This window comes from Nocardia sp. NBC_00508 (genome assembly GCF_036346875.1).
Taxonomy (GTDB): domain Bacteria; phylum Actinomycetota; class Actinomycetes; order Mycobacteriales; family Mycobacteriaceae; genus Nocardia.
The window spans coordinates 3,551,513-3,609,183 of the sequence record NZ_CP107852.1 but is presented as its reverse complement, the minus strand read 5'-3'; the positions used below and the strand labels follow the sequence as shown (position 1 = coordinate 3,609,183).

Annotated in this window: 18 protein-coding genes (2 of these 18 running past the window's edge); 8 read left to right on the top strand and 10 right to left on the bottom strand. The window is 65.7% G+C overall.

Annotated features, from left to right (window positions below; genetic code table 11):
• Positions 1-735: the 3' portion of a DUF58 domain-containing protein gene (locus OHA40_RS15910; protein ID WP_330233809.1), read on the top strand. It extends 561 nt beyond the left edge of the window; only the last 735 of its 1,296 coding nucleotides appear in the window; the start codon falls outside the window, past its left edge; the stop codon is at positions 733-735.
• Positions 736-803: 68 nt separating this feature from the next.
• Positions 804-1,823: an adenosine deaminase gene (gene add, locus OHA40_RS15905; RefSeq protein WP_330233808.1), complete on the top strand. Its 1,020-nt coding sequence runs from the start codon at positions 804-806 to the stop codon at positions 1,821-1,823.
• A 190-nt stretch (positions 1,824-2,013) separates the two neighbouring features.
• Here add and OHA40_RS15900 read toward each other — a convergent pair whose 3' ends face one another.
• A complete protein-coding gene (locus OHA40_RS15900; protein WP_330233807.1) occupies positions 2,014-2,844 on the bottom strand; it encodes an RDD family protein in 831 nt (276 codons plus the stop codon).
• Between the two features lie 43 nt (positions 2,845-2,887).
• On the opposite strand from OHA40_RS15900, the gene OHA40_RS15895 reads away from it, so the two are divergent.
• Positions 2,888-3,883, top strand: a complete 996-nt coding sequence (locus OHA40_RS15895) for a stage II sporulation protein M (protein ID WP_330233806.1) — start codon at positions 2,888-2,890, stop codon at positions 3,881-3,883.
• A gap of 826 nt (positions 3,884-4,709) precedes the next feature.
• Here OHA40_RS15895 and OHA40_RS15890 read toward each other — a convergent pair.
• The 7 genes from OHA40_RS15890 to OHA40_RS15860 are packed head-to-tail and all read right to left on the bottom strand — an operon-like array spanning position 4,710 to position 10,153.
• Positions 4,710-5,261, bottom strand: a complete 552-nt coding sequence (locus tag OHA40_RS15890) for a hypothetical protein (RefSeq protein WP_330233805.1) — start codon at positions 5,259-5,261, stop codon at positions 4,710-4,712.
• 47 nt (positions 5,262-5,308) lie between these two features.
• On the bottom strand, positions 5,309-5,635 hold the full coding sequence (locus OHA40_RS15885; RefSeq protein ID WP_330233804.1) for a helix-turn-helix domain-containing protein: 327 nt from the start codon (positions 5,633-5,635) through the stop codon (positions 5,309-5,311).
• Positions 5,636-5,639: 4 nt separating this feature from the next.
• Positions 5,640-5,831, bottom strand: coding sequence for a type II toxin-antitoxin system RelE/ParE family toxin (locus OHA40_RS15880; RefSeq protein ID WP_330233803.1), 192 nt, complete (start codon positions 5,829-5,831; stop codon positions 5,640-5,642).
• A gap of 50 nt (positions 5,832-5,881) precedes the next feature.
• Positions 5,882-6,649, bottom strand: coding sequence for an SDR family NAD(P)-dependent oxidoreductase (locus OHA40_RS15875; RefSeq protein ID WP_330233802.1), 768 nt, complete (start codon positions 6,647-6,649; stop codon positions 5,882-5,884).
• Between the two features lie 53 nt (positions 6,650-6,702).
• Positions 6,703-7,668, bottom strand: a complete 966-nt coding sequence (locus OHA40_RS15870; RefSeq protein WP_330233801.1) for a hypothetical protein — start codon at positions 7,666-7,668, stop codon at positions 6,703-6,705.
• Positions 7,665-9,104, bottom strand: coding sequence for a pyridoxal phosphate-dependent aminotransferase (locus OHA40_RS15865; protein ID WP_330233800.1), 1,440 nt, complete (start codon positions 9,102-9,104; stop codon positions 7,665-7,667). The genes OHA40_RS15870 and OHA40_RS15865 overlap by 4 nt, the downstream gene beginning before the upstream one ends.
• Positions 9,101-10,153: a helix-turn-helix transcriptional regulator gene (locus tag OHA40_RS15860; protein WP_330233799.1), complete on the bottom strand. Its 1,053-nt coding sequence runs from the start codon at positions 10,151-10,153 to the stop codon at positions 9,101-9,103. Before OHA40_RS15860 ends, OHA40_RS15865 begins: the two co-directional genes overlap by 4 nt.
• A 667-nt stretch (positions 10,154-10,820) precedes the next feature.
• Between OHA40_RS15860 and OHA40_RS15855 the strand changes: the two genes are divergently transcribed.
• The 5 genes from OHA40_RS15855 to OHA40_RS15835 all read left to right on the top strand — a co-directional run bounded on the left by OHA40_RS15855 (position 10,821) and on the right by OHA40_RS15835 (position 56,618).
• Positions 10,821-11,153, top strand: a complete 333-nt coding sequence (locus tag OHA40_RS15855) for a hypothetical protein (RefSeq protein ID WP_330233798.1) — start codon at positions 10,821-10,823, stop codon at positions 11,151-11,153.
• A gap of 222 nt (positions 11,154-11,375) precedes the next feature.
• Complete coding sequence (locus OHA40_RS15850) at positions 11,376-11,984, top strand: hypothetical protein (RefSeq protein WP_330233797.1); 609 nt, start codon at positions 11,376-11,378, stop codon at positions 11,982-11,984.
• Between the two features lie 233 nt (positions 11,985-12,217).
• Positions 12,218-13,894, top strand: coding sequence for a WXG100 family type VII secretion target (locus OHA40_RS15845; RefSeq protein ID WP_330233796.1), 1,677 nt, complete (start codon positions 12,218-12,220; stop codon positions 13,892-13,894).
• 2 nt (positions 13,895-13,896) lie between these two features.
• Complete coding sequence (locus OHA40_RS15840) at positions 13,897-55,071, top strand: GntR family transcriptional regulator (protein WP_330233795.1); 41,175 nt, start codon at positions 13,897-13,899, stop codon at positions 55,069-55,071.
• Between the two features lie 152 nt (positions 55,072-55,223).
• A complete protein-coding gene (locus OHA40_RS15835) occupies positions 55,224-56,618 on the top strand; it encodes a hypothetical protein (RefSeq protein ID WP_330233794.1) in 1,395 nt (464 codons plus the stop codon).
• A 51-nt stretch (positions 56,619-56,669) separates the two neighbouring features.
• Here OHA40_RS15835 and OHA40_RS15830 read toward each other — a convergent pair whose 3' ends face one another.
• Together OHA40_RS15830 and OHA40_RS15825 are read right to left on the bottom strand one after the other, a co-directional pair.
• Positions 56,670-57,260, bottom strand: a complete 591-nt coding sequence (locus OHA40_RS15830) for a TetR/AcrR family transcriptional regulator (protein WP_330233793.1) — start codon at positions 57,258-57,260, stop codon at positions 56,670-56,672.
• A gap of 50 nt (positions 57,261-57,310) precedes the next feature.
• Positions 57,311-57,671, bottom strand: partial view of an alpha-L-fucosidase gene (locus tag OHA40_RS15825; RefSeq protein WP_330233792.1) — the final stretch only. 1,109 nt of this gene lie beyond the right edge of the window; only the last 361 of its 1,470 coding nucleotides appear in the window; its start codon lies off the right edge, out of view; it ends in the stop codon at positions 57,311-57,313.

Here is a 57,671-nt window from a genome sequence, read left to right as displayed (position 1 = left end):
ACCGAATTCGATTTCTTCCGCGAGTACGTCGCCGGCGACGACGTGCGCGCCATCGACTGGCGCGCCACCGCCCGCGCGACCGACGTCCTGGTCCGCACCTGGCGCCCGGAACGCAACCGGCACATGCTGATGCTGCTGGACACCGGGCGGATCAGCGCGGGCCGGGTCGGCGATGGCACTCGCCTGGACGCGAGTATCGAGGCGGCTCTGCTGCTCGGCGGTCTGGCGGCCGCCGCGGGCGACTCGGTGGACCTGCTCGCCTTCGACCGGAAACCCCGCGCCGAAGTCCGCGGTGTGGGCGGAAAAGGGTTGCAGCTGACGCTGATGCACGCGATGGCAGGCATCACACCGGCCCTGGTCGACACCGACAGCTCCGGCTTGGTGCGCGCAGCCGTGCAGCGCACCCGCAGACGTAGCCTGGTCGTCTGGTTCACCAGCCTCGACGGGGCAGCCGTCGAGGAGAACCTGCTGCCAGTGCTGCCGGTCCTCGCGCAGCGCCACCGGGTGCTCATCGTCTCGGTCACCGACCCCGACGTCGCCGCGGCCGCAGGCCGCCGCGACAGCCTGGCCGACCTCTACGCCGCGGCTGCCGCCGAATCCGTGCTCGCCGAACGCGCCTTGGTCCAGGAATCCCTGCGCCGCACGGGGGTCGCGGTCGTCGCCGCTCCCCCGGAACGGCTGCCCGAGGCGCTGGCGGACGAATACTTGGAACTCAAGCAGTCCGGCGCCCTCTAGCCTCTCCGCACGGCGACGGCGTGGGCAAACGGGGTCCCGGTGCGAGCGCGAAGGAGGATCATGGGCCCATGTCCTCAGTTCTCGCCGCCTTCGTCCGCGGACTGCCCAAGGCCGAGCTGCACCTGCATCTGGAAGGGACGCTCGAGCCGGAACTGAAGTTTCGTCTCGCCCAGCGCAACGGCATCGAGCTGCCGGAGAAGTCCGTCGACGAGGTCAAGCAGACCTACCGGTTCCACGACCTCACCTCGTTCCTGCGGGTCTACTACCCGGCCATGCGAGTGCTACAGCGGCCGCAGGACTTCCACGACTTGGCCTTCGACTATCTGGCCAGGGCGCATGCCCAAGGCGTCCGCCACGTCGAAATGTTCTTCGATCCGCAGGCGCACACCGCACGCGGCGTCCCTTTCCCCACCGTGATGAGTGGATACCGATCGGCGATCGCGCGGGCACGGCGGGAGCTGGGTATCTCGGCCGAACTGATTCTGTGCTTCCTGCGCGACCATTCCGCGGAGTATGCGATGGCGACGCTCCTCGAAGCGCTGCCCTACAAGAACTGGATCATCGGGGTCGGGTTGGACTCCGACGAGCACGGTAATCCGCCGAGCAAGTTCGCCCCCGTCTTCCAGCGCGCCCGCGCGGAAGGTTTCCTGCTGACCATGCACTGCGACATCGACCAGCAGGACTCGATCGAGCACATCCGCCAAGCGCTGGAGGACATCGAAGTCGATCGCCTCGACCACGGCACGAACATCGTCGAGGACGACCGTCTGGTCGAGCTGGCCAAGACCAAGGGCATCGCGCTCACGTGCTGCCCGGTGTCGAACTCCTTCGTCACCGCGCAGATGAAATCCGACGAGATCGTCGGCCTGCTCGGCCGCGGGTTGACGGTGACCGTCAACAGCGACGATCCCGCGTATTTCGGGGCGTACGCCGCCGACAACTACGTCGCGCTCGCCGAGCAGGCGGGCCTCGGCGTCGAGCAGCTGGCCGAACTGGCCAGGAACTCGTTCCGAGCCTCCTGGATCACGCCCGCACGCCAGGACCGGTTTCTGCGCGAGATCGACGACTACGTCGCGGCCAACGTCTGAGGGGCGCCGCTGGAAGTCGTCTGCCCGAAGCTCATGGCCGGGCGAGCGAAGACCGACACCCCGGTGTAGACGAAGCCCTCCTACAGCCTCGCGCCCAGCTCAGCGCAGTCGAGGCAGGCGATCGAAGCACCCGCCGGGCCGAGCGGAGGCGAGGCAGCCGCATAGCGGACACAGCTGGACGGAGTCCGTATCAGCCCTGCGCCGGGCCGAGCGGAGGCGAGGCAGCCGCCTGACGGGCACGCGCCACCATCGGCGGCGGAAACACCGGGAACATCGGCTGCGGTAGCACCCGGCGCTGCCGTTCGGCGATCACCGCGCCGAGAATCTGCAATGGCGGATAGCCGGCGGGCGGCGCGACGCGGAGTCGCCCGCACACCTCGGCTACGAGCACGGTGCCCAGGTGGTGCTGCGCTGCCGGGGTGAGTGTGCGGAACCGGGTCAGATACTGACGTACCGCCAGCGCCAGGGCCTCCGGCAGCCCGGACAACTCCAGCTGTGCGCTCCAGCCGATCAGCCATGGCGGGGCGATCGCCAGCGCGGGCAGCGGCAGCGGCCGTTGCGCGTGCACGACCACGGTGCCCGCGAGCACGTCACCGACCCGCCGCGCGTGTGGCGAGCACATCGAGGTGAGCACCGCGATGGCGCCGAAGCCGCCGAGCATCCAGAAGTCGACGATGGCCCCCGCCAATCCGCGAGTGAGCGCATGCCGGAAGTCGATGGGTCCGCCGTCCTGGCGTACGACCCGCAGTCCGAGCATCAGCTTGCCCAATGTCCGCCCGCGCCAGACGGTCTCACAGGTGACCGGGTAGCCGACCAGGACAGCCACGATGGTGACCAGCACCACCGCGTCCAGCCAAGCCGAATCCAGACCCGCGGGCAGCAGCACCGTGACGATCGCGAACAGGACGAACCCGAGCACGCACTGCACCAGCACGTCGATCAGGAACGCGGTGGCCCTGGTGGGGATCCGGGCGATCGGCAGCTCCAGGGCCACCGCTTCGCCGGTTGTGAACTCAGCCATGTCGATAGCATTCTTGCGACCGGCGGGAGTGGGAGGCAACCGAATGGACGTGGACGCATACAGCCTGGCGCACCGCAGGGCGTGGGAAAGGCTCGACTACCTGTCCAAACGGGGCAAGCTGACCGGCGCGGAGGCGGACGAACTCGTCATGCTCTATCGCCGCACGTCCCAGCAGCTGGCGCGATTGCAGTCGCACAGTCCCGACCCGGAGTTGATCGCCGGACTGAGCGCGCTGCTGGCCCGTGCCCGCGGCAGAGTGCTCGGGACGCGTACCGACACCTGGCAGGAGGTCGGCCGGTTCTTCAGCCACCGTTTCCCGGCGGCGCTCTACCGGTCCTGGCCGTGGTGGGCCGGTGTGGCCGCGGTGTTCCTGCTCGTCTCGGCGGGGTTGGCCGTCTGGGTGGACCGGTTCGACTCGGCGCGAAGGGTTCTCGGCATCCCTGATGACACCGGGGAGCTCACCGCACCCGGCGGCGCGTTCGAGACGTACTACTCGGATCATCCGCAGGGTGCGTTCGCCGCGCAGGTGTGGACGAACAACGCGTGGGTGGCGGCGATCGCTTTGTTCACCGGCGTGTTGATCCTGCCCGCGCTGTACTTGCTGTTCATGAACGCGCTCAATCTGGGCGTCAGCGCGGGCCTGATGGCCGACGCGGGGCGGCTGGATTCGTTCTTCGGTTTCATCCTCCCGCACGGCACCCTGGAGCTGACGGCGGTGTTCGTCGCGGGCGGCGCGGGGCTGAAACTCGGTTGGACGCTGATCGATCCGGGTCGGCTCAGCCGGGTGGAAGCGGTGGCCAGGCAAGGACGGGCGACCGCGACGGTGGCGCTCGGACTTGTCGCGGTGTTGCTGGTTTGTGGCTTCATCGAGGGATTCGTGACGCCGAGCCCGTTACCTGCGCCGGTCCGTATCGCGATCGGCTTCACGGCGGAGGGGTTCTTCCTGGCCTATGCCTTCGTCCTCGGGCGCCGCGCGGTACTGGAACAGGCGGGCGAGGGTTCGGAGCGCTCGAGTGATCAGTTCACGGCTGTGAGCTAGACAACATTCAGCACACCCGGAGTGACCGCGGCTCGGGCAACCGCCAGCTACGCCGGGTCACGGATCGGTTTCGAGGTCCCCCATTTGAGTTCCGCTGGCCGCAGCGAGTCTCGCTCGAGCTGCGGCCAGCGTTACCGTCAACTCTACACAATCGTTATCCCTACGCAACCGTCCCCGCCGTGGTCAAGCGTATAAAGCAGCACCTCAGCAAACCCTTGCGGGACCCGCCATGCGACCCTCCTCAGCAAACCTGACGCAGCGGCCGTAGGCGCACTTTCAGCGGGCCGATGACACCCTTGTGACGTCTCTCGGCCGCTACTCCGAATCGGCTGCCCAGAGGGGATCGCACGAATCCCGCGGCATTAGCTACACCCATCAATAGACCACTCAATGGTTTGCCGAGATGCGCTCTCACCTGCACGTTCATTCGAAAGAAACGACGGTTGCTACAAGCCGACGAATAGAAAGCGACCATAAGTTTGTTTACCTCGTAATAAACCGACGCGTACACAGCCGAAGGCGAGGAAGACCGGTCAGTTCCCCAACAGGCCCCGAATTAACCGGCGCACGCATCGGAGTCTCGGTCGGCTCCACATCGCCGTCCTTCAGCACCTCAGGCGCAATCATCAAGAGGTATGTGATCTTCGCCTCACTACCCCTCCGAACGGGCCGGAACCGCGCGAAATAGACACGGCGCCACTCGAGTTCGAGAGATCCACGTCACAGTGATGGAGCGAACTCCGCTACGCCCGCTGGCGACGACGGGACCCGGGACGCACGCTCCGACCCGGTGGACCGGTGACCGTCCCGATGGACAGGACAGAACTCACCCGACGCGCAGGATTCCGGTAACCGTGCCTTGGAACAGCCGACCGTTGTGGGTGATCAACGGCGCGGTCTGGAGCGGATCGTCGACGATGGTGCCTGGGAGCGAGTGCGAGGCGGTGACCATACCGGGATCCGGATCGAGCACGGTGAACGCGTACCCGTCGAGGGGCGTGGTGTGGCCGTGGCCGACGCGAGTGATGGTGTACAACGCACCGTCGGCGGTGGACAGACGCGGTACCGCCGCGCTGCGAACCCTGTTCTCCCAGACGGTGTGACATCGATCGTCCGCCACGTCGATCCGCGTCATCCCGCCGGTGAACGGCGCGCTCGGGGGCATCGCAGGGCCCGCACCCTCGGGCAGCGCTGGATACGGATAACCGTAGGTGCTCGCGACGAACACGGATCGCCCGATCCCGACCGGCGAATTCTCGCTACCCGCACCGCCTTCGGCCAGCACCGGAGCCGCACACACCAATTGTCCGGTACCCGAACGGAACACCAGCGCGTGCACCTGGCCGTCGGTGTTGTCGACGATGGTCAGGCTAGGCAACGTGGTGTCCCAGCTCGGCGACTCGTGCGCGGGAGCGGGAGGCGCCGTCAGGCAACCTTCCAGGTACGGTCTCCGAGCGAGGCGACTACGTCGACCGTCCCACCGAGAGCGGCGACATAGGCACGAATGGTATCGATTCCGGCGATCTCACCGCGCTCGATCTTCGATACACGCGCTTGCGATACGCCGAGCGCCTCCGCCAATTCCACTTGCGTGAGGCCAGCAGCTTTGCGCATTTCGGCCAGCTGGTGGCCGCGGACGTACGCATCGCGGCGCTCCCGCGCCAGAGCGGCAGCCGCAGTGCGTTCGTCCTCCGTACGAGGGTCGAGCGCCCGCGCCTTCTCCTTGACCTCGCTCCATTTCGTGTACTTCATGTCATCACTGCTCCTCCGGCGCTTCCAAGTGCTCAGCGAAGCGCTTGTCGGCCAATGGAATCGCCTCGCGATACCACCCTTGCCAGTTACCGGACTTGTCACCGGCCACCAGCACGATCGCCTCGCGGACTGGGTCGAAAGCGAACAGCATTCGCACCTCGGTGTTGCCCGCCGACGGCGGCCGCAGCTCTTTCATATTGTGGAAGCGGCTGCCCTTGACCCGGTCGACCAGAGGCTGCCATATAACTACATCAGCGCGCCGCCGTCGACCCGGATCTCGGTCCCCGTCATGTAGCGCCCGTCGTCCGAGGCCACCATCGCGACCACCCCGGCGATGTCATCCGGATTGCCGAGGGCACCCCCGTTCAGCCACCCGGTCATCCGGGAGAACAGCTGCGGATCGAACCCCTCGGGTTGATCCAGGATGGACTTCGTCGTGATACCGCTGGTGATACCGGCCGGAACGATATTCACCGCCCGCAGCCCCTGCTTGGCGTACTCCAGCGCGATGGCGTGGGTGAAGGAGTTGACGCCGCCCTTGGACGCCGCATAGGAGGCGAGGTAAGGGGCCGCGCTGAAGGCCGCGGTCGAGGAGATGTTGACCACCACTCCGCGTCCGGTGTCCAGGAGTGCGGGCAAGGCGGCCTGGGTCATCAGGAAGGTCCCGGTGAGATTCACCGTGATGACCTGGTTCCACACTTCGAGCGGCATCTCGTGGGTGCGGGCGGGCCGCAGGATGCCGGCCGCGTTCACCAGCACGTCCAAACCGCCGAGGAACTCGAGCGCCTGTTCGGTCGCCTCGCGCACGGACTCGGGATCGGCGATGTTCACCTCGACCGTTCGCAATCGTCCGGCGCCGTCACCCGCCTTCTCGGCGGTGGCCGTCAGGCCGGTCGCGTCGATGTCGGCGGCCACCAGCTGGGCCCCCTCGTCGAGCAGCCGCAGGGCGATGCCCTGACCGATGCCGGATCCCGCTCCCGTCACCATTACGCGGCGACCGTCAAATCTGCGCATGCCAAGAATTAGAACACGTTCTCATTGAACGTCAAGGCGGTTCCGCCGGGCGCTCAGCTCTGCCGTTGCACGATCCGCAGGATCATGGCCGCCGTCGCCGCGGCGTAAGCCTGACTGGCGGCCTCCGCGCGGGCGGTGGGGTAGTTCGAGCGATGAGTGACGACGACGCCGTTGGGCAGGGTCACGGTGCTGTCCGGCACCGTGGCGACGCAATTGCCGCCCGCTTTGGCGACCAGGTCCACGATTACCGTGCCAGGAGCAAGCAGGTCCAAGGACCCGTGATCGAGCAGGCGGGGTGCGTGGGATCCACGGTGTACGGCGGTGCAGACGATGAGGTCGGGCGGTGTCGTGGCGAGGTGGTCGAGCAGCGCCGCGTTGTCGTCCTGGTTCGGCACGAAGCGTCCGGCCCCCGCGGCGAGAGCGGCGGTCTCCTGTTCGGGCCGGTTTCCGATCGCGGTCGGCTTCTCGTCGTCGAATGTGGACGCGGCAGCGATCGCGGCGAGCCCGGCGACGCCGCAACCCAGGACGAGTGCGCGGACCGGGCGCGCCCGCACCTGAGGGGTGAGCAGCTTCCGGCCTTCGGCGTAGCCCACCGCGCCCGCGATCCGGCTCATGGTGGACAGCGCATCGATCTCGGTGGTCGTGTCGTCGCGGGGCACCAGGTCGAACGCGACCGATTCGACGCCGAGCCCGCGCAGCCGGTCGATCTCGTCGCGGCGGTAGTGCGGATCCTGGAATCCGAGCAACGTCGTCCCTGCCCGCAGCGGCATCGAATCCAGCTCGAAAGCAGGCGGCTTCACCCAGGCCACGATGCCTGCGCGCTCGAACACCGTCGCGCGATCTGCGACGACGAGTGCCCCGGACGCACGATAAGCGGAGTCGCCGAAGCCGGCGCCGCGCCCCGCCCCCTCCTCCACGACAACCTGGAGCCCCGCCGTCGAAAGTTTGCGCACACCTTCCGGAGTGAGCGCGACGCGGGATTCCCGCGGGGCCGTCTCGCGAAGCACCCCCACGATCACCGTGAAGCCCTCGTTTCGGCCACAAGGGCAGTAAGACCACGGGCCGCGAGCGCCTCGCGATAGGTTTGGCCGTCGACGATGTCGCGGAGCAATCGCTCGAGCCGGTCGAAAAGTTCGTCGATCAAAGCGGGTGATTCATGCCTCGGCGCTTTGCGCGGCGCAAGGACATTCAGGCGCACCCCCGGACGCAGCGAGCCGGTCCGGTCCAACGCCACGCTGTCGACACCCGCGACAGCGAGCAGAATGTCCTCCACCTGGGCACTGGTGTGCATACCCGCCGCGTCGAGGAGCGTTCGATCGAACACCAGCGAGAGGAACATGCCTTCCTGGCTGCCCAATGGTCGCAGCACGTCGGCGCCGAGGCGAGTATTGATCGCGGTGAGGCGCCTGGCGGCCTTTTCGCTTTGCGCGCGCATGAGCGCGTGGTTGCGTTCGAAGTAGTCCTCGGAGGTGTGCTCGAGTATCGCGCGGACCAGGTGGGTGGTCTCGCGTTGGAAGGAGATGGTGAGCCGTTCCCGGATCCGCTCCAGCCACGAGGTGTCGCCGGTGCACGCCGCACCCAGCTTGCAGGGCCCGAAGGCGTTGTAGCCCTTCGAATTGCCCGTGATGGTCAAGACGACGTCGTACAGGCGCCGAACGCCCTGGTCGGTCTCGACGTGCAACGCCGCGATCGGGATGTGCGAGGCCACCAGCCGGTCGAAGGCCATATCGCAGATGACCGGAACACCGCAGTCGAGCAGGACCCGCCCGATCTCCGCCAGTTCGGCCGCCGTGTAGTCGGCGACCACGGGGTTGCCCGGCAGGGTGAGCAGTACGCCGCACAGTTCGCCCGTCGCGCGCAGATCGTCGAGGCAGCGGGCGAGCCGGACCGGGTCGATCTTGAACGCGTCGTCCGGCGCCACCGGGCAGGACACGATCCGGAGCCCGAATTTCTCCACATGGATGCTGGAGCTCTTGTAGAAGCCCTCGGGGCACACGATGACCCCGCCGGGCACGGCCAGCGTCGCGATCGCCTCCTCGAGCAGCATCGTGCTCGAGTACGGACAGACGATCACGTCCTCGGGGCGAACCCGCACACCGGGAACGCCCTCGACCGGATGCGACAACCGGGCGAAGAGGCTGCGCGCCGCCGACTCGCGCAGGCTCAGTGGCTGCCGCTTGTCGTACAGCCGGCCGTCGAGATAGTCCGCGGGCGGCGCGATATGCATTATCTCCCGCCACGCGCGGTCCAGCGCGGCGATGGCCTGTGCATCCGGCGCGCGGCCGGTTTCGCCGTGATAGGCGTCGATGACACCCGAGTAGCGGCGGCCGCCGGTCCCGGCGAACCTCGCATCCGGCGACAAGTGTCCGCGTACTTCCCGTTTCCTGGCCTCGGAGCGGTTGGTCAGGGTCGCGAGATCGACGAGCGGATCGGTGAGCACCGGGCTCTGCGTCACGGCACCTCGCCTTCTACCGAAGTTTCTCCTGGTGCGGGCATCGCGTTCCACCTCTCCTGGAGTGCGGCGCGGAACAGGCTGCGGCAGTTGCCTTCGGTCAGGCGCTCGAAGTCCGCCAGCGGCGGCTCGGCGACGATCTGGTCGACCACGATGGCCGACCCGGCGCGCCTGAGATCGTAGAGTTTCTCGAAGCGCCGGACGGCGAAGGCGACGTCGTGTTTGAGCACCGAGAAGCGCGTCGCGACCCGCGCTTGGCGCGAATAGTCGTATTCGCCCACTGCCACATAGCGGTCATCGACCACGAGCATGCTCTGCGCATTGCGCGCGTATTCCCGCTTGACCAGCACGCTCTCCACCCCGGAGCGAGCCTGTTTCCACAGCTTGTCGTCGTAGGGCCAGACGTCGGAAACGGTGTCGAGCACGTACATCCGGCGTACGTCGATCTTCGGCGGATGGGTTTTGTCGGCCAGGCGCAGGATCGCCGCATGGTAGTCGTCGCCGACGTCGCCGCCGATCGTGCCGAGGTCGGCGGTGTGGATCGCGCGTACCGACGCGGTGGCCTGCTCCAGGATCGTCAGCCAGTCGCTGACGGTGTTCCACTCCCATACCGTGGCGCTGCGCGAAGGGATTTGCGCGAGGATCTCCTCGGCGCGCTCCATTTGCCGGTCGGCGATCAGGCGCAGCGGCTCGATCTCCTCCCGCGCGCCGGACGCATCGATCAGACTCTGTGCGATACCCAGGGCGCGCTCGACCAACTCGGGGTCCTTGCCGAGCAGAACGTTGAACCGCATGCGCAGGTCGTAGTACGCGCTGCTGGTGGGATCCGTGGCGGGAGCGGCGCTGCCGTCCGTCGGCAGTTCCGCACCGAGGGCGAGGCTCAAACGTTCTCGCAGTGCGAGCGGCGGAATCCGGGTGCCGTTCTCGATCTGCTGGATGAGACTGCGTGAGCAGCCCGCCCTGGTCGCGAGCGTCGCCTGGGTGTATCCGCGTTCTAGGCGAAGTCTGCGGACCAGGTTGCCGACTTGCTCGTCCGAGCCCGAGTCAGCCATCCCGCGTCTCCCATCCCGAGTCTTGCATACACGTGCTCACAGAGTGTCACGGTGCGACATTCTAATCACTATGTGTCAAGGGGCGTCGGATGAATCGCACCGAGCACCGTATCGTTGCCAACGAGATGCTCAGTCGCGCTGCACCTTCCCCACAGCCGAGTGACGCAGCGTCGCCGCATCGGCACAGAAATACGCTCCGCAGTACTCCATTCATTCGCGAGAAGCGGTGCGGCAGACAGAATCTGCCACAATCTAATCAGAATAGATGTCATTTCAAGCGTATTAGCTTATTCAATATCATCACAATGCGTCAAAGCTTAGTTGACATCCTCACGTGGCGTTCCATAGCCTTATCCTCGTAGCCACCGCAAATCGACGTCGGCACAACGGTTGTCGCGTGCCGAGTCCCGGTGGCCCGACTACTCGAGGAGGTGCCCGACACGGATACCTCGATATGGCGCGGTCCCGGCAGCACAGGCAACAGCTGTGGCGTCGCCCGGTCGGCCGATCTTCTCGGCAACGCGCCGATCTTCTGAAACCACTCGGACACACAGCAATCAGGCACGGACGGATCCACCGCGTTCGGGCCGTGACCGAGCACGGTCACCGAGTCCTCAGCCCAACGGCGGTTCCGCGTCATCCTGTGCACAGCGAATGAGAGCGGAGCATGGCACTCGATATCACCGATTCGATCATCACCAGCGACATCACCCCGGAAAACGCACGGCTGCTGACCATTTCCCCCGGCGAAGCATGGGAACTCAGCTGGTTGCCCACCGTCGCCCTGACCCGCGAACAAGCCGTGCACGGGATGGTGCTCGACGAGCTGCTCAGCGACCCCGGCACCGCCGCCAACGACCTCGCGCTCGAAGTGGCCACCATGCGCGCCGCCGAACTCGGCATCAGCCTGCGCGACGTGCTGCTCCGGCTGTACCTCCGCATCGCGGAGCGCGATCAGTACAGCGCCCGCCACCCGCACACGCCCATACCGGCGGCCTGACGCACGGCCGGGGAACGACGCTCCCCGAAGCCCCCGCCCCTCGAACTCCGGCTACCGGGCTGTCGCCGTTCGAGCGCGAACGACTTGCGTACGGCAGGTAGGGAGCGAACGATTGGTTATGCGTCGGCCGCGGTCGCGGGCCGTGCGGCGTCATGCCCTCGGTGGACCACGACGCGCCGGCCCCGCGACACCGCGGAGATCGCTCCGCACAAGGAGGATCCGATGTTCATCCAAGTCATTCAAGGCAAAGCCGCAGACCCCGCCCGACTGCGTCAGCGCATGGATCGGTGGATCGAGGAACTACAGCCCGGAGCCGGCGGCTACCTCGGCATGACCAGCGGACTGTGCGACGACGGAACGTTCGTCGCGCTGGTTCGATTCGAATCCGAGGAGGCGGCCCGCCGCAACAGCGAGCGGCCCGAACAAGGCGCCTGGTGGGCCGAGACGCAGAAGTGTTTCGACGGACCGGTCACCTTCCTGGACTGCTCCAACGTGACCCAGTGGCTGGGCGGCGGCTCAGACCGCGCCGGCTTCGTACAGGTCATGGAGGGCCACACCCGCGACGCGGGCCGACTGCGCGAACTGCTGGCGCAGACCGGCGACCGCGTGCACGAACTGCGCCCGGAGATCATCGGCGGCACTCTCGGGACGTGCGGCACCGACGGGTTCGTCGAGGCGGTGTATTTCACCTCCGAAGCCGAAGCCCGCGAACACGAGAAGATGGAGATTCCCGACGATTTGAGGTCGCTGTTCGACGAGGAACGCCGGCTCATGGGTGACGTGACCTACTTGGATCTGCACGAGCCGAAGTTGGTGTCGGCGCAGAGGTAGCACAGTGCCCGCCACCCGGCATGACCGAGCCGGAAGCTCGTCGACGCGGTAGGCCCGGCCGCGCCGAGCGCCCTCGGTCGGCGTGTGGGTCGGCAGCGCGCTGATCGAGGCGAATCGAACTCATTCTCGCCCTATTCCCAGTGGCGAGAGGTGCTGTGCTGCGCCAGCGCGATCCGGTCGAACACAATGTCTTTTCTCGGTGTCGTTGACGCAGGGGAAGGGTTTACCGGTCTATGGGTCAATCGTTGCGGGTGGACACAGACCTGCTGCGGTCTCTGACCCCGGAACTCGCCGCCATCGCCGATACGGCACAGCAGGAACTCGCACGGCTGAAGGACCGCCTCGCCAGCGAAGGCGAGTGCTGGGGCAACGACGAGCCTGGCCGGGTGTTCGGCGAAAGCTACGAACCGGCCGCGAAGGACGGGATCACCGGCTTCGAGAACCTGGTGCACAATCTGCGCGGAATGGGCACCAGCGTCGCCGGCGTCGACGACACCTTCCACGACCAAGACCAGAAGCTCGGCGCCCAAGTCCGCGATCAGCCGACGGGCCCAGAACCCAGCACCTTCGCACCCGTCAGCCCGTCGCTCGCTCAACCGGGATGGAGTCCGCAACCTCAACCCCTCGCGACGCCGAACCCCACCGAACCGAGCCCGACTCCCGGCGCCACTGCCCCTGTCCGAACGGACACCCCCGAGTTTCCCCTTCAATCGAACGTTCCGGGGTACCAACCGGGCGGCAACCCGGTCTCGCCCTTTCAACCGAATGCCGGCGACTACGGCCCGAGTGCCACGCCCGACCTGCCCGGCCAGGAGCCGGTACCCAGCACGGCCGCAGCGCCGCCTGCTGGAGATCCCGCAGCTCCGACCGCGCGAGCCGCCGCGTCGCCTGCTGCACAGGTGCCGACACCACCCACGGCTACCTCACAATCCGCCACCGCGACCCCCAAGGCCGGTTCGCCCGACCCAGCGGCCTCCCGGCGCCCCCCGGACAGCCGCTCGATGCGGCCACCGGGCGATACGCCCTGGCTGCGAAACGCGCCTGGCACGCCATGGTCGCGGAATGGCCCCGGCAGTCCGCCGCCGGGGCAGGTCTTTCCGCCTCGTCGCACCGGTCCTGATCCGAATGCGGCGAAATCCGCGAAACCTGACAAGGCCGCCGCGCCGCGCCGACCGAAACGCGTCTCGGCCCAACCGGAGCGTTCCCGCGTGCGGACCGATCCGGCCGCCGTGGCGGCGGCCCAGGCGCTTGCCGCCCGGCACGGCCTGCGGATCGTCGGGTTCGACACCTCGGGCGTGGAGAAACACACGGTGGACGAGCTCGCGGCGGCCGTCGACGCCATCCTCGGGAAGTATCCGTTCCTCGATCTCGCCGGGATCGAGATCACCGACCTCCGCGACGGGACCGTGTCCAGCGTGGCGTGGGATCGGGTCGTGGACGAGGGGCAAGAACCCGTGCCGGGCGCATGGATCCTGCTCGACCGGTTCGTAGCGGCGAACCCAGCCGCCCTGAGCGAAAAGGTCGCTGCCGCAGCACGATCGGGAGATCGCGTGGCAGGATCCGAGGAACGCCCGATGTACACGACCATCGTGCGCGACCTCGGCCGGATCCTGGAGGCAGCGGCGGGTTCCCTTGTCCGGCAGCTGGCGCAGCGGTCTTTGATCACGGAATACCGGCGCATCAGTGGGCCGTGGGACCGCGGCGACACGCTCGCGGCCATTGTCCGTGGTTACCGGGAGTGGCGCGGCCAGTTGAGCGGTGCCTGCTTCTCCGATGGCCGTTTCGACTCCCGGGCGGCAGTGGTCGAGTCGTTCACCGAAGTCGAGCTGCATGGCGATAGTGCTTGCGGGCCGGCGAAGGTGCTGTACCGACTGGTCGTCGAACACGTACAAGGACAGGCGAGCGCCTAGTCGTGGTGCACATTCCGGAGTACTTTCCCGAGTGGCTCACGAATATGGTGCTCGGGCACTTTCCCGATGGCGACCCGGAAGCGATGCGCCGGACCGCCGACGGGTGGTCGGATTCAGCGAATCGGCTTGTGACCGTGGTGGATCGACTCCAAGCAGCGCAGGAAAAGCTGGCGCTGGCGGTCGAGGGTGCAACCGGTGACGCGATACAGAAGCAGTATCGGAAGCTGATCGCCGATACCCGGGCGCAGATCGAGTTCAACAACCGCATGGCCCGGCAGTTGTACGAAAACGCCACGGCCATCGAGTACGAGCAGTACGTGATCATCGGCATCGCGGGAGCGCTGCTCGCGCAGGTCATCATCGACATGGCGATGCCTCCGCCCGGCAGTATCGCGAGAGCGGTTCTGCATCGGGCCGAGGCGCGGGCGGCGATGGAACTCGCGAAACGCGACCTGGTGCTGGCGATGCTGGCGCGGGCTGCGCGGTTCGTCGTCGAGCACCCGCGCGTAGTGCTCTCCGCGAAGGGTGTGTTCTTCGGGACGGCGATCGGCGGCGGGGTCCCGTACATCGCGCAGCGTGCGCAGATCGCGCAAGGCAATCGGGCGGAGGTGGATTGGCAGAAGGTTCGCATCGGGGCGGCGGCCGGTGCCGTCGGCGGGTTCGTCGGTGTCCAGGTTGCCTCTGTCGTCGCGCCCGCGGTGACCCGGGTAGGCGGGCGCGTGCTGGGCACGATCGCGGCGGGCGGTGTGGGTGGTGTCTCCGGTGGTGTGGCCGGTGGGCTGACCGCGTGGGCGTTGACCGGTGGGGAGTTGCGGGGCAAGGATCTGGCCACGATGGCCTGGACCGGGTTCGGCGCGGGCCTCGTCGGGTCCGTGGGGGCCGCGGTGCGTGTCACGCGGGCCGGTGCGTACCCGGGTGGATCGGTCGCGCCCCCCGACAGCGCCGCGCCAGGGCCGAGGCTTGCCACACCCCAGGATGGGCAGCCACCCCAGACGCGGTCAGCGAGTCCTGAGCTGGTGTCCAGTACGAGTGAGGTGGCCCCGCCGCGGGCGAGGACTCACGAGCGCTTGTCCGGGGACGGTAGTGACAACCGGCCCCCTGACCTCACGCCCCAGAAGATGGCGGAGGTCGAGATGATGCTGGAGATCGAGCAGATCTACCGCGACCTCGGACCGGATCTCGACGGCGCGATAGCGAGGAACGACCCTGGCAACACGCCCGGACCTGATCCCGGCGGAGGCGGAGGCGGAGCCACACCTCGTACCTCGGGCCCGCAACCGGGTTCGTCGCATGGGTCATCCGACCCTGGGGCAAGTCCTGGAGGCACTGATCGTTGGGCTGCTTGGAATCAGACACGACAGCACATGGTGCAGGAGCCGGGGTCGGTCGGAACCATGGACCGTCCCGAAGGCAGCTTGGGCCCGCCGCAGATCGACGTCGACGGCGCTCAGGCACGTCCTGAGCTGGGCACCGACGTGACCGTGGACGCGACCGGCACACCACCGGATGCCCCTGGTCACACTGCTGAAATTCTGAGCGACGGCAGCAGCGCCTATGTGGTCGAATCCACTCCGGACGGAGGGTTCCAACTCCGGCCGGTGGAGCCGGGGCAGACCGGCGTCGATGCGCCACAGCAAGCATCGGGCGCGCGATCGTCCAGCGATGCCTCGGAGCCGCCCGCGGCGACCGCTGACGACCCCCTCCTCAACCTCGATTTCGACGCGGAATTCGCCAAATTCGAAGCGGGCCTCACCTCAACGCCGGAACAGCCGGGTGCGACCAATCCCACCGCCTCGGCGAACGCGCCGAAAACGGCCACCGACGTCCCACCGCCGGTGTCGCCGAGTCCCGAGGCGAACAATCCGGTCGCGCAAACAAACCCACCGCGACCGGTTCCGGATGCCACGCCGTCGCCGACGCGCCCCGGGACCGCGACGAGCAGCCCTGGCACGCACACGGTCCCGCCGAAACCAGGTGCCGAGGCCACACCGTCGGCGTCGACCCATCCCGTTCCCGACGCCAACAACTCCGTCGCCCCATCGGACCCGGCTCGGTCGATTCCGGACACCACGCCGGGCGCATCCCATGCCGGGACCGATCCCGCGGCGCGCGCTTTCCCACCGAACCCCATCTCTTACGCGACTCCAACAGCCCTGTCCGGCCACACATCGAACGCCGACAGCCCTAGCGCACACACCAATCCGCCGACTCCGGCGCCCGGCTCCCCGACTCCGGCCCCCAGCTCCCCGACTCCGGCCCCCGGCTCCCCGACTGCCGACCACACGGAAAGCCCGCACCCTGCCACGACGCCACCGGCCCAACTTTTCGCCGCGACCGGCCTGGGCACCGACGACGACGAACCTCCCGCCGAACCCGAAGAGTTCCCCACCCCACCGGGAACGATCGTGCCCGACCCACCTCGAACCATCGTGCCCGACCCACGGGAACACAACGTCTGGCAGAACCCGGCAGAACGAGCCGAGCATTGGAAACGCCCGCCCGGGGATTACATCACCATCCCGGGCGTCTCCTACCCCCTGGAGGACGAACCACCCGCCAACGCCATACCCGTCATACCGCGCGTACCCTCGGCGACCCACACCCGCCTGCCCGCCGATTCCCCCACCTTCACTCCAGCCTCCGAGGACCCCGACGACAATCGCGCGAACCTCCCCGGCTCCGCGCAGCCACGTCCCGCAGAGGTCCCCGAACCACTTCCGGGCCGTCACCCGGCCGCGCCGGGAACCCACCTGGACGCCAACCCCGAGCGACCGGACTCCGCACCCGTCCTACCCAGCCGGTACGCCCTCGAACCCGACCCCGAAACCCCGGGCGCACCCTACAAACCCACGGCACCCCAGCAGCATCCCGACAGCCTCGAATACAACCCCGACCAATCCGGTGTGCCCATCGTCGCCGGACCACCACCCCGACAACTCGCCCAACCCAAGCCGCCGGTTCAACCAAAACGCCTCATCCCCCAGGCCCAAGCCACGATGGGCGACGGCGAACCCAAACCACGCAAGCGGAAGCCACCAGCGGAACCAGGCAAGGCCAAACCCATGGTTCCCGAGGCCGAGGCCAAACCGAAGACGCGACCAGAACCGCCCCAGGCGCCACCGGAACCATCGACGCCGGTACCGACACCACAGCCGAAGCCCAAAAAGCGTCCCGGCAAAGGACAACTACCGAACGCACCGACACAACGGGCGGACCAGGCCGACGCTCGCGGACTCGGTGACACAGGCGTTGGGAACGGTGCCGGCCGCGACAACCAACCAGCCCAAGTATCGCCGCGGAGTACCAACAACCCACGCCACCCCTCCGTCCCGGGGCCGATCTTCACACGACTGAAGACCGGGATAGCGGCCGCATATCAGAAATCCGAGGGGGTATCAAAGTTCCACCCGGTGAGCCAGGGGTTGGCACAGATGACCCCGGAGGGATTCCGAGACGCCATCTTTCAGCTGAGTGCCTTCGAGCGCACTGCCCTTGGTGAGGCAATGAACGCGGCGCGGCGTAACGACGAGATCGCGCCCCTCCAACGCGACACGATCAACAAACTCGCCGAGTTGATGCACACCGACACGTTCGACAGCACCGGCACACTGACCGATCTCGAATTCGTGGAACTCGGGCTTGTCGCATCGGACATGCCGCTCAAGGCGATCGGGTCCGCGCTTGGCTTGGCAGAGCGCACAGTCCGGGCGCACCTGGTTCGCATCCAAGAAAAGCTCGGCGCCGATAGTCGCTCGGCGGCGGTCGCGGTGGCCATCCGCGGCGGCATCCTCCCCAGCACAGACCCTTATTCGCCGACCGAACGCCGTTCAGCCACCAGCATTTCCGAGCCGACGGCGCGCGAACTCGAGGTGCTTGCGCTGATCGCGGCGGGTAAGACCAGCAGCGAAGTAGCAGATGCTCTCGGACTGAGCGTTGACACCGTGAATTCGTACGCGGACCGAATCGGCGACAAGCTCGGAATGTCCACTCGCGCTGGGATGGTGGCCGTAGCCATACATAATGGCTTCCTTGCGAACGCGGAAACAGATAGCGCAAACGAGCCCGGCTCCCTCCCCGCGCTGAAGCCACGCGAAGTCGATGTACTCGCGCTGATCGCCGCGGGCAAGACGAGCGCCGAAATTGCGGACGCCCTCGGGCTCACAGTGCGGACCGTGGATTCGTATGCGTCTCGTATCAACCGCAAACTCGACGCGGGCACTCGCGCGGGCGCGGTGGCCATAGCCATACGCAACGGCGTTCTGCCCACTGCAGGCCCCATCACTGAACCGAACCGCACCACCGACCTGTCGGAACTGTCCGAACGTGATGTCGAGATACTCACCTTGATCGCAGCAGGCGGGACAAACGACGACATAGCGACCGCCCTCGGGCTGACACCGCAAACCGTGAAGACGTATGTCTTCAACATCAACCGGAAACTGGGTACCCATACTCGAGCGGGCCTGGTCGCAGCATGGCTACGGACGGATATCGACTCGCTCGTAGGTCCCGCCACGACAACCGGTGGTCCTCTCTCATCAAATGACGCGGCAGATGCCCAAGCACCGGAACAAGTGCCTCCAGGGGTTGCCGCCGTCATCAACAGCGTGCTGGACAGCGCAGATCTGCTGCTGCAGATATTCGCGGCGGAATCACCGGCAGGGGAGCTGAGCCAAACCGCAGACCGCATCGGCTGGTCCGAGACCCTCAAAATAGCGTTGCGACAGGAGATCCGGTCAGGCCGGATAGCACAGGGCACGCGGCTGCCCCCGGCCAGAGCTGTCGCCGAGCACCTCGGTATGACGACGGATACCGTGGGACTGGCATACCAGGGCCTGGCCAAGGAAGGCTACGTGGCGCGCACCCGAGGGGTGGGCACCACGGTGGCCGACCAGAACCAATGGCCGAGCGAACCGGTACCGGACACCGGTATACCACTGTCCGCTCCGCAATTTCTGGACATGCTCGCGGCGGAATCACCGACAGAGGAACTGGCCCGGACCGCGGAGCGAATCGGCTGGCGCGGCACTCTGAGAATGAGGTTGCGCCAGGCGATCCAGTCAGGCCGGATAGCACAGGGCACAATGCTTCCCCGTGCCATAGCTGTCGCCGAACTTCTCAGTATGTCGACGACAACCGTGGGAATGGCATACCAGGGCCTGGACAAGGAAGGCTACGTGGAAACCGTTCCCGGGTTCGGCTCCACGGTGGCGAACCGCGAACAATGGCCGAACGCGCCCGAGCCAACCGACGCGTCCGTCGAACAGACCTCCGGTACACCGAGCCCAGCACCTCGCCGTCCGGCCGGTCCAGGTGCACGGCACCACCACACAGGTATGCCGCGCCAGCGATTCACCGTCGGGATCGGACCTGCCGAATTCGACCCGTACGCGCGGAACCACCACAGCGGGGAAGATGGCGCACCTGGCCCCCATGGACGCCGCCGACGCCAAACGGGCGCGAGGAATCCCGAACCCGACGGCACTGCTGCGAATCCCAGTGGTGCTGGTTCGCCAAATGCGGGAGTCCAGTCCGATGGGCCCGGTCGCGAACCGTCCGTCCCGAATCCGGCGGCAAGCGTCGACGCTGCGACAGCATCCGTGCCGCCTGCCCGCTCGGAAACACGTGGACTCCAAGACATCTTGACCCGCGTCGATGAAACCGGCGTCGATCCAGCGACCACGGAGCAGGTCAAGCAAGCCATCCTCGGCCGCTATGAGCGGCAGCGCCAGAAGATTCCCGGGAAGGGCCCGGCACAGGACCGTATTGCCGCAGCACAGACCACCCAGTGGGTCGACGACCTCATGCTCTTCCGAGCACTGCGGGATCTCGCATCGTCGCCTGGTCAGGAAACCGCGCAGGCTGCACCGCCTGTCGCGCACCACATCACGGCGCAGGATCTCGCCAATGACATCAGTCAATTGCCGACCGCCTTGACCACGACGCTTTCCGACATCGAGAACGCCGTCACCGATACCGCCGTCACCGATCAGGCAGCCCTTGCCGTTCTCAATGTCTACAGCGAGTTCCTGCAGTCGGCCACCAAGTCCACATACCGCGACCACCAGCTGAGCAAGCACACCAACTCGGTGGCCCTCGGCTTCCCAGAAAATGTTGCGGCCGCACTGGCCAGGACATCAGCCGATACCTTCATACAGACTCAGAAGGCGCACGCGCTGGTCGCGGATATCGCCGTAACCATGACGAACCAGTGGGTCGATAAGAATCGAAGAAGGGCCGAGCGAACCCAAACCAATCTCGCGGACCTGCTGGCCGATGTCTACCGTCGTAATCACCAGCCCCTGCCCGAGGCGCAGCGAGGTGAACTCCAGGATCAGTTGCGCGCCTTGCAAGCCGAATTCGAGGAACTAGTGCCGCGACGGGAGGCGATCCTGGCGCGGATACCGAATATGACAGAGGAGGACGCGGCCCGCTGGCCCGAGGGTTTCCGCACGGGACTCGCCGAGGTCGAACAGCTTTCCATCGCCGTTGAGGCTTGGATATCCGCCGGGGTACCGATCACACGCCGCATGATCAAGGAGATCATGAATAGCGATCTCGCCCAGCTCGGCGGAGCCAGGGGAGAGATCGGGTTGGCCGAGCAATTCGATGTGCTCCATGCGCTGGGCACTCGCGTCCACCTCGAAACACCGGGTGCCGGTCGGGTCGAGAGCGAGGTCGATGTCTCGACCGACGAAGGCCGAACGTGGCATGAGGCCAAGAACTACGACCTCGACTCACAGCTCCGGAGTCAGACCAGGCTGGAGGCGCAGGCGCGTAAGCAACTCCGCATCGCGTATCTGAATCGCGAATATTGGGTGGACGGCCATCCGCCACAGATCAAGTGGCACTTCATGAACGGCGTCGATCCGGGGGTGCAGGCCGCCCTGGAGGCCATTCGGATCGAGGACGAATCCGGCGGTGTCCTCGACGATTATCGCGTCGAGGTAATCGATGGTTCCGCTGCCACTGGCGCAGTGCCCACCGCGCCGAATGCGGTCGCACCTGTCGACGATGGCGCAGGATCAAATCCTGTAGGCGCACAGCCGAATCCGCGGCCCGACGATGCGCACCTCACACCGAACGGTATCGAGTCGCAGGGTTCCGCGCCCACACATGTTGCCGAAGCACCGTCGGATCCGTTGCGTGACCAGTTCGCGGATCAGATTTTCGAGCACGCACTGGCCACAGTGGCGCATGCTGTCGGACGCGGCGTTGTCGCGCTCGATCCGGACCAACAGCGGCAGCTGGCTCATGACATCACCGAGCAGACACTGGTCATCGCCGACGATGCCGGTACCACAATGGATATCGGTCAGATGCTCGCGATTGCCGATGCGGCTGGCTTGATGCTCGTTCCCGCTCGGACCAGTCCGGCGCCCCCGCCCACCGAGCCCCTCGAAGAGCGGTCCACGGACCGGGCGGAGTTGCTGCTGGAATTATTCCCAGCGGAGTCGTCGGCAGCTGAGCTGACGCAGATCGCGCAAGCCATCGGCTGGCGCGACACCGTGAAAATGGCATTGCGTCAGGCGATCCGGTCGGGCCGAATACCAGAGGAAACACGACTGCCCCCCGCCGATGTGGTCGCCACACAACTCGATTTGTCGTCGTCGACTGTGGAAGCGGCTTACCAGAGCCTGGCCACCGAAGGCTATCTGGAGAGCAGCCGCGCGCACGGCACCACGGTGGCCGAGCACGACGGATGGCCGACTGAACCGGTACCGGACCCGGCTGTACCGATGACCGCACCGCAACTGCTGGACAAGCTCGCCGCCGAATCGCCGACCCAGGAGTTGGCCGAAACCGCGCGGCGAATCGGCTGGCGCAACACCGTGGAAATGCTATTGCGCCAGGCGATCCGGTCAGGCGGGATACCTGAGGGCACGCGACTGCCCCCGGCGAAGGCAGTCGCTGTCCACCTCGAATTGTCGCATTCAGCTCTGGCGCCGGCATATAAGGCGCTGGCCGGCGAAGGCTACGTCGAGAGCAGCACGCGCGGCACTACAGTGGCGAACCACGCCCGATGGCCCGAACCGCATCATCCACCTTATGCGGGAACGGACAATGACTCGGCCACAGCGGATCCTGGTGACGGAGGATTCGTAGCCGAGCTCGACTCTATTCGCGAATCGCTGTCCGATTTTCCGGCCGAACACATCCATGCCGCCGAATCGATGTTGGCCGCGCTGCTGGCAACAACGCACGGACGTACCCAGCTGCGGCACGGCGTTTTCGGAGAGTCGGGCGACCGGTGGGCAGTGGTGGAGGTGGTCGAGGAATTCGACGCGACCTTCGACGTGGCCTCCGAACCGGCTCTGCCGGTGCGCGACAAGCCCGGCACGTCGACGGAATTGGGCCGGCTTACCGAGTTGCTCGACGAGAACGCAGGAGCGTGGGGCTACCAGTTGAGCAACCTCGGGCAACACGCCCGAACCGGGCACGGAGGAAGAAGAAAGAGGTGGTTCAAGCTCTTCGAATCCCCCGGGGAGCATGATCCGTCGAACGTACTGCCCGATCCCATCGTGAAGCTGAGCTTCGCGGAGGAGTCGGTGCCACGAGGGGTCGGAACGTCTCGACATGCCGCCCGCGGGCTGCTGACCGGCGCGGGCTGGCCGGACCCCGACCAGATCGAAGCCGTGGGGCTGTTGGTGACGGAATTGGTCACCAATGTGCACATCCACGAAGCCGGGAGCGCCGAGGCTCGGTACTGGCTGCTCGATGACGTGTTGCGAGTAGAGATCGCCGATGACAGCCGACGTTTGCCCACGTGGCAGCCGGAGAGCAACTTCGCCGAGCTCGAGCAGACCCAGCAGGACAGCCCCGACGAGGGTCCAGACGAGTTCGATGTGGACGCCTTCTGGGATGCCATCGATCTGGACGCATTGATGGCGGGCCAGAGACAACCAGGCATGCGTGGCCGGGGCTACGGATTTCTGGACAACATGGCCACCGCATGGGGCGTGGACTTGTCCCGCACGGGAGGCAAGACGATCTGGTTCGAGGTCCAGCGGAACATCCCGCCGGGCACGGCCGAGAATGATCCCGAAGCGCCGGGTGCGGCGCCGACGGCACCCCAGCTCCCTCCGGATACACGACCCGGTCATGTATCGCAGGCACTGCCAGGGACGGAAGCACCGGACTACGTCGAGACCACAGCTGATGGCACCGAGACGCGTACCACGTCGCAACGAGCACAGCAGACTGACGCGGCTCCCGGCCCCGCACGTCGGCACCGATCCGGTCCAGGCACCCCACACCGCCACACACGGAAACCGCACCAGCGCGGGGTCGCGCCTGCCGAATTCGACCCATTCGTGCGGTACCACCACACCCCAGCGAATGGCGCAACCGGACCCGGTGGACACGGCGGGAGGCAATCGGGCGCGAGAAGCTCCGAACCCGATGGCACTGCGGCACATCCTGACGCGTCCAGTCGCCCGCGCCCCGAACCGCCCGCGGACAAATCTCTGGCGCTGCAGCCGGCACGACAGGTTGATGCTGCGGCGTTCCGGGCGCAGTACGGGCGGGACGTGTTCCGAGATGTGTTCGAAATGTTGGGAGCTCCGCCGCTACAGGGGCGTCGGCCGCCGGAACCGTTGGTGCGATTGTCGCAGGAGATCAACCGCGCTGTGTTCGATATAGCGGATTCGCGGCTCTGGGCCGTCGCCGAGGACGGCGATGTCCGCGAGTGGTTGCGCGACATCGCGCGGGACGTGGTCGGCGACAAGAAGTTTCAGCGGGTCCGCCAGGGCGTCTCGGAGTACTTGCGAGACACGGAACCGAGCGAATCGGATCCGGACCGTCTCGAATGGGACCGAGAGACGTTCGAGCAGGCCATGCTCGATGTCCCTCGCGTGCAGCGGGTCTGGCTGGAGCGCAGGTTCTGGCTGGGCCTCGACCAGGCGGAGACCGCGAGGGCGCAGCCATATAACGGCTACCAGCCGGGCCGGCTCGCAGATCTGGAGCAGGCCGCGATCGAGAACCTGATCCAGGCGATCGAGATCCGAACTGACGCGGATACTGCCGAGGACACCGACCTGTCCGATGACGTCGAAGCGATCGACACGGACGAGTCGGTGGATGACCTCGTGGATGGACTGCTGTACCAGTGGTTGGGGGTGGACGGGCTTCCGGCGCCGGGATCACAGCGCTACGACGAGTTGCGCACAGCGGTGGAGGCCCGCATACCCGACGAACTGCGGGAAGCGATGGCTGGTGATCTCGAGGCACTGGTTCGGGCCATGGTCGACCTCCCCGAGGAACGCCAGAAGAGATTTGCGGAGCTGTACTACCTGCACGGGTTGCGCCGGGCACGCGTTGTAGAAGCGATTGACAGCGGTATCGATGGCTTCCGGCATCTACACCGCTCTGTTCCTGGCCTGCTGGTGAAGTCGTTGACTCGGGGGCCGGTGTTCGAGATCGACGTCGACGAGCTTCCGCAGCCGGGCTCGCCGGAGTATGCGCAGTTGCTCGGAGCGGTAGAGGCCCGTATTCCCGCGGAATTGCGAGAAGCGATGAACGGTGATCTCGAGGCGCTGCTCGAAGCCATCGCCGCCCTTCCTACCGAAATCCACCGGAGAATCGCCGAGCTGGACTATCTGCAGGGGCTTTCCACGGCCAAGATATGGAAAGCAACGGGCGGCGCCGTTCGGGGAGCGCTGCGAAGCAAGCTCCCCCGCACCTTGGCCGATTGGTTGTCCCGAGGGCCGGTGTTCCGGGTAGGCGTAGACGACCTTCCGCTGCCGGGGTCTCGGCAATATATCGAGTTGCGGAAGGCAGTGGAGGCCCGTGCTCCCGCCGAGGTGGCCGACGCGATGCGCGGTGACCTCGCAGCGCTCCTTCGCGCGATCGAGAAGCTTCCACAAAACGAGCGCACGTACTGCGAACTGGTCTTCTTCGGGGCGGTGCGCCGGGCGGAAATGACCGTAGCGATGGGACATCGCAACGGAGACATCACGCGCGGGCTGATGGAGCCGTGGTACCGCGAGCTAGCCACCGAATTGCGAAGCGCGGTCTCCGGGGATTCCGAGTCGATGCGGATGCCGTCGCCGTCCCCCCGCGGTGCCGTTGTTGCGCGTCTTGGTGCGGATCCCGCGGAGTTGGGCCCGAATTCCGCTGCGCTGGAACAACTGCGGTCCGAGTTCGAGACAGCGCGAGCGGCACTGGCCGACCTACTCGAAGTCGATCCGAACCTGGTACTCCGTGGACCGTTGCTGCAGGCGATGGAAATCGTGGAGTACCAGCTCGGCGATCTGAGTGCGGAGAACCTGGGGGATGCCGATCCCGCCGTGAAATTCGGGCAGTGGATCGGGCGCCGAATCCAGCTGGACCACGATACCCAAGCCGCGACCACCCTGGTCCTCTCGGAGCAGAATTCGGCCGCTGACGTACGGGATCGACTGCACCGGCGAGCTACGCAGCTGGATCGAGAACTGCAGGAAGTACTCGGACTTTCGCAACTTCGTCCGATGGACGACGCTGCACCGGAAGCACCGCTGGCACAGCTGCGTCGGATCGCTGATGTCACAGGTTCGCCAGCGATGGCCCGACTCGTCACCGCGGTCGAGAACTTTCTCCACAATTACGACGCCGATGAGCTGCTCCGGTACTGGGAGCAGGACAACCGCGTTATCCGACACGTCTTCCGGATGCCCGCCGCGATAAGTGACAGCTTCCAGCTTCCGGTCACGGTCGGGCCAGACGATTCCACAGACGCCGAATTGCCCTCGCCACCTGTCCCTGTCGAGATCAGCCCCGATTCCGCTCGTCCCCGCCAAGAGCTCGATATCGAGCAGGTACGGGCGCTGCGTATCGGATTGGCCGATGTGCTGGGCATTGATCCGGCACTGGTTCAGCTGCCGCAGCTTCAGCAGGCAATCGACACCGTGCAGCAACAGCTGCGGTGTCTGAGTGAGGAGGGCTGGCGCCGGGCTATCGAGGCAGGACGGCTGCCGGAGATCGCGGCCTGGATCGGCCGTGACATGACGAAGGCCCCGGGCGCTCATACTGACTTCGAGGTGAAGGGTGAACTGGCACAACTGCTCGTGATCACGAAGTGGGGTCGGGTTCGGCCACCCTCGACCAATGATCCACTGGCCGAGTTGCGAACGGTTGCTGGCGTAACAGAGTCCCCGACAGTAGCCCGTCTCATCGAGCTGGCCGAGCTATTCCTCGAGCACGATGAGACGGAGTTGGCCAGACAACCCACCCAGGTCGATGTGATGCGCCTGGCAGGGGTCTCCCGGATGGCAGTCTTCGACGCATTCTCCCGCAGCCGGCCGACACACACAGAGGAGGAACAGCGGATACTTGTAGCCGCCCAATGGCTCGGCTATCCCATTCCGCCTGCGCTCGAAGATGTTATCGATCCGACGTTCGCGCAAAAGAGATTCGTTCCCGGGCAGTTCGTCGACGGTGCGTTCGTTCCAGGAAAGTTCGCGAGACAACCGACTCGGGCCGAAGTAGCACAGGCGGCCGATGTGCCTCTGCCGACGGCCAGCGAGGTACTGAGAGGTGACCTCGCGGCAGACACCCCAGAGGGGCAGCAGGTACTCGAGGCAGCCGACCGCCTCGGCTTCTGGTATCGACCATGGGACACTGCCGAGCGAGTGCGCACTTTGCGTATGGAGTTGGCCGATGCGCTGGGTATCGATCCGCAGGACGTGACCCGTGATCGGGTATCGCTGGAGCTGCCTCGATGGGACGACTCGGCGAGTTCGCGGAGCGGCCGTCTCACGGAAGTGGCTGCCCTCTTTCTCGGGCTCGCGCAGTGGGAGTTGAACCTCCTGCCCACGGAGGCCGACGTGCGGCGTTTGGCGGGTGTGGACCGGCGGACGGTCCCCACCGTGCTCGCCCAGACCGAGCCTTCGTACACCGAGGAGGAGCAGCGGGTACTTGTCGCGGCCCAGTGGCTCGGCCACCCGATTCCACCGGTACTCGCCAGGGCCATCGACCCGGCGTTCGTCGAGAAGAAGTTCGTTCCGGGGCAATTTGTCGACGGCACGTTCATCCCGGGATATTTTCTGGCACAACCGACCCAAGCCGAGGTAGCTCGAGCCGCCGATGTGGCTCCCGCGACAGTCAGCGAGGTGTTCAGAGACGAGATCGCGTCAGACACACCGTTGGGTCAGCAAGTCCACGACGCAGCGGATGACCTCGGCTACTGGCGGCATCCACGGCGTGATATCGACGTGGGACAGGTGCGCGCATTGCGCGTAGAGCTGGCTGACTTCCTGGGCATCGGAACTCAGGAAGTGACCCGCGAACGAGTCTCGGCAGAGCTGAGTCGAGCGCATGACGCGCTCGATCCCGTGCGGTCCGCCCGCCTGACAGAGGTAGCGGAACTCTTCCTCGGGCTCAGTGAGCGGGAACTGACCAAGTGGGCCACACAAGCCGATGTGGCGAAGCTGGCCGGAGTGCATCGCGATACCGTCAACACCACGCTCGATCGGACCGAGCCGACGTATTCGGAAGAAGAGCAGCGAGTACTCGCCGCGGCCCAGTGGCTCGGGTATCCGATTCCACCTGCGCTCGAAGGGGTCATCGACCCTGCCTTCGCCCAGCAGAGATTTGTTCCCGGGCGGTTGGTCGACGGAAAGTTTGTTGCCGGGCAGTTTGCACGCCAACCGACACAGGGCGAGGTCGCCCAAGCAGCCGGTGTTCACAAGCCGGTGGTGAGTGCTGTATTCCGAGGGAAGATCGGTGCACACACCGCCCGAGGCCGTCGGGTGCTCGACGCGGCCAAGGAACTCGGCTACTACTGGCATCCGCAGCGCGCACAGGTGCTGGCCACGGGCGGTCGCGGCTCGACCGCGAGTGCGCGGACCGTCGCGACCTTGATCCCCGCGCCCGGTCACGTTCCCACGAGCGAGACACCCAGTGCGGTCAACCCCCCTGGCCCAGGCCATCCCGACGCGCCCTCCGGAGGGGGCGGGACTCCCAGCCCCACACGTCCGCACCGGTCCGGTCCAGGCACCCCACACCGCCACGCACGGAAACCGCACCAGCGATTCCCCGGCGGGGTCGGGCCTGCCGAATTCGACCCATTCGTGCGGTACCACCACACCCCAGCGAATGGCACAGCCGGTCCCGGTGGACACGGCGGGAGGCAATCGGGCGCGAGAAATTCCGAACCCGATGGCACTGCGGCGCACCCTGACGCGCCATCTGCCGTCCCCGAATCCGGCAACGGCAATCTCAAAGCCTCGGCCCAACCTTCCGGACCCAACCCACAACGGCCAGTCCCCGGCGAGGGGCCTATCACTGGCCCACCCGCCGACAACACTCCTGTTGTCGCACAGCTGCGCGCCGCCGTCGACGCCGGACTCCTGGAGCTGGTGATCGAGGGGGTCAAAGCGGAAAGCGATGCGGCGGGGGGTTCACCCACACAGGAGCCGGTCGAAAGACTCGACGCCATGCTCGCCGGGCTGAACGAGCTGCGCGCCGCGACTCGACCGGACGCGCAGGTCGAACCGACGCGGTTCCGGACGCTGGTACAGCATTTCCACGCGGTGATGGAACGACTGGCGGCGTTGACGGATGCCGAGAACATCACAGGCGAGAACCGCCTCCCCGCGGCCGGAGTCCAGCAGGTCTACGACCTTCGCGACCGGGACGCGCGGGTGGCCGAAGCTAGGCAGCGCTTCGCCGACGCCGACCGCCGCATCCATCAACTCGCAGCACGGTTGAACGCACCCCCGACCGGTGGGCCGACGAGCATCGGAGACAGGGGTCTGCTGGAGACTGTCGATGTCGGTCTGCTCCGGTCGTTGCAGGCGGACCTCACTGCGGTGGTGGATCCACGTACCGCGGCACCGGCGGAGATGACGAGGTACCAGAAGCTCCTCGGCATGCTCGGCGGGATCAACGAACTGCTGAAGATAGTGGATGATCCAGATGCGGCGATCACTCAGGACCGCCTGCGGTTGCTGATCTTTCACTTCCACGCGGCGGTGGAGTGGCTGGCATTCAAGGACGCGAACGACGCCGATGCGACGAGCGTCCGGCAGGTCTACGTTCGTGCTCGAGAACAGCTGGTCACGGAAGCGGTTGATCGTTTCCGCAAAGCCGACGACCGGGTCCGCGAGCTCGCACACGCCTTGAGCACGCCGAGCGGCGCGCCCGATGCCCGCGCTACTGCGCAGCCGGAGGTGGCATCCGCACCTCAGCCGGTTGAGTGGCCGGAACCCGCGCAGGCGGCACAGTCAGAAGTACCAGCCCCACAGGTCGTGCCGCCGGAGGCAGGCACTGAAGTAGTCCAGAATGCCGTTGCGAATTTCCCACAGATATTCGACCGGCCACGGACCCTGACGGAACTCAGGGAGGCGTTGCCCGACGACACGCCATACGATGGGATCCTCGCATTGCGTGCGCTTTCCCATTTAGCGAACGGAATCATGCCGCCCGACGTGTCCCGAGAAAGCCTCGAGCTTCTTCTCCGGAAAGTCTGGGAGAACCGGCATTCCATCCGGACCGAAGACGATGTCTACCTACTCCAGATCGCACCCGATACGAATCCGGCTACCGATCCGCGGTCCTACGTCAGAGAAGTGGCGGGCATCGTGGAACAGCGAAGTCCGGGGCAACAAAAGGCAACCGCACAATCTCACGTAGCCGGCAGCAGGGATTTTCATCCCGGAAATATTTCCACGGTAATCCAACTTCCCTCAGTCATCGATTTCATCGCTTTCAAGCGCGCCACCGCCGAGCAGAACGGTGAATTTCGCGTCTATTGCAATCCGCACCCAGACGCGGCACCTGCGCTGATGCGGGAGATCGTGCACGAGGTCCTCGATCAATCCGATGACTATCCCGGCGTCTACGGCGCAAAGGTGGCCGGACCGCGCGAGGCGAGGAGCGACGGGATCGTCATCTACGTACACGAGTACGCGGATGCCCTTCGTGTTGCCGAGCGGCTAGTGCAGTATGCGGCACAGCACCCAGGCGCGTTGTCGTGGTCTGTGCCTGCTCTCTCGCATCAAGTAGGGATGGGAGTGAGCATCGGTGCCGAACCCTCCATCAGACATAGCTTCGGCCAGATTCGGTCCTGGCCCATATTCGACGCATTGCGATCGACGCTGGAAGCCGATGGCGATTTCGACGCATTCCACGACGGCGCCATCGCCCGCCTTTTCGAGGCCGGTGTGGACCCGGACCATCCGTGGCTGCCGGCCGGCTCACCCAGATGGCGGGATCATTACGAGGTCGATCTGATCTCGGCCGCCGGTGTGACCGACCGGGGCGGGCAAACCGGCCATCGGCACAACGTGAACGAGGATTCCTTCGCACTCACGACGGCCGATTTCGGTGGCGAGCAGTGGACTTTGGCAGCGGTAGCCGACGGTGTGTCCAGCCAAGACCACAGTGAAGAGGCATCGGAGGCGGCCACCAAAGCAGCCGCGGCTGTTCTCCGTGGGGAGGCGGCCGGTGTCGCGCGCGGCGATAGGCCGGACCCTGAAGGAACCGCGAGAAGAGCATTCGAGGCCGCTCACCGTGCCGTTGAGGATCTGATATCGACGAAATACCCTGCTTCCGAAGATCCGCCGGCCACCACACTGGTGCTGACCGTCGCTACTCCGACACAGCTCATCACGCTGTCACGCGGCGATTCACCCGCTTATTGGATTCCCCGCGACGGCGGCCCCGCGATCAAATTGACCGACGATGACCCGGCTATCGTCGAAATGGCCGCGCGCCTCAACATGACCGTCCACGAGCTGAGGCACTCCTGGCTCGCTTCCGGTCTGAACAGCTATCTCGGCAAGAACATCGAATTGGGTGAGCTCCAGCCCAACGTTCACAACCTTACCGACAGCGGATTCGTGGCACTGTTCTCGGACGGAGCCGTGAACATCTACCACGAAGACGAGTCGAGCGCGGACACTCCCGAACAGAAAATCGCCGACGCGCTCCGACAGAAACTGGCGGACTCATCGGGCAACTTGCTCGACGCATCGAGATCGTTCGTGCGGCACGCCATCGATAACGGTGAACACGACAACGTCACTGCCGTTCTGATGAGCAGCGTGACCTCGCAGACCCCTGCCCACGCGCGCCCCCCTGAACAGTCGAAGCGCCCTGGAGGCGGCGGGCGGCCTGCGGGACCGGACGTGTCTTTCCAGGACAATCCGCTCGCGCCGCAACGCCCAGCCCGCCAGCCTTATCGGCGATTCACCGCCGGGACCGGACCCGACGGGCTCGACCGTGCTGTGTTCAATTACAAGAACCCCGTAACCGGCCGGCTCTCCGGCTTGGATGACGACGACATCTTCGGCGACCTCCGTAGGACCCTCAACCCCGGTGTACTACGCGAAAACAGACGCGTAGAAGAGCTCGGGAAAGCCCACATCGACGGTGGCGGCCTCACCCCCGGAAACAACGGAAAGGACGAACCCGCCGAGGAGCCTGGCGAAGCCGCGGTACCCGAACCGCAGCGCAACCCCGCACCCGCAGGCAACAGCGAGAACACCACGGGTTCGGAGAACCAACCCACCGCGCAACAACCTACCGATCCGGCCACCGAAAAGCAGATTTCAAAACGTGAACTGATCGTCGTAAACAAACCTTTCGTGAATTTGTTGCTGGGTAGGCTTTGGGTTCCGGGGGGCGAGGTCGGCAACCAGTTCGGCTCGCTCATGGCTGCGTCGGCCGTCCCGTACGTACTGTTGGACAAGGAATCAGTGACGGCCGCCAGCATCGCGGCAGCCGCAGTGTGGGCCCCAAAATTTTTCGAACTGCACGCGGGCTCTCTTGCCGACCGTGCCGACCGGAAAAAAATCATGGTCGTCTCGCAATCGGTCGGCGCCGCTGCCGCGGCCACTGCTACCGGCTTGGTCCTGTTCGACGTGCCCAATCTCGGACTCGCACTAACTGGGGCAATGCTGGTCGAAGCCACCGCGGCAACGTACTATTTCCGCACATTTCAAACTGTGGTCAAGAACTTTCTCACCGCTGAGCAGAGGCCGGCAGGAAACCGACTGAGAAGTATCTTCGGATCGGCGGCCGGTGCAGGCGGTCCAGCACTGGGTGCCGGCCTGGCCGGTATCGCGCCATCAGCGCCCTTCGGCCTGAACACCCTCTCCTACATGTCGAACCTTGCGAACATGTGGAAATTGCCATTTCCGCCCCAGGCCGACGTCCTGGAGCAGCGCAACATATTCCGTGACATCGGTGAAGGCGCGCGGGCACTGTGGCAGCAGAAGTTTCTCCGTGATTACACCGTGATCACCGCGATCAACAACGCCGCCTGGGCCATGCTCGGGTTCCGCACCGCTACTGTGCTGCACGATTCCGACCTGCCGGAGTTGGCCATCGGCGCTGTGGTCGCCGCACCTGCGGTCGGTGGGATGATGAGTGGCTTCCTTCCGAAGGCGATCGACAAGATCGACCCTGCCACCTTGTATCCGGCGGTACTCGCCAATGTGGCCGGGCTCTTCGCGCTCCAAGCAGCGACCGCCAACCCTGCTGTACTAGCGGCCGCGACCTTCCTGGACACGCTGGTCATGTGGGCAATGAACAACCGGGTTGTCACATACGAGCAAGAGAATGTTCCCGAGGCAGTCCTGGGGCGACTGGGGAGTGTGAGAGGCCTTGCTGTCGGGATCACCCCCGCTATCGGTCTACTTGTGGGCGGCGCGGTGGCGAACGCGCAAGGTAACGATGCCCTTGCCGCGGCGGCAGCGGGCATCGCCATGACCACCGCCGCCGGCTATGGCGCCCTCGCCCTCGCAAGACGAGGCCGTGACCTACTCGGAAGGGTCGGGCTGGACCACGGCTTCATCGCATTGCGGTTGCGCCCGGCCCAGGCCACACCATCGCATGTCCCGGGCTCGGCCGGTGACGGCTCGAACGCGCACGAGCAGCCGGATACACCCCGCGTCGACCCCGCGGTCATCAAGAACTGCGCCATCCAGCACGCCCGCGTACACCGGGCCCTGACACTGGTCCACGACGGCTCCCCCGAGCCCGATGACACCGACCCCCAATGGGATTCCCGCAAGAACTGGGTCCCCGTAGAAGCCAACATAGGCGCCCAATTCCGACCGATCGCGTACGACGGCGACCCCCGCTTCACCGCCTACGCCAAAACCGTGCGCGACAAGATAAATGGCATCGACAAGATCTCCTTTGCCGTCGACGACGGCAAAACCGGGCACCTCTACACCTTCGTCAATGTCGAAGGCGAGGTCCTGGTCTTCGACACCCTCATCGACGCCCCCCACAACAAGAGCAAGAACGACGACTACATCCCCCGCGTACGAAACTACTATGGCGACGAAAGAGGTGGAAACAAATGGGAGCCCAAGTTCGACAAGGTAAAGAGACTCTTCGCCGCGGACTTGACCCTTGAGAACGGCGTCCTCACCCCCGTCGACGAACCACTCCCGAGATATCGGCACATCCGACACCCACACAAGCTGCTAGGACCCCCCGCCGACCAACAGGACCCCGAAACACCGGAGCACCACGAACCCACACCGCCGACGTCCGATAACGATCTATCGAGGGATGGGACAACCTCCCAACCGGTCGGGGACGACGAAGCCCAACCACACCCACGCCATGAGGTCTCGGGCTCACCCGGCCAACCGAACGAGCAAGCCGATCCGCCACCGTCAGCGGCGATGCCGCAGGTGCCGTATACCCCCGATCGCGACCTGACTACCGCGGAAACCAAAGCGGCGCTGACGCCATGGAGCAACCACCGGCCCTCCGCTCAGCAGACCGAGTCGACATCCGCTGCCGAGCACCCAGGTCAGTCGCACGCACCGATGGAGCCTGACAACCGCGGGCCGAGGCGGACGCCCTGGCAACGGGCAACGCCGTCCGAATCCGGCAGCACACCAACGGCGCCGGTCGCCGACCAGAACCCGCGGCTGCCGGACGAAGCGATGCGATCCGGCAATACTCAGGCAACGGATCACGCTTCCGACAGCGGCCGAGAAAGGGGAACGAACCGCCAGCCCGCGAACACGCCAACCGATGAGGCAGCAACCAGCCCGCCAGCGGCAGGAGACCGGGGTCGGCCAGTCCTGGACAAGAACGCATTGCCGAAGGTCAAAGCCGCCTTCACAGCAGCGTTCGAGGCGGCCGCCGAGGGCGACAACGCGCAGCTCGAAGCATTGCGAGCCGCCATCCAGCAGATCCGCAGCCCCGACCAGCAGCTGGTCCTCCGACTTCGATACTTCGGGAATCTGACCTTCGCCGAGATTGCCGACGAAACCGGTGGTTTCCGCAGCGAGAACGCGACAAAGCACCTGCACCACCGTGGCGTTCAGGCATTGGCCAAAATACTTGACGCAGAAGACAATCCGGATGCAAAGCGGATGACTCCCGACGAGCTGCTTGAGACGCTCGCCGCGATGTCGTCGAGGGAGAAACTAGAGGAGGAAGCTGCCCGCACCGGCTGGCGGGACACGCTGGTATCCGAGTTGCGCCATGCGATCCTTTCGGAACGGTTGCCCGAAGGGCGGTTGCTACCCCCGGCGATCGACCTCGCGGCACGGCTCGGGATTTCGTCGGAAAAACCCGTGGCCACGGCATACCAACGGTTGGCCTCCGAAGGCTACTTGTCCAGCCGCACAAAGGCAGGCACCTGGGTAGCGGGTCGAGACCGATGGCCCAATACCGGCAATGTGATCACGCGCATACTGCCCGCATCGGTGTCTACCGCCGAGATCGTCGGAAATACCGATCCGTCCCTGCCCACGGGATCACCGACCGATTCTCCGCAGGCAGATGCGGCGCGAGCAGCGCGCAACAGGCTGCGGAACCCGCTGAACGACAACGCCCGAACACCGCAACCTGATCCGGGCGCCACGCACCATGTGGCTCATGAGGCCGACAACGCATCCAGCGGCGCGAGCACCGTCGGTGCGCCTCCGCCCGGGCAGCTGCCCGAAGGAATCACGACCCGAGTGGCCACGCCCGCGCCGCTGGAACCGCAGACACCCACTGCAGCACAGGGCAATCGCACAGAAGAAGCCGTGACGCACGCGGCCCTCCTCCGGCACGTGCTGCCACCCGGCGTGCACACCACCGAAATCTTCGGCAACGAGCACAGCTCCACGCTGAACCTTCGGCGCTGCACAGAGCAAGCGCTACAAGATGCCGGTTTTGCGGGGCAGCCGATTCCAACCGGTCCGGACGGCGAACCGCTGCTGCCAGGCGAGCTGATCGTGGCCACCGCGCAGGCGAACGAATTCACGGGTGTGGTGGTCGCCGAGGCGCGAACGGTTCGCGCTATCGGTCTCGACGCCAAGAATCACGTCCCGCTCCGGTCCAACCTGTTGCTCCGTACGACACAGTCGGAAGAGCGTTACCGCATGCGGGACCTCATGTACGCGCATCCCGCGGTGCACTGGGATCAGGTGCACGTGTCCGCCAAAGACAACGTCCTAGACCTGCACTCCCGGCTGACCGGGAACCAACTGAGACACAACCAGGTGGAGATCACCCTCCATCTCGATGCCACGGACGCCACTACCGGCACGTTCGAGGCGCAACTACCCGTCGACAACCCTGCGGTGGTCGACCCGACGGCAGCGACATTCTCCGGCCGCTTCCGCATCCGGAATGGCGTCGTAGTCACCGCGATCACGCTGCGACACGAGGACGGCCGCGGTCTGACCGGGCATGCCGACGATCCGAGCGATTCCGATCCATCGATACCGTCGAAACCGACCGTGCCCCAGGAGGGCTCGGAAGGAGTTCGGTCAGCCGAACCGCCCCCTCGGTCCGATCTGCCACCCGCAGAGGCCGCGGCCGCTCGGCCACCCGACGTCTCAGCCACCAACCAGCCCCGCAGCACGACACCGTGGAACCGACGATCGGCCTCCACCATGCCGGCACAAGGCAACCCATCGACGGGGTCTGAGGCGGCTCGTGCCGGTGCCGACAACAAGCAGGCGGCCATACAGAAGGGCACAACGCCTCACGGCCCGGGCCAGGCCGATCATGATGCCGCGTCCTCGGCCCACCCCGGAGAGCCTGCTTCGATCGGCTCCCCGGCCGCTGGCGAACAGTCGGGTGTACCGCCGGAGAACACCACGACCCCGAGCACACTGCAGTCGTCAGACGAGCAAACCGGCCAGAGCTCCGACGTCGGCCCGACTCCGGGCGGGCGACCCGACCCGCGGCCCGACAGCGAGCCCGCCGAGCCAATCGGCGTCGAGGCGGAAGGTGTTCCGTCGCCGGGCCAGGCGGTGGTCGAGTACCGCTCCGGCGACGATCTGGACGGCGTACAACGGCGACTGGAGGAACTGGTCGGCCAGGTGCTGTCCGGCCGGTCCACCGAAGCGGTCGAGGTGGGACACCTACTGGCGCGTCGGATGGTCGATGCCATACCCGCGGACGGTGTGGTCGAGAGCGCGCGGCTGTCGGCCCGGCTGGTCGATGGACCGTATGGTGCGGAACTCGAAGTCGCGATGTCGGATAGCCGTGGTCGGCGCGTGGCTGGCTATGTCCCTCTGACCGAGCGGCAGTCGGAGGCGGAAGTCCGGGTGGAGCGGAGCCTGGATGTGCGGCGCGTCGACGGGGAACTGCCCGTGCAGGTCGACGCCATGCTGTCAGGCTGGGCCGATATCGAGGAGGCCGGGCGGGTCGCGTGGCTGTTGGAACAGCTGACCCCCGACCTCGACGCAGGCCAGGAGGGTTGGTGCTTCGTCAGGATGTCCCAGACCGAGAGCGGTACCGACGTGCTGCGGATCGGGCAGGGACGAAACCGCGAACAGCAGAACACCTGGATGATGCTGACCGAGCATCCGGACGGCCCCGGGCACGAGGCGGGCAGGTCACTACAGGTCACACTGGCGATCGATCCGGAGCAAGCCTTGGACACGGATGTCATGAGGGTTCGTAAGGCGGTCGAGCAGTTGACCGCCGGCTGGCCCGAGGACAGCCGCCTCAGTTCGCAGCGCACCGCCGAGCGTTTGGTCCGGAACGACTATCCGCGCCGGGCAGGCTGGTTCCAGATCGAGGTTTCGGGGGAAGCCGGCGGCCGGCTGATGGAATTCCGCGTGCTCAACGGCGAGACGTTGCAGCCATCGGATCGGGACACCGTCCACGAGCCGGTGCAACGGGCCGAGGAAGAGCAGGCGGCCGCGGTGGGGAAAGCGGAGTTGCGAAGTCTGGAGATCGGGTGGAACGCGGACCGCGACCAGGTCCGAACACAGGCGGTCGAACTGCTCCATCGCCTGATCGGCGATCGACCAGATTGGTCGTACGAGCAGATCGACCGGTTGACGCTGCTCGTCGACGAGCTGGCGGTCCCGGTCGTGAACCACCCGGAGGCCGACGGGGTGCTGGTGGCGACTCGACTGGCGGTGAACGGCGGCGAGGCGCTTTGCCTCGACTTGCGGGTGCGTGGTGCGCACGCCGCGTGGCTGGGCTTGATCGCGGACTACGCCGACCACCATGGCATCGAGTACGACCCGGGGGGCTACACCGCATGGGCCGTGTTCGGCGACGGGACCCCTAGCTCGGCGGACTTGGTTGCCGCCCTCGGCGATCGCGACGCCCAAGTACCCGAGCAGGACGGGCGCCTGATCGCCGAACCGATACCCGACAGGCTGGACGATGCACTGCGCTCGGCGGCGGTGCGGAGCGCAGATCGACTGGCCGCCGCCTCGCTCGAAGTTTCGACCGGTGTCCTGCGTTTGGCGGCCCAGGCTGCACCCGGGCACGTGGAGTTGACTGTCCTGGCGCGGCAGGTCGACACCCAGCCGGAGAACACGGTCGACGAAACTCTCGGCGGACTGATCGACTCCGCGGCCGAAACCCCGCAGCGCGAACAGAAGACAGCTCTGATCCTCGCCGCGGGAGATCCCGATGCCGCCGCGCAAACGACGGCCGCGATCGAGACGGTTGTGCCCGAGTGGCCGGCAGCGGCGCGGACCGCGGCGGCCGGCACAGTGGGCGTGCTGGTGTCCGACGCTGTCGCAGGTTCCACCGTGCGGGACGCCGAAGTCACCGTCAGTGCGATGCCGAACGACGGTCTGCAGGTGACCGTCGTTCACCGCGGCAACCACGATTTGCCACCGGAGATGGTCCGGGCCCTGGACCTCGGCGCAACCGCCTGGCGGGCCGAATTGTGGCCCGAATCCCGACGTGTGGTGTGCGAGTTCCAGCGCGCCGACGACATCGTGAGCGTGGCTGCCCGTGACACGACCGGGGCGGCGGTCGACGACCCAGTGGTGAATTCCGAAGTCCTGTCGCTGAATCCGCACCGGCAATCGGTGATGGACGCCCGTCGGCTGGTCGGCGACCTGCTGGGCAGCAATGCCGCGCCACACGACGCGCTGGCCGCGAGGAACCTGGCAGAGGTCCTGGCAAAACATGTGGTGAGCAACGGGTACCGGAACACTGTGCTCACAGCGCGGACATCGCGGTCGGGGTTGTTGACCCTGGAGTTCGAGCACGAAGCCACCGGAGCCCGATGGGGGGCGGTCTATCGACCAGCCGGAGAAGCGCCCACGACCCAGCTGAGTATCACCGCGGACGACCACCCGGACGCGATCGCGGCCGATCTCTGGCGGATCGCTGATGGCGAGATGGTGCGGCATGGCTGGACGGATGCCGATCAGCTCGCCGCTGCCGAGGTGGTGGTCTCGCGGCTGGCGTCCGAACTCCCGGCCGGGATCGACGGTCACCGGGCTTTGCAGGTGGACGTGAACGTATCCGGCGCACGGGGCGAGAAGGTCCTGGCCGTCACGGTGCAGGTCCCGCACGGAAGTTATGCCTTCCCACTGGTCGAACTCTTCCAGCGCACGGCGGCATCGGACCCGGATTCCGATGCGGCTATGCGGTTCTACCGCAATCGGTGGTTGGTCGATCTACATTGGTCGGCCGGGAACGAGGCCACCGTCCTCGCCAGCGATATGTCGTTCAGCACGACCGACATGTACTCGCGCGCGGAGTACCTGTTCACGGCGGGTGTGGATGGGGTGGAAGCGCTGGCACAGACCACCGAGCTGATCGAGCGGGTGTTCGCGGAGGTCCCCGACGAGCTCGCCGGGGACCAGACCCGGCAGGTTGCGAGGTCGGTGGCCAACGAGCTGGTGGACAACCTGGTGTTGCGTCCGGGCGGCGAAGCATTGCTCACCGGCGCAGTCACAATGGGCTTGCGGGGCTTGGAATTCCGGGTGGCAGTGGCCGATCGAGATCCGGTGGGTGCCGCACCGGATGGCGACGGATGGCAGGTGCAGAACCTGCTCGCCCCACAGGGTGCCAGCAGAGTGGGGGCGATGCCGTGGGGTCCGGGCACGGTCACCTGGGCGGCGCTGGAGCTGCAGCCGGACACCGCCGGTGGAGGCGCGGGTAACGGCGGTAGATCCGGCTCGAGTGGGGACGGGCCGGGCACCGCCCGCCCGGTCGACGTGCTGGACACGATCGCCGAAGTCCTCGGCGAGGAACCCCGGTCGCCAGTCGTCGATCACGGGCCGGCGCCAGCGCCGCAGCGCCGAGACGTCACCACTGTTCTCGCCGCCGCCAACGATGTGCTCGGCGAGCGGGCGGCGACTGATACCGACAGCGTCGTGGGAGAAGGTGAGCCGACCGACGGGCATCGGGTGCTCGATTCGCTGTCGATGAAGCATGTGACCGCACAGGCGACCACAGCCGCCGGGGCCGCCGCAGGCGTCCCTCAGCCCTCGGTCGGCGCCGTAGACCACCCGTGTGTGGTGGGAGCCTTCGCGGATGCCCGGAGCCTCGGATACGACGTGCAACAACCGGTGGACGTGGACGGACCCGTACCAGCAGCAGCGGTGTCCTGGCTGGCCGGGACGCATCACCAGCGGATCGATGGCGGATTCAGTGAAATAGCGCAGCTCATGACCGATTTGGGACCCGGCGCGGGAATGCTGGTCAACGCCCGCCCAGTCGGCGAAGCGATCGGACACCTGTTCCTACTGCACAACGACGGCACACACATCTGGATCCACGACCAGCAAGCAGAACAACCCAAAGCGGTATTCGACCCCGAAAACCCGCCATTCACAGCACAAACCACCCACGTCCTGCAATTGACCCGCCAGGACGACGGCAGCACCCTGAAAGCGCGACAGCAACAGCTAGAAGACTTCACACCCACCGACCCGGACATGACACGCGCCCGGGCCCTACGACCAGCCGATGCAGGCGCACTTCCCCCCGAAGACGATGAGCCACACCGAGCCCCGGACGACGGTGGACTCGAGCCGCCGCCGGTATCGGCGAAGCCGGATGACGCTCGGGCGTGGTACAAGCCGCGGTGGTCGAAGAAGCAATCGGCCTCCGACGAGGCATCCCGCCACGACGCCGTCGTCGCCGAGCAGGTCCGGTCGCACCACGAGGTCTTGGTCGCGGAACAAGAGGCGGCGGGGCGGGCTCTGACCGAGCAGTTCGATCTGCTCTGGGTCCCGGCAGAACTGTGGCCTGCGTTGCGGTCCATGGACGAACACCAGGCCGGGCTGGAGCGTTACGTCGAATCCTGGCGCGACACTCCCTCCCCTGAATACGTCGTCGCTGAGCGGACCATGGTGTTGCGGGACGCGGTGCTGCGCTATCACGACGCGCGTCGCGCCGTGGCCGCGGCTGGACAGCTGCTCGATGCACCGCTCGCATCGGAGTGGACCGAGCAGCACACGCGATTGATGCATCTGGTCGAGGCATCGACGAACCGGGTTGCCGCGGCGTCGAATTTGCGCACCGTCGTGGAGAAGGTTGAGGCGGCGCGGAATTCGGAGCCGCGACCGAATCTGGGCATTGTGAATCTCGCCGATCCTGACCATCAAGTGGAGACATCGCCGTATTCGGAGACTCTGGCAGCGCTTCGCTCCGCTGACTACGAAGACACCCTGGAAGACTACGACCCGCAACGCACGCACTACGACGCGAAGACCGTGAAGCGGCACGAACGGCAGTATCGGGCGTTGCAGGCGGCGGTTTCGCGCTATCAGGACGCGAATGCCGAGTTCCATGACCGTGCATCCCGAATCGATGGGTTCGCGCAACTCGACGTGGGCAAGCAGGTGCCGGGTCGTCCCACGCCGGGAGACAGGGCCGCATCGAATGAGACAACCATCGGCCGCGAGGAGTGGGAGCTGGGCCAATGGGACATCGGGAGTCACCTTCCAGAGGTCTGGCAGAGGACGGAACACGGTCCTCTCGCTGTTCGGTTGATCTCCGCGTTGTTGGACGATGCGTTTCAGCACAGCCATAGTGCGCGAGTAGCGATGGCCGAGGATCGCACCGGCTCTCCCTTCCGCGTCACCGCCGAAGGCCGTGTGTTGCCGACGCCGGATGTGCCGGCGCCGCACGATCCCTGGGTCCCGGAGTTGGAGCGATTGATCGAGTCGAGGGTGGTAGATGCCTGGGGCTTCACGTTGCGCCGGACGCCGCCGGGCAGGGAAGTCAGCTTCATCCTCCGCACCATTGACTTCTGGACCAGTTATCGGCAGGACTGGTGGGCCCTCACCCAGGGCGATGCCTTCGGTGGAGACGTGCCGTTGGATCTGGCGACCGGCGTGCGGATCAGGCGGGATCAGCGACAGTTGGTCGCCGAGGTTCGCCATGCCATCGCCCAGCTCACAGGCGCGGGACGAGGTGAGACCCTTTTCCCGGAGCTTGCGTTCTCGGCGTTGGTCGACAACGTGTTCCGGCATACCGATTCGGATGCGTGGGTGAGCGCGACGATGATCGATCGGGGCATGGTGCGGGTCGAGGTCACCGACAACAGCCAACGTCTGCCGGCGCTGGACCCGGCACGGACGGTGAGCCGAGGCATCACCATGGTGGACGACACCGCCGATGGATGGGGTGTCGAACTGCATGACCGGGGCAAGACGGTGTGGTTCGAGTACAACGTCGACCGCACCGTGGCAAATCCGGATTCCGATGCTCGGGCCGACAGTGTGGCACGTGCACTGGACGATTCCGGTGACTGGCTCGACGAGGACGTATTGCGCAGCGGTACGGCTGTCGAAGTCGCGGCGTGGTTGTCGCGCACGTGGCAGGCGGAGCTGGTCGGCTTCGACGACAGGCCGGAGGCGTCCCGGAATGTGGCTCGCGGACTGAACCACATGGTTACCGAATATCCACGGTTCGTCGTACAGAATGGTGCCGTCGTCACGGTCGGCAAAGTCTCTGGTGGCAATGGCGTCGATGTCGCGGCGCATCGCAACGATCATGGGCAGGTTTTCATCGAGTCGATAACCGTCGACCCGCGGCTGATCGGAACACCGTCCGAACCTGGCGGCCAGAAACTCTATGCGTCGGTTGTCGGCGCGATCGGTGGTGTTCTCGTCGACGTTGGTGTCGGCGTGCAGCGGCATCGCGGATTCCAGTACGGCACTGGTGTCGCCGTGGTGCGGGAGCGTGGATTCCAGTATCTCTTCGACCACTACATAAGGTCTCGGTCTGAGCGGGGAGTCGATGACGAGACCGCGTTCGAGGAGTGGGTGCGCGGCCAGCTCGGCGAGTCTGTCATCAAGCCCCGCAGCCCGATTCACCTCGGACGACGTGCTTTGTCGAAACGCTTCGATATGCAGCGGGCCGCTCGGGCGGCGACAGCCGACGTGGTGGTCAACGGATGGGACAACGCCTCGGACGCGGCGCGGACGTTGTATCGGCTGCTGTTCGCGCAACTGCGCAGCGACCCGGAGTCGCTGGATCTCCCCGATACTGCCGTGCCGGAGTTCGACCGGTACGGCTGGATGCGCAGGGGCCGCGATTACGACAATGTGCCAGATCTTGCCGCGGCGTTCACCGCCGAACGCGGCATCCCGGTGATAGGGGCCGATATTCAGGGTAGCGAGGTGTACAAGGTCCGGGGCTTCTTCGATGGGCTCCGCGCCATGGGTGACTTTTTCCCCGGTGTCGAAATCCACGCGGCAGGTTTTCGCCAGATGGACATTTCGGTAATGGCAACGCCGGACGAGAACTCCATCGACGGTGCGAATGAGATAATCCTTAACCAAACGTATCTCATGGAGAAGTATCCCACCGACTATGTCAATGGATTCAGGTTCAAGCCTCGTGAATCGTTCGACGAGGCCGGTTACCGCTTCGCATTGATCATGGTAGCCGACGCCGGTAGCGCGATTTTGGATGATGTATTTCCCGCGTTGCTCACCCGATGGCACCAAGGAAGAGCCGAAGGGCGCTATGGCTACGAAAAATACTTCGGAGAATGGCTGAGGGCGCAGTTCAAGACACACAGTCGCCACGCTCGCTACCGCGATGATCACTCGTCGCCCTTCCGAGATCTGCACTTGGACGAGAGAGCAGCTCTGGCAGAGTCAGTCATCGCAGTGGTACTCAAATCGGGGGATCCCGTCGACGGAGAGCGACCGAAGCCCACCGACGGGCAGCGAGTGCTTTATTCGCTGCTGATGAAGCATATGACCGCACAGGCGACCACAGCCGCTGGGGCCGCCGCAGGCGTCCCTCAGCCCTCGGTCGGCGCCGTAGACCACCCGTGTGTGGTTGGAGCCTTCGCGGATGCCCGGGACCTCGGATTCGACGTGCAGCAACCAGTAGCGGAGAACGGACCCGTACCACCAGCAGCGGTGTCCTGGCTGGCCGGGACGCATCACCAGCGGATCGATGGCGGATTCAGTGAAATAGCGCAGCTCATGACCGATTTGGGGCCCGGCGCGGGAATGCTGGTCAACGCCCGCCCAGTCGGCGAAGCAATCGGACACCTGTTCCTGCTGCACAACGACGGCACACACATCTGGATCCACGACCGGCAAGCAGCGCAACCGAAAGCGGTGTTCGCCCCCGAGAACCCGCCGTTCACGGCACAGACCACCCACGTCCTGCGATTGACCCGCCAGGATGACGGCAGCACCCTGGAATCCCGACAGCAACAGCTGGAAGACTTCGCTCCCACCGACCCTGACATGACACGCGCCCGGGCCCTACGACCAGCCGATGCCGGCGCACTACCCCCCGAAGACGATGAGCCACACCGAGCCCCGGACGACGGTAGAAGGCCGGGTGATACGGGATACAAAACGGTTACCCCGCCGACCATCCCGCTTGTCAGCGCATCCGAGGTCGAACTGGTTCGGCCGACAGTGGACTCGAACGGGTCGTTCCTCGGACCGGACGATGAGCCCTACCACACCGAGAACGAACAGGGTCAGCCATTCCTGCTGCTGTCGACGGAAACGTTCGTCACCGCGAACTGCTGGCACGATGAGCTGCTTGCGGCGTTCGTCGAGGACGGCGGCTCACTCGACGACGTGATCGGCTTCGGGACATGGAAGGTGAGCGGTCGGCCCACGGAGATCGAGGCGTTCTTCTGGGAATTCGGGGAGTGGAACGAGGACCCGATGATCCCCGCCAATATTCTGGCCGCTTTGTTGCAGAACAAGGCCGATCTCAGCAGATGCGCATTCGACGAGCTGGGCAACGAGCGCCAGGGTGCGCTGTGGCGCGGCCGGACGTCGGAGATGCCGCTCGATCAGCTGCTGCGCAGCCGCGGGCGAGACGCTCACCGACTGATCGCCGGCTACGGCGTCGTCCAGCAAGGGCAAGGCGATGACGTAGTCTTCTGGGCGGATCTCACCGGCCTCGAGTCGACAACCGACGGCATGTCGCTCACCTTCGATATCAATCCGATGGGCAACGATTCGGCCTCGGCCACCATCACACTGAACGAGCGCGGTGACACCGCCCGATACACCATGGCCCGTCTGGGATCGAATCCGGCCGTGGCCGGCGCGGCGTTCGGCGCACTGCACGAAAAGATCACCACCTGGCTGTCCGAGTCCGGCGCCGCATGGGCCGACAGCAGCAGCACACGGCCGCTGGCGGACACCCCGGCGTCGACCACCCGACATGCGCAGACCACCGACGCGCGGACACATCGAACCGAACTTGTCGTGCGCGTCGAGGAAACCCAGTACGACTCCGAGGCGGCAGCCGCGGCAGCCGATGACGCCACGGCTTGGCTGTCCGCGGAGTTTCCCAACTTGTCACGCCAGCAGGCGATGGCCGCCTGTTCCGCACTGACTGCGATGGTGACCGACGCGCTGGTACAGCGCAAAGGAAAGGTGCAGGTTACCGCGGAGACCACCGCCGACATGCTGCGCGTCACCCTGCTCGACACGACGCGCGATCACGTCGCCGCCCTGCCCGGTCCGGTTACGGCAGAGGGCGATTCGGGACTTGCGCGGTCCGGTGTGGACCTGTTCGAACGTTCACAGCCGGGCTGGCGCCAGGCCGTATGGTTCGAGGTCCGCAATTCTGATGCCGCGACTTCTCCTGGCCACGGTGAAAAAGAGCCGGCCCCAATACGTTCCAACGCCGACGAACCGGCCCATCACGCCCGTCTGCTGACACCGGCCGTTACCGAATCCGGACGGCCGCTGACCGAGGTGTCCGGCCGATTCACCGTGGACGGAACGATTCTCACTGCTGTCGTCATCCCGAATCCACTCGAAGCCGAGGCGTCCCCCGATGATCCCGATGCGGATGCAGCACACACGCAACCAGCCGCGGAGTCCGCCTCCGCGACGCCCGAGGGCCTAATCGAGGGCTCGGCAGAACCGCAACCGGACGGTGCGGCATTGGCGGCGGTCAAAGCAGCTGCCAAGGCAGCTGTGGACGCAGCCGCCCATGCGGACGAGCGCCAGCTGAAACGGCTGCGGCGCACCATCAAACAACTCGGCAACCCCGACTATGAGCAGTACCTAGAGCTCCGTTTCCTGCAGGGTCTGCCGGTTGCCGACGCGACGGCCGCGATCAGCGCCAACCGTACGGCCGACGCTGCCAAGTCATTGCGGCGCCGCGCCGTGCACGCTTTCGCAAAGATCCTCCCGGTGACCCCGGCAGAGCTGCTAGAGGCCCTCGACGCAACCGGGTCGAGGACTACGTTCGCGCAGGATGTCAGCCGGATCAGTTGGTCTGAGGCGCTGACTCAGCGGTTGCGCGCAACGATTCTGTCGGGTCGACTGGCCGAAGGCCGCATGCTGCCCGCCGACGATGCCTTCGCCGAGCATTTGGGCCTGTCGTCCAGAGCCCCGGTGGATATCGCGTATCAGCAGCTCGCCCATGAGGGCTACGTGGTGATCCAGCGTGGGTTCGGAACGACGATTGCGAGCCGCGACGAATGGCCCAGCACACCGCCATCGGACGTCGGTTCACCGGTGACTCCCGAAGAGTTGCTGGAAATCTTCACCGCGGAGGCATCGAAAGAGGAGTTGCTGAAGGCGTCCGGGGGCGACATAGTCCTCATGGTCTCGTCTGCGTTGCGTCATGCGCTCCTGTCAGACCAGCTGTCCCCAGGTCGGATGCTGCCTACGGCCGAGCAACTCGGCGCCTTGTTGTACACGTCGAGAAGACCGGTGGAGAAGGCCTATCGGCGGTTGAGCGCTGAGGGATACTTGGTCAGCACCCGCGGGTTGGGCACGAAGGTGACGAGTCGAGACCGATGGCCGACCACGTCCGCGAGTCAGCCGGTGACGATTGACGCGGAGACGCCGACCCCGCTTCTTGCGCCGATACCGCCCAGAGGTCATGGTCTGTCCGATACCGACGTCAAAGTGCTCGAGCTCACCGCGCAAGGCCTATCTCGCAGACAGATCGCAGAGTCCGCCGGTATCGCGCTGAGTAAGGTGAATCACAGCTTCGACCGCATCCGGGTCAAACTCGGCGTCCACGGTGACCCAGAGCAGATCGTGGCGGTCGCCAAGCGAGAACGAATCATCGGTAACGACGATCATCCCGGGACACGGGAGGCTCCCACCGAAGGTGTACGCGGGGTGCCGGGGCATCCGCATCCGGGCGATGCTGGGCATGGAACCTTACCGGATGGCACCGCGGACTTGGCCGGAGCCGCAACGGCGGAACTGGCGCCAACAGACAACGTGCCGAACAGCACCGGCAAGGTCGTGGCACCCGGTGCCGACCGAGCACCAGGGGCAAATCCACGGGGATGGATAACCGAAAATCGCGCAGCGTTCGGAATCGATGCCCTCGGCCCCAAAGCATGGAACGACCAGCCGAATGTGGTGCCACAGCCACCCGAGCAACCATTCGGCCCACTCCATGTCAAAGGCCCGAACCCAGAAGGATGGGGAGTCGGAGGACGGCCCGACCGGGAACCCGAACCACAGGCCCAGCAGCCAACCGAAGACGCTGCCACCACAGCTGATATCGGTTCGGTGCCGGACTATCCCGTGGCCTCGAACTCGAATCGCCCGAACAACGGAGTGCGCTACTCGGACCTGCTGTCCAATCCCTGGCCGGATGAGGCTGCCGTGGCCGCGGTACGGGATCTGCCGACGAATGCGGGACTTCTGGGTCCGGAACTGACCCTCGATTTCCTCCCGTTCTTCGCATCCGATGGCCTGCGGGAGGAGGAGGACGTGGAGGCGGTGGCAACGGCCGTCGGTGACATGATGCGCGAGCAGGGCTGGCAAGATCCGGCTCACATCGAGGCGGCCTCCGAGCTGGTACGCGCGGCCGGGCTCAACGCAGTGCGGTATATGACGAGCTATAGCGACGCGCTGCAAAGTGCGAACGTTCCGGGCTCCGAACAGAGTAAGGCCCTGCACGACATGAGGGCAACGCTCACACTGCGGATGCCCACGATTGCGGGTTCCCGATCGCTGCATATCTCATTCGAGGTGAATCAATACCGTCCACCACGCGAGGTCGCCGTCGAGTTCGAATGGTATGTGCCGCTGTACAGCCGGGACCAGATCGGCGCAGAGGTGCTGGCGCCGCTCGGTTCGGCCACCAGCTGGACTGTCGAGCAATGGGGTGAGGTCCGCGCACGATTCGACGAACCGCGGGCGGCCGAGGGCAACGGTGCGGTCACCGATACCCGGCCGATGGGAGACCTCGAGGCCAAGGCTGATGTTGTCCGCAGACTGGAGGACGATCACCAAATACGCATGCTGGGGTGGAAAGATCCGGCTGTCCCTCTAGCCGCCGTCGAGTCCGCAGACCGTAAGCTGCGCGCCCTGATCGCTGAACACGGAGGCCGGTTCGCCCTGCGGGACTACGGGTTCGACGACATCGACGAGGAGTGGGGTGTAACCGAGTCTTTCGGGTCCACGACCCCCGATGCCAGAGACCATTTCACGTCGGTCAGGCTCAACAAGGGCATGTTCACCGATCCGGAATTAGCGCAGGACTGGGCGCAGTATCAATCGGATCATTATCTCGCGGAGTCGTGGGAGGACTGGGTCAGCCAGGCTACTCATCACGAGTTCATCCACGTGATAGCGGCCTATGACAACTGGAAACTGCAGACTCAGGCGCTGGAGATCATGCGGGTTGCCCACCAGCTCTATCTCGACGAGGGTTTGATACCGGCGAATCTCGGATTCGACGAATGGCTGGCCGAACTCCCCGGCTACGCATTCAAGAATCCGAACCCCGAGGCAAAGATATTCCATCCCAGCGAGGGATTTGCGGAAGGGGCGAGAGCCGGTGCGGTGGAATCGTTCTTGGCGCTGACCCATCCAGCGCGGATCTTGCACTGGCTGACAGTGACCCGTGATGGGTCCTCACCGGCGCAGACCTTGGCACAGTGGGCGAAGAGAGAGGCCGCAGTGGCCCAGGACGGCCGGCATGTTCTGCTGCTCTTGGAGGACTTCCGGGACGTCACCAGCCGCGACGACATTGTGGTGCCTGCTCGTCTCCGCCCTGAAGACACGACAGCAGGCGTTGTGGAAGCCGCGACCGGCGGGCGGCTGCGACATTTCAACGGTGTCGACGAGGTCATCGCCCGGCTCAGGGAGTGGGGACAGTCGCTGGACAGCCATGGCGACCGGCAGGGTGACGGAATATCGGCGCTGGTAGTCGAGGACGACGGCCCCTACTTGCTGGTGCGCCGTGTCGCCGATAGCGGGACCGACCGGGTGGAGCTTCGAGATCCGGGCGAAGGCGTGTTGCGGGCCAACCACGTTCCGTCAGCGGAATCGCCAGATCTGCCGGGCGTGGACGCAATGTTCTTCGGCGAGAACGGCAGACCAGCACCGAACGATGGCACATCGCCTGATGCCGGGCCGCCTGCGCAGGAACCCACTGGGCCAGATGCCGTCACCGAGCCCACCGCCAGTGAGACGACGCGGTCGGCTCAGGAGAGCAACCCGACCGGAACGAAGGCGAGCCCGGGCGGCAGTGGGCCGAAGTCAGGCCCAACAGTGTCTTTCCACGACGCCGTCGACGAACGCGCCGCACTCGACCTCCCCCCACTCCGGCAGCATCGTCAACCGTTCGGACATAGGCGCGGGTTCCCCAGACTCGATCCCGCACTGGCCTTCCACCACAACCCCGACGACGGCCGAGAATGGGGACCGGACCACCCGCCAGCCGCGAATCGAGACGGACGTGCGGCACCGCAACAGCCTGAACCGCACGACGCTCCACCAGCAGCCTCCCAGACCGAGCCCGATGGACAACGAATCGAACCCGAGTCGTCGCCCAGGGAAGAGACAGCGGTCGAACCCTCGCCAAGTGCACGCCGAGTGCTGGACGCGGCGAACCACCGGCCGGCCGAGAATCGAGGCGGCCATGGGGCGCAGCGACAGCGCGGACACAGGGAAACACCGGCAGCTCACGAAAGCGCAGCCAGCGAAACCGATGTGGCCACGGGCAGTTCCGAATCGACGGCCACCGAGTTCCCGGAACTGTCATCGGTCCCACCATTCGGAGAGCTATTGGACGTCCGCGCCGAGGATCGCGACGACGACGTTCTGACGAGGAAGCTCAGCGGCATCGAAGGGCGATATGGCCCGTACCATGTGCGACAGATCGACGCGTCATATGTAGTTCCGGACCCGTCGGATTACGCTGACGACCAAATCCTTGGCACGACGACGACCGGCGCACCAATTCTGTCTACCGGCATCAGGCTGGCAGGGGGCGTCGTCATCGCGATGTCAGGAAAGATCTTCGACGACAATCATGTCCAGGTGGGCGAGCTGGAACGGACGATCTATCGCGACGATCAGAATCGGATAGTCGTCCACAACATTTCGCTCGAGCTCAAGAAAGATGCACGCCGAAAAGGATTCTCGACTGCCTTCGCCGCAGCGATAGAAGACTATTATCTCCGTTCCGGAGTCGAACGGATCTACATCGAGGCCGGTGGCGAGGACGGTAGCGTCGTTTGGGTAAAGGACTTTACGTGGGATCCCGAACCGGTGCTGCTGACCATATCGGTGGACAACGTGAGACGGAGCATCCGAAAGATCCGAACCAAGGCCACGTCCGGTGATGAGGAGCAGCTGGACACTCTCCTGAACAGACTCGAGGGACCGGTCCACGACTACCCGTCGCCTCGGGAGATCGTGATGACCACCGGCGACAACCCCCAGCTCGGCGAGCTCGTCATGAAGGGTGCAATTTGGTTCGGAGTGAGAATCCCACGGGGGATCGAAGACACGGCAAGCGAATCGCGCAAGGACGATGGTCCCGCCCCAGCCACGCCGAATGGCCCGGGACCTGCCGACTCCGACACCTCACCCCCCGGAAGAAAGCGGCGGGATAACGAGGGAGCTGTACCCCAGCGCACCACCGGCATGGCGTATGTCGCTCACGAGAAGAACGTGAAGATCGTATCCCCCGAAGAGGTGGAGCTGGTCATCGAAGCGGTTCCCCATGAGGAACTTACGACCATGTTCGCATCGTACGGCGACACCGGTGGCGAGTGGACGGGCGCGGACAGCACGTACTCGCGGCTATTACCGGACGGCCGGCATTTGTGGATGTTCTCCGATGTGTTCCTCGGAGCGGTGAATCCGGATGGGTCGAGACCCAGGCCTTTCAAGATGGTGAACAACGCGTTCGTGGTGGACCACCACGGTGAATTGTCGACGGTGCACAACGGGACAGCGGATGTCCCGAGACCGGTGATCCAAGCCGACCGCGGCGAATTCTATTGGCTCGGCGGCGGATATGTGACCGGCCAAACCGTGAACATCATGTTCATCCGGTTCCTCCGTAAAGGCCGCGGAATGAACATCACCTGGGTTGACAACCTGCTGGCAAGATTCAACGCCGAGGACCTCAGCCTGATCGACACCACTCCTATGCCCTCGAACGCGGGGGTCGCGTGGTCGGCGTGGCTGGACTACGACGGCACCCACACCTACGTCTACGGCACTGAGGAATCGGGCACCGACAAGTACATGCACGTGGCCCGGGTACGCGGCGACGACCTTCGCGCACCATGGGAGTTCTTCGACGGAACTGGCTGGTCGGCAAACGAAAACGATTCCGCCCGCATCATGCCCGGCGTAGCCAACGAGTACAGTGTGACCCGCTGGCACGGCCGCTACCTACTGATCACCCAGGACACCACAACGGTGTTCAACTCCGAGATCTGGGCCTACCTGGCGGATTCGCCGACCGGCCCGTTCACCTCGCCGACTCTGGTCTACCGGGCGCCCGAAGCCGGCGCCACTGGCTCATTCGGCGACCCGAACGTATACGCCTATAACGCTCACGAGCATCCCGATCTCCGGTCCGGAGACACACTGATCGTCAGCTACAACGTGAACAGCCTGAACTTCAAGGGCGTCCTCAACAATGTGTCGAAGTACCGGCCACGATTCATCACATTGAAATTGAACCCTGGATTCGGATCCAGCACCGATCCAACTGGGCACACACCCGGACCAGGGCACGAGACGTCACCAGCCGACACCACAGACCAGGCCCCGACCGCACCCGCAACTGCGGCACCGGCACCAACAGCAGACGCGTCGACCGGAGACAACCCCGCCGAACCGGACCCCGTAACCGATCGAGCACCGGCACACCCGGCAAATCCACAGGGCCGGATACCCGATAACCGCGCAGCGGTCGGAATCGACGCCCTCGACCCCCAAGCATGGAACAACCAACCGAATGCGGTGCCACAGCCGCCCGTGCAACCACTCGGCCCACTCCATGTCAAAGGCCCGAACCCAGAAGGAAGGGGAGTCGGGGAACGGCCGAACCGGAAGCCCGGCAATCCGGCCCAGGATGGGCCCGGGCTCTATATCGCCGACGCGCACGAGACCGGACACTTGCCACCGCTGATCCGTGCCGGATCACGGCCAGACGGCAACCGAGGCGTCGTAGAGCAGTTCCTCGCCGACGGCTATGTCGCGCACGGTAGCTATCGCCCGTTCCCCCTGCTTGTTCCGCAGCTTCCGTTCCAGTTCGCGACCTGGCTCGGCACATCACAAGCGGACGTGCGGGCATTCGGCACGACCGAGATCAACCGGGCGCTGTTCTTCGGCTTGTGCGTGTGGCCGGGCAACAGTTCCGGTGGATGCCAGCACTATTCACCCGATCGCACCAAGATCGTGGAGACATTCTTGCTGGGGCGAGCCGATCGCGAAACGGTGACCAGCCCGGGGCACCGGGGATACGTCCTGTTCTTCGAGGCCGACCAGTTCCGGCGGTCCTACTCCCCGCACTTCTATGTCACCGGAGAAGCACGCCCGCTTGTACCGGTGGCGATCGTCGAGGTCAACGCCAAGGCATGGACGGGCCCGGCACTGGCCACGCTTTCAGCGACTCCCCGCCGCTCGCATGATCCGTTCGGATACCAGCACGACGGTTCCGAAGCCGCAACCGTCGTTCGTCCGCGTCAAACTCCGGAGCTGTCCGTGGGAGCCCTTCGAGGCCCCGACGTGTCGAAGATCTCCGACGCGGGCGAATCCGAGAAGATCACGATCTATCGGGCGACCACAACCAGTCCGCCGCAGCGCTCGGCATGCGCGGGTCACGGCCGGATCGCAACCTCGGTCGATGACTGGGATCCGATGTGGAGCCCGGTTCTGGAATGGCGCCGCACCCTCGACATGACCGGATGGGAACCTGGGTCGACGCAGCCCTTGCCCCACGGACCCCGGCTCGCGCACCTTCCCGACAAGCCCAAGCCCCAACATCCGCTCTGGCTCCCCGGCCAGCCGCCACCACCGTGGCCGGGCAACCAAGCCGAACTTCACCCCCGGGTCCCTCGCTGGGGCGGCGCAAAGGACATGCCCGCCGGCCAGGGGCAGGCAGCGGTCCGAGAACCGTCGATCGAACCCATACCAACGAGTCCCGCCAACAGGCGCACTGCCCATCCCGCCCGACGCGGACGGCCTGCACACCGTCCGGCACGAGGAGCCGCGCCCCCTGGCCGAGCTGGGATCCGTGAGCGTGAACGCCCAGAGCATCTGGGTTCCCCATTGCCGGACGCGTCGACCGGCAGCCGCCTGATCTTGTCCGCGCGCGAAACCGCCGGCAACGGCAGCATTCGGATCGTTCCGGCCGGCCTGATAGTGCCCGCCGACCCGACCAGCAGCCTGATAGTGCCCGATGCCCATGTAATACCCGCCGATCCGACTCTCGAAGAGCTTATGGAAGAGCTGCTTCCGTACAGGAAAAGCTTCTGGTACTTCTGGAGCCTCGAGAGGGCACGGGAGGGGGAGTTATCCGGCCTTGCGTGGCTCGAAAGCGAAGAGCGAAAAGACTGGATGAGGAGGCGGGCGACTCTACGGGCCCCGGTTTATAAGACGCTCGGCGTAGCCGTACGGTTGACGCTCGCAGCCGAGATATGGCTGAAGGCGCCCAATGCAACGCCCGGACCGTTGCTGCTGAAGCAACGCCGGGTCATTCCGGGCCGTGGGGAGATCGATGCCGGGAAGTACCGGACCATGCCGGTTAGCATGCCGGTAGGCGAGGCATCTCCCGCCAATGTGGACCTGAGAACGCCCTTCGGGCGGTTCTTGGCGGCGGTGTCCATGGATGAGCTGCCTCAGACCGACGAGATTCGCCGGGGAAACTTGTCCTACAACGGGGGACGACTGCTGCGCGCAGAAGGTCACAACCTGATGGTGGCGGGACGTTATGGAAGGGGCTACACCCTCATGGGGGCGGAGCATGATCCTGTCCTCACTCCGCAAGAGTACGCATTGTGGCTGAGTTTGAACGGCCACGATGGGCTGAACGGCCACGATGGGCTGAACGGCCACGATGGGCTGAACGGCCGCGATGGGCTGTACGGCCAGGATGCACTGTGGGGCGTGCACTATCCCGCCTCTCGCGACTTCCCGTCGCAGTCGCCCGAGTTCCTGCGCCACCGCTATCTGACCTATGTCATCTTCACCAAGATCGCCTGCAAACGGTGGGAGCAGCAGTACTTGGATTTGGTCGTCGGTCCATACCTACGCCGCACGGGTGTAGTAGCCGGCCGGGTATTGCTCCACGATCTATCTCATTACCTGCCGAAGTCATGCCGCTCCACAGCGGAGCAGCTCGGCATGTGGGTACTCAGAGGTCTGGGCCGAAAGGTCGGGGCCGAGGTCAAGGAGCACCTGGATAACTGTGCGGCCTGCCGAAACACCGCTGCGGCGCTCCCGGGAGTGGACAGCAGCCTGGGTAGCCGCCCACTTATTGATCCGCCCGGCCCCGCCGGGGACGGCTCCACCGAGCACCACCCTGCCCGACCGACCGGGGCTCCACATACGACTGGCAGGCACACACCTGAGCAACCAGCCGGTGGCGTGGGCATGCTCGTCGACGGTCTCGGTTTGCCCCCCGGGGTGATGGCGGCGGAGATCGTCGGCGAGGATCCGACCGCGGTGCTACTGCCGGAAGAGCAGCAGACGTTGCTGACGGGACGCGAGACCGGCAAGCGGCTAAAAGAACTCGCCAATGGGCGAACCTGCGCGAGGCGAGCAATGCACAAGTTGGGATTGCCGGACACTCCGATCCTGCAGGATTCCACGGCCGTGACTCGCCAGCTGCGGAAGATGCCGCGCTGGCCGGATGGAGTGGTCGGCAGCATCACTCATACCAACGGCTATGCGATGGCGGTGGCGGCCTCGGCCGACCGGTTCCGTTCAGTGGGGGTGGATGCCGAGAACAATGTGGCGCTGGACGATGTGGAAGCCCACTTTCGCGACGAGGAACAGGCGTGGCTCGCCGAGATGGGTACCCGGGACGGCATTCATTGGCTCCGATTGTTGGCTTCGGCCAAGGAAAGCGTCTTCAAGGCCTGGTTCCCGCTGACCGAACGGGAAGGACTGCGAATCAAGGACACGCTCGTCACCGTCGATCCGAAGACTCGCACTTTCACCGCGGAGCTGTTGGTGGACGACCGCAGCACCGTCGACGGCGGGCCGCCGCTGCCGCGAACACTGCACGGCCGGTTCCTCGTCCAGGACAGCATCGTGTTGACGGCGGTCGTGGTCTGACCACCGACAGCCGACCACCACGCGCTTGGGAGTGCGGCGGAAGCTTCCACGGACAGGCGGTTCCGCAGTGACATCAGGCGCGAAACCGATGGCAATATTCAGCTCTGGAATTGCGTGGTGGCGAGCCACTCAGCACGGATGAGGAGAACGACGTGGCAGACGAACCCGGTGGATTGACCGCTGAGCATCCACTCGCCCGTGCGCTAGTGACGACCGCACCTGCCGGGTGGCAGCGGGTGGACGGGGTCTTCTCGATCACGGTGGCGGGTGAGATCTCCCGTCTCGTGTATTCCATCGGCGAACAGGCGATGTCGGTCGATCCACCAGAGGTTGTGGTCGCGCTGGTCCGGGAGTTGCGGGCCATCGCGGCGGAGTCGAGCGCCGGACCGTGGTGGCGATTGCTGGTGACGATGACCAGCTCGGGCGAGATCGAGGCCGCCTACGACTACGGCGACGAGCCCTTCCCGGACGGGCAGCTGTTCGTTCCTGAGGCGTATCGCGCCGACCTCGAGGCATACCCGCGCGACAAAGTACCGGTGTGGTTGGCCGCGTATATCGGTCACGACGACCGGCAGCGACGCACCCCGCAACAGGCGGCTGCCCAGGCTCGCGCCGATCGGTCCGAACAGGTGTGGGCGGTGCTCGCGGAGAACGAGTTTCCGCCGTTCCCGCAGATGTGGACGCGGTGGACCACGATCGCGGCCGCGTTCGTGGCCGCGAAGTCGGATTGGGGGCCGCGGATGCTGCCCTGGGTCGGCCTGTTCGAGGGCACCGCACGCGGCGGATCGACATTGCATGTGCTTCCGGGCGGGCGGGCCGTGTTGTCGGGTGGCGTGTGGAACGCGCCCACGTTGGACGCGGTGTACAACGGTGGCGCACCGATGCCCGAACTCTATGGCGGTGCGCCCGAGTGGGTGGCCGACCCGGTGTTGAACCCGCGCGCGGCTTCGGGCTTGCTGTCGTTCTGCTACTGGTGGGAGGCGGGGCGCTGGTATCGCGGGCAGTCCCCTGCGGCGCACGAATGCGCTCCGGCGGTGCCTGGCATGTGGACGCGCGACACCGCGATCGGGATCGTGGCCAGCATCCTCGCCGACAGCAAGGGTAAGGACGCCCCGGACGCGATCAGAGCATTGATGTCCGCCGCCGAGGCGGGCGTGGTAACCCGCAAGACGCTGGTCGCGGTCTTCGGCGATGACGGGCGCTTCGACATCGATGGTGCGCTCTACCAGTACTCGGTCGCCGGTCTGATGTCGACGGTGCCGGAGCCGATGCCCGCGGAACAGGCGATCAGCCGGGTGCGGGACTACATCACCGGACGACAATTGGATACCACCGGATATCCGCTGGCTCAGCTGACCGCCGAGCGCTTCAGCGTCGGCTGGATGGTGCACGTGCCTGCACCTGCAGTGGCACCCGCATCCGCCCGGGCGATCTTCTACGTCGCCGACGACGGCACGTTCGAGCAGTCGTCGTCCTCCGTACCTCCGGCGGAATTCACCGCCGCGTTCGAGCGACGATTCCAGCAACGCCACGGTTCGGCCGGCTGAGGCAGGAGGAAGATCGCCCAGCGCCGAACGTGCCGGAACGACATGTGGGCATCAGATAGTGATGGCGCGCTGGACGAGCGTCTCCAGTTCGTCCGCTGCCACCCGCAGATCGAAATCGGGCTCCGCAAGCCATTGGCCGACGAGACCGTCGATCGCCCCTCCGATCACCACGGCCGTCGTCTTCACGTCGAAGTCGCGCAGCTGACCCGCCGCCTGTCCCGCGGCCAGCAGCTCTGCCAGCACTTTCCACCGAGACGCGTCCGCTCGGATCGTCTGGTGCCCGGCCAGCTCCGCGATGGCCAATGCCTCGGTGATCGCCCGGACGTGGGCCGGATGGGCGGTCAAATGGCCGATCATCGCCCGGATGTAGGCGCTCACCGCCTCGGCCGGTGTGCCCGCCGCGTGCACGGCGCTCTCCACCTGCTCGACCAGACCTCCGATGACGCGATTCAGCACCTCGTCGAGAAGCTCGTCTTTGTTCGTGAAGTGATACAGCACCGCGGCCTTCGAGACGCCCGCCTTCTCGGCGATCCGCGACAGCGACGTACGCGCATGCCCCACTTCGGCGATCAGCTCGATCGCACTGTCGATGATCTGCCCCCGACGGAGGCTCGGGATGGATCCATCCGCAGTGCTGGTCACAGCGTCCTCCATCTCTTCGGCCCGGTCGCAACCATTTCGCGCAACAATCCTCACGACAGCGGAATGGCCACCGCTGGAGAGTAGACCGAGTCCAAATCACGGGAGAACCTGAGGACGGTGTCACCGCCACGCCGGTCCACTCGCACCGAACTCCCGTCTGCCAGCAATGTGCCCGCCGAGCCCGGCAGCGCGAGTCCCTGCACGACCACCTCGCGTCCCCTCGGGTATCCGACCACCACCACATTGACGGCACTGCCGCTGCGCGTGGTCCGCACCGGCAGCCCGTCGGTCGTCGCACCCTGCGGTTCGTCGTACGGGTTGGTGTCGTAGATCGCTGCGCCATTGGCCCGAAGCCAGTCACCGAAGGCGCCGAGTCGGCTGAGCTGCACCGCTGGGATGATGCCCGCCCCG

Bases quoted from the DNA above. Each gene is read 5' to 3' on its own strand.
- add (WP_330233808.1), top strand. From the start codon at position 804: ATGTCCTCAGTTCTCGCCGCCTTCGTCCGCGGACTGCCCAAGGCCGAG.
- OHA40_RS15900 (WP_330233807.1), bottom strand. From the start codon at position 2,844: ATGGCTGAGTTCACAACCGGCGAAGCGGTGGCCCTGGAGCTGCCGATC.
- OHA40_RS15895 (WP_330233806.1), top strand. From the start codon at position 2,888: ATGGACGTGGACGCATACAGCCTGGCGCACCGCAGGGCGTGGGAAAGG.
- OHA40_RS15885 (WP_330233804.1), bottom strand. From the start codon at position 5,635: ATGAAGTACACGAAATGGAGCGAGGTCAAGGAGAAGGCGCGGGCGCTC.
- OHA40_RS15880 (WP_330233803.1), bottom strand. From the start codon at position 5,831: ATGAAAGAGCTGCGGCCGCCGTCGGCGGGCAACACCGAGGTGCGAATG.
- OHA40_RS15875 (WP_330233802.1), bottom strand. From the start codon at position 6,649: ATGCGCAGATTTGACGGTCGCCGCGTAATGGTGACGGGAGCGGGATCC.
- OHA40_RS15860 (WP_330233799.1), bottom strand. From the start codon at position 10,153: ATGGCTGACTCGGGCTCGGACGAGCAAGTCGGCAACCTGGTCCGCAGA.
- OHA40_RS15855 (WP_330233798.1), top strand. From the start codon at position 10,821: ATGGCACTCGATATCACCGATTCGATCATCACCAGCGACATCACCCCG.
- OHA40_RS15850 (WP_330233797.1), top strand. From the start codon at position 11,376: ATGTTCATCCAAGTCATTCAAGGCAAAGCCGCAGACCCCGCCCGACTG.
- OHA40_RS15845 (WP_330233796.1), top strand. From the start codon at position 12,218: ATGGGTCAATCGTTGCGGGTGGACACAGACCTGCTGCGGTCTCTGACC.